Source organism: Roseovarius atlanticus (assembly GCF_001441615.1).
In the GTDB taxonomy this organism is placed as follows: Bacteria; Pseudomonadota; Alphaproteobacteria; order Rhodobacterales; family Rhodobacteraceae; genus Roseovarius; species Roseovarius atlanticus.
The window spans coordinates 56,151-112,830 of record NZ_LAXJ01000005.1; the positions used below are offsets into that span (position 1 = coordinate 56,151).

Genomic DNA, 56,680 nt, shown 5'->3' on the forward strand with positions numbered 1-56,680 from the left:
GGCAGATCATGTATTTCTCGGACCATGGGGAATTCTTTGACGGTGACATCCACGACGCCACGGATGGCCTGCACAAATGGGCCCGCGACGAAAGCCAGCCGCTGATCAAGGCGAATGTGCGCACGCACACGTCTTATGCGTTCACCTGCGTGCGCAACCCCTATACCCGCATCCTGTCATCGTTTTTCGACAAGATCTGCGGCATCCAGCGCAACGGCAAGCGGTATCGCGGCAAGCTGGTGCCCTTGTTGATTCAGAAATACGGGATCGAGGTGGGCGGCGAGGACGGCAAGCAGGAGTTCGACCAGATCAAGAGCTTTCGGCGGTTCCTGCTGTTCACCCGCGACACCATCCGGTGGAAACGCCCGATGGAGCCGGACATTCACTGGTCGTCGATGTCGGGGCACGTGTCGACCTTCATCGTCAATGGCGGCACCTATGACAAGATCTTCTGGACGGAGTCGTTCAACGACGGCATGGCGGATGTCCTGAAGGCGACGAAGACGCCGAACAAGGTGGATCTTAAGAAGATCCCGCGCTTCAACGAGAGCGAGGGGCACGGGCCGAAGCGCGCGCACCCGGTCGAGGACTATTTCGACGACCTGTCGATGCACCTGGTGAAAGAGATCTACCACCGGGATTTCGAGCTGTTCAAATACGATTTCGACGATCCGTCGAACAAGATGCCCATTGGTGAGATCGACCTGGACGAGGTGCACGCCAAGCTGGGCGAGTGAGCAGGGGCGTGCAGTAGCTCTCAGGAAAGCATCATACCGTCGGCAGATCGGGCCAGTCGGACATGATCGGCGCTTGCGCGGTCTTGCGGATCTCGATCATCTTGACGTCGTAGTGGTTCTCGAACTCCGACAGCGCCTTTGCCAGCCGGGGGTGATCGCGGTCGCGCCTGAAGAAGGCATTCGACAGCCAGTCGGGGGTGATGAGGTGGCAGAACGCCCGGGCCTCGCGGGCGTGCAGGCTGCGCGCGATGTCGTGGCTGGCGGATGTGTAGAGCTGGTCGTCCTGTCCGGTATCCATCGAAACGTAAAAGGGCGCACGGATCGAGATGCTGCCGGCGCCGCTGAACGTGTCGTCGGCCCATGGGGTGTGCAGGTCTGACAGCGTTTGCAGCAGCTCGGCAGGGTCGATCAGGCACATGGTGCAAAATTGCAGGATGTCGTCGCCCGGGCCGGTCAGGTCGCCCGGGCGTTCGGCGCGATGCGGCCAGCCGTCGAGGCCATAATGACCGCTTGTGAACCAGTCTTCGAATAGCCGCGCGGCCAGGATGCGCAGGGGTGCGATCAGGTCGGGCCGCCAGAACCAGAAGCCCGCCTGGAGCGCCGTTTCAAGAACCTCGGAATAATTGAGGTGACCAAAGCCGTCCGGCACCGTGCCGGTCAGCATGGTCTGGATCCCGAAGGGCAGGAAAAGCTTGATCGTCTCTTCCCCGCCGACGCAGCGGGGGTGTTCGAAATAAATTTGAGCGAACTGTTCCGGCCGTGGGCAGGTGCCGCGTTGGGCCAGCCGGGCGGCGGCGAAGATCGGCGCCGACAGGGTCTCGTCGGGAAAACACTGCGGGCAGAGCGCGTCGGGCGCGTCGTGGTAGCGGAAGGCCTCGATGCAGGTGGCAAGCGCGTCGCGCGCCGGCGGTGTTTGCGTCGGCAGGGGACAGAGCCAATCGGGGCGCGGGCCGGGGGCCGACATGCGCCTAGATCAGGCCGGCCTTGGAAAAGAGTGCCTTGACGTCCTGTTCGGGCCGGGCCCCGTAATGGGTAATGACCTCGGCGGCGGCGATACAGCCCATCCGGCCCGCGACCTGAAGCGACGCGCCGGTGGCCAGCCCGTACAGGAAGCCCGCCGCGAACTGGTCGCCCGCGCCGGTGGTGTCGACGGGGGTGATTTCATCGACGGGAACGGTCACGGTGTCGTCGCCCCTGACGATCACCACGTCATGGCCTGAGCGGGTGCAGACGATCAGGCCGCTTTCGGCCGCGGCCTGTTCCAGCGCGGCACCGAGGTCTTCGGTCTGGTAAAGCGCGCACCATTCGTGCTCGTTGCCGATGACGTAGTCCAGCTCGGTCACCAGCTTGCGAAAGTCGGCGCGGTGCCGGTCGACGCAGAACGGGTCCGACAGGGTAATGCCGGCCATGCCACCCGCCTCGCGGCAGGCGCGGGCGGCGGCGAGGAAGGCGGCCTTGCCCTTGTCCTTGTCGAAAAGATAGCCCTCCAGAAACAGCAGACCGGCGCCGCCCGCGACGGTATCGTCGACATCGTCGGGGCCAAGCTCGGTCGAAATGCCGAGATAGGTGTTCATCGACCGTTCGCCATCGGGCGAGACGAAGATCATCGAGCGGGAGGTGGGCAATTCGCCGCCGCTTGCGGGCGCGTTGACGAAATCGGTGCCGACATCCGACATCTCGCGGGCATAGTCATGGCCCAGCGCATCGTCCGACACCCGGCCGATGAAGGCGGTCGTGAGGCCCAGCGCCCCCAGCCCGGCGATGGTGTTGGCGACCGAGCCGCCCGCCATCTGGGTGCGGTTCTGCATGTTGTCGTAAAGATGTTCGGCCCGATCCTGTTCGATCAGCTGCATGATGCCTTTCTCGATGCCCATGCGGGACAGAAACCCGTCATCGGCCTGAGAGATCACATCGACGACGGCATTGCCGATGCCGACAGCCTGGTATTTGGTCAAAGTCTTTTTTCCTCGAATTGGCAAAGGTCACGGATGATACAGGTCTGGCACATCGGGGCGCGGGCCTTGCAATGGTAGCGGCCGTGCAGGATGAGCCAGTGGTGTGCGTGCTGCTGGAAATCCACCGGCACGTTGTCTTCGATGGCGCGTTCGACGGCGTCGACATCCTTGCCCGGCGCGATGCCGGTGCGGTTGCCGACGCGAAAGATGTGGGTGTCGACCGCCTGGGCGGGATAGCTCCACCACATGTTCAGAACCACGTTGGCGGTCTTGCGCCCTACGCCCGGCAGCGATTGTAGCGCGGCGCGGGAATTGGGCACCTGGCCGTCGAACCTGTCGATCAGGATGCGCGACAGCTTCATCACGTTCTTGGCCTTGTTGCGGTAAAGGCCGATGGTCTTGATGTGCTCGATCAGCTCTTCCTCGCCCAACTCCAGCATCTTTTCCGGGGTGTCGGCGATCTTGAAGAGTTCGCGCGTGGCGCGGTTGACGCCGGCATCGGTCGCCTGCGCCGAAAGGGCCACGGCGACGAGGAGCGTGTAGGCGTTGACGTGGTCGAGTTCGCCCTTGGGTTCGGCGGAGGCGGCCTGGAACCGGGTGAAAATCTCGCGGATCGTTTTGTAGTCGAGTTGCTTGGCCATGGCTGTCCTTGTGCCCGCTTTGACCGGGATGCGCAACATTCGGGTCGCGGTGCGGGGGGCGTGCGCGTACATTTCTCGTATTGAATGGAGACGCCACATGACCGCCGGGATCAACACCGAAATCCGCGATGGATATCATTTCAACGTCATGCGCCGGGCGATCGACCTGATCGACGCGGGCGGGCCGGGGGTGCGCCTGTCGGACCTGGCACGCGACATGAACATGAGCCCGGCGCATTTCCAGCGGCTTTTCACGCAATGGGTGGGCGTCAGCCCCAAGCGGTATCAGCAATACCTCGCCTTGGGGCAGGCCAAGGACCTGCTGGCCGAGCGGTTCACCACGCTGGATACCGCGCATGAGCTGGGCCTGTCGGGCACCGGGCGGCTGCATGACCTGTTCCTGCGCTGGGAGGCGATGAGCCCCGGCGAGTTCGCGCGGCGGGGCGACGGGCTGAAGATTTACTGGGGGTGGTTCGACAGCCCCTTCGGCCTGGCGCTGGTGATGGGCACGGAAAAGGGCATCTGCGGCATCGGGTTTGCCAGTGAAACCGGCGAGGCGGCGGCGATGGAGGACATGATCGCGCGTTGGCCCAACGCCGAGTTCGTCGAGGACCCGATGATGCTGCGCCCGTGGGTGTTGACGGCCTTTGGCGCAGGCGATCAGCAGGGCGAAAAGGTGCCGCTCTACATGATCGGCGCGCCGTTCCAAATCAAGGTGTGGGAGGCGCTGATGCGGATTCCCTCGGGGCACGTGACGACCTATTCGGAAATCGCGCAGTCCATCGGCAATCCGCGGGCCGTGCGCGCCGTGGGCACGGCGGTGGGGCGCAACCCGGTCAGTTTCCTGATCCCGTGCCACCGCGCGCTACGCAAGTCGGGCGGACTGGGCGGCTATCACTGGGGCCTGCCGGTGAAACGGGCGATCCTGGCGTGGGAAAGTGCGCGGGCGGAAGCCGGGTAAGGCCATTTTCTGCGTAGAAAATGGGGCAATAAATGCGCATTTATTGCCGGCTCCGAACGGGCTCTGCGCGGATCATTGCCGGTTTGCGCACAGAATGTGCTTGGGCCTTGGCCATAAATTGCTTAGAATCACCTTCAGACCCGGCAAACGGGCGTTTGGAACATGAGGCATCAGGATGAGCATTTCACATAAAACCGTCACTCTTATTGCGGGTCTGTCGATGTTGGGGGCCACGGCCTGTACCAGCCCGACCTACTTGGACGACACCGCAGTCGACCGGAACCAGAAGGCCAAACAGGGCGCACTGCTGGGCGGGCTGCTGGGTGCGGGCGCGGGGGCGCTCGTGGCCGACAAGAAGGTCAAGGGCGCGCTGATCGGCGGCGCGGTCGGCGCGGCGGGCGGTGCCGTGGCAGGCACCATGCTGGACCGGCAGGAAGCCGAGCTGCGCAACAATATCGGCAATGACAATGTCGATATCCAGAACACCGGCGACCGCCTGATCGTGACGCTGCCGCAGGATATCCTGTTCGACGTGGACAGCGCAGCGGTGCGTCCGGGCCTGCGCAGCGATCTGTCGGCCGTGGCGCAGAATTTGCAGAAGTACCCCGACAGCCGGGTGCAGATCGTCGGCCATACGGACAATTCCGGTGGGGCCGAGCATAACCAGGCCCTGTCCGAGCGGCGCGCGAATGCCGTGGCGGACGTGCTGATGAACAACGGCGTGGCCTTTGGCCGGATCGACGCGTTCGGCCGGGGCGAGGATGTGCCGGTGGCGTCGAACCTGACCGAGGACGGCAAGGCGCAGAACCGCCGGGTGGAAATAGTGATCCTGCCCAACGCGGTCTGAGGACGGACCCGCCCGGCGCGACAGGGTCGTTGCGCCGGGCAGTTCCTGTTCAGAAACCGATCAGCCGTTCGGCCAGCGCGATGAAAAGCGGGATGCTGAGGATCGCGACGGGCGTGCCTAGGCCGGTCGAGGCGCCGACATAGGCCGAGGGGTTCGCCTCGGGCAGCGCGCCGCGCAGCGTGGGCGGGCCCGAAATGTCCGAACTGGACGCCGCCATCACCGACAGCAGGACGACACCCCCGGCGGAAAAGCCGGTCAGATGGTGTGCGGCCAGGCCCAGTGCGAAGCCGAGGCAGCCATGCACCAGCGGCGCGGTCAGGCCATAGAGCACGTAGGCATGGGCGACCTTGCGCAGTTCCGATAGCCGCGCCCAGGCTTCCATCCCCATGATCAGCATCAGGATCGACAGCAGACCGTGGAACAGCGGCTTGTAGAAGTCGTGATACACCGTCTCGGGGCGCGCGAAGAGGCCCAGAACTATGCCAAGAAGCAGTGCGCTGATCGCCGGGCTGCGCAGCGTATCGGTCAGGATGCCGCGCATCAGGCCAGGCTCGAGCCGGGCGGGTGCATCGCCGTCACCGCTGCCAAGGCTGAGCGTCGCGGTGCCGCTGCCGTTGCCGCTTGCGGCCGGGGCGCGACGGACGGCGGCAACCCGGGCCAGCAGAATGGCAGTGACCAGTGCCGCGATATCCATGAACGGGTAGAGCGCGCCGATGAAGCCCTCGTAGGCGATGCCTTCGGCATCGAGCATCGTCATGCCGGCGGCCAGGGTCGAGGCGGAAACGGCCCCGAAGAGACCCGCCGTGGCCATGCCGTCCACCGGTCTGACACCGCGCCAGCGCGCGAGCGTCCGTGTGCCCAGCAGAACGATCAGGATGCCGGCCAGCGCGGCGCAGAAGGCCGGTACGGCGAGCGCGGCCAGATCGGCCTCGCGCATGGCGATACCGCCGCTAAGGCCGACCTTGAGCAGCAGCAGAACGATGATGAACTTGTAGACGGGATCGGGAATTTCGAACTTGCTGCCGATCGCGGCGAGCACCATGCCCCCCAGCAGGAATGACAGGGTTGGTTTTTGCAGTTGGTCGAGCAGGGTCGACATGAGTGCGGTAAGAATATCCATGAGCTTGTCCCTCTGAACGGATGCGATGGCGATCAGATAGCGGGCAACCTGACTAATAAAAAATACAACTATCTTTATTTATCGTTCTATTTTATGGAATGATCATGGATCTGAACTATCACCATCTGCGGTATTTCCAGGCCGTCGCGACCGAAGGCAACCTGACGCGGGCGGCGGAAAAGCTGAACCTGTCACAATCGGCGCTGTCGACGCAGATCCGGACATTGGAGGCACGTCTGGGTCACGCCTTGTTCGAGCGGGTGGGGCGCACGCTGGAGCTGACCGAGGTGGGCCGCATCACGCTGGACCACGCGGCCCGGATTTTTGCCACGGGCGATGAGTTGCTGGCGGTGTTGCGGCGCGAAAGCCTGCAAACGCCGCCGCTCAGGGTCGGGGCGCTGTCGACCTTGTCGCGCAACTTTCAGTTGGGGTTCCTGAGGCCGGTGATCGCGGAGGCGGGCACGGGGATCGTCCTGCGGTCAGGCCAGGTCGACGGCCTGCTGGAGGACCTGGCCGCGCTGAGGCTGGACGTGGTGCTGATGACCGAACCGCCGCGTCCGGGCGCGGGCGAAGACCTTGTGGCGCACCGGATCGCCGAGCAGCCGGTTGGCTTGCACGGGCTGCCGGAACGGATGGCGCATCCGACGCTGCGCGCGCTGCTGGAAAGAGAGCCTGTCATCGTGCCCACGGAAAGCCCGATCCGCACCGGCTTCGATGCGCTGGTGGCGCGGCTTGGGGTCAACGTGACCATCGCGGCGGATGTGGACGACATGGCGATGGTTCGTCTGCTGGCGCGCGAGGGCGCGGGCGTGGCAGTGGCGCCGTCGGTGGTGCTGAAGGACGAGATACGCGACGGTGTTCTGCAGACCGCGAAATTCGATCTGAAGATCGTGGAGACGTTTTATGCGGTCACGGTCCGGCGCAACTTTCCGCATCCGATGTTGCGGGACCTGTTGCCGACCGAGGCGGCGGCGTAGGGCGGCACGGCACGCACCGCCCCAAAGGGTCAGCCGAAGACGCGGCCCAGCGCCTCGTCTACAGAGGCGACGATCTGGTCGATGTCGTCCTTGGTCGAGATCAGCGCCGGTGAGAAGCACAGCGTGTTGTTGAAGCCCGGGATCGAGCGGTTGGTCACGCCGATGATCGTGCCCTGCGCCATGCAGTCGGCGACGACGGCCTGGGCCTGTTTCTCGGGTACCGGCTCCTTGCTGGCGCGGTCCGAGACAAGCTCGGCCCCGAGGAAGAGACCCTTGCCGCGGACCTGGCCGATGACGGCGTGCTTGTCGGCCAGCGCGTTCAGTTGGTCCATCATGTAGTCGCCCATTTGCGTGGTGTTTTCCAGCAGGCCTTCCTCTTCGATGATCGCGACGTTTTCCAGCGCCGCGGCGGGGCCAGCGGTGCAGCCGCCGAAGGTCGAGATGTCGCGGAAGTAGTTCAGCGGATCCTCGATATCGTCCTTGAACATGTCAAAGACCTTTTCGTTGGTCACGCAGCAGGCGATGGCGGCATAGCCGGAGGCGACGCCCTTGGCCATGGTCACGAAATCGGGCTCGACGCCGTAATGCTGGTAGCCGAACCAATGGGTGCCGGTACGGCCCACGCCGCAGACGACCTCGTCAATATGCAGCAGGATGTCGTACTTGCGGCAGATCTCCTGCACGCGAGGCCAGTAACCCTCGGGCGGGGTGATGACGCCGCCGCCGGCAGTGACCGGCTCAAGGCAGAGCGCGCCCACCGTGTCGGGGCCTTCGGCAAGGATGACTTCCTCGATCGCGTTGGCCGCGGCGATGCCGTATTCCTCGCCGGTCAGGTCCCATTGGGCGCGGTATTCAAGGCAGTGCGGCACGCGTACGAAACCGGGCGCGAAGGGGCCGTATTGCGCGTTGCGTTCGTCCTGGCCGCCCGCCGACATCGTGCCGATGGTCGAGCCGTGATAGTCGCGCTCGCGGTAGAGGATCTTGTATTTCTTGCCGCCATAGCGCTTGTGCGCGATCTGGCGGACCATCTTGAAGGCTTTCTCGTTCGCCTCGGAGCCGGAATTGGTGAAATAGACCCGGCTCATGCCCGGCATCTTGGAAATCAGCTTTTCCGAGAAGAGCGCGCCGGGGATCGAGCCGGCGGATCCGGCGAAATAGGGCAGCTTGATCAGCTGGTCGCGGATGGCGTTGGCGATGCGCTCGCGGCCATAGCCTACGTTCACCGTCCAGACCCCGCCGGACACGGCGTCGATATGTTCCTTGCCGTGCTGGTCCCAGACTCGCATCCCCTTGCCCTCGACGATGATGCGGGGGGCGCCGGTCTGGAACGGCTGGTGTTGAATCAGGTGGTGCCAGACATGGGCGCGGTCGGCGTCCACGACTTTGTCGATATCATTCAGCAGGTTGCCATCCATGGGAAGCTCCATCAGGTCGGGCCCGGCACAGCGGCCGGGGGCGGATGAGTGCACAGCAGTGCGATTGCATCATAATCAGCCGTGAAACTGCGACTGTCGATAGGGCCAGGCAGGGTCATTGTTTAGGTCCAGAAAGTGGTGAGCTACTTTCGCTGAAACGCGAAACGCGTGCTATTCTGCTGATTTCCGAGACGGTTTTCCCGAAACTTCGGTTCGGAAAGGTGGAAGAAGCCGCGTCAGCCAGACAAAATCATTGATCGGAATCGTAAATTCGGATCGGATGAGGCCGCATCTGCCATCGGGGGCAGCGTGATGGCATGGTTTCTGCCGTGCAGCGAATGTCCCCGGCAAGGATGGCGCAACAAAAAAGAAACGACAGTCCAGGGAGACAAGAAGCAATGACACTCAAGTCGAAACTCATGGCGGCCACCACCGGCGCGGCACTTCTGGCCGGCGCGTCCGCCTCGGCGCAGGAGCTGACGGTCGGCTATTTCCTCGAATGGCCGATGCCGTTCCAGTATGCCAAGGCCGAAGGCATGTATGATGAAGCGTTGGGCATGACCGTGAACTGGGTCAGCTTCGACACCGGTACGGCGATGAGCGCCGCGATGGCCTCGGGCGACGTGCAGCTGAGCGTGAGCCAGGGCGTGCCGCCCTTCGTGGTGGCCACCAGCGCGGGCCAGGATCTGCAGATCGTCGACGTGGCCGTGTCCTATTCCGACAACGACAACTGCGTCGTGTCGGCGGCGCTGGAGATTGACAAGGACAGCGCGGGTGAGCTGGCCGGCAAGAAGGTCGCCGTGCCGCTGGGCACCGCGGCGCATTACGGTTTTCTGAAGCAGATGGACCATTTCGGCGTGTCGCTGGACAGCCTGACGGTCGTCGACATGGCCCCCGCCGAAGGACAGGCCGCACTGGCGCAGGGTGCCGTTGACATGGCGTGTGGCTGGGGCGGTGCGCTGCGCCGCATGAAGGAAAGCGGCAACGTCCTGCTGACCGGTGCCGAGAAGGAAGAGCTGGGCATCCTGGTGTTCGACGTGACCTCTGGCCCGGCCTCGTTCATCGCCGAAAACCCCGACGTGGTGACGAACTTTCTGAAGGTGACGGCCGAGGCCAACGCCATGTGGGCGGACGAGGCCAACCACGAGAAGATGCTGCCGGTGATCGCCGAGGACGCGGGCATGTCGGAAGAAGACACGATGGCCACCATCGAGACCTTCGTCTTTCCGCCGGTCGACGAGCAGCTGACCGAGAAGTGGCTGGGCGGCGGCGCGCAGGAATTCATGCTGGGTGTCGCGAACGTCTTTGTGGAATCCGGTTCGATTGACGCGGCGAAAGCCTCTTACGAGACGAATGTGAACACCGGCCCGCTGGAAGCGGTTCAGTAAGGCGGTTCACGCAGGATAGACCGCGGGCCACGCGCATGGCCCGCGGTCATTCAAGACCTACAAAAATCTCGAAACGAAGGGGGCAGGCATGTCGACACTGAAAATCGACAATATTTCCATGCGCTTCGATTTGCCGAATGGCGGCCATGTGCAGGCGCTCAAGGACGTCTCGCTGGAATTGCAGAGCGGGGAGTTGATGAGCGTGCTGGGGCCGTCCGGTTGTGGCAAGACCACGCTTTTGAACATCGTGGCGGGCTTCCTTGCGCCGACTGAGGGAAAGATCACGCTAAACGATCACAAGGTGACCGGCCCCGATGCGGAACGCGGCATGGTGTTTCAGCAAGGCGCCCTATTCGAGTGGATGAGCGTGCGCGACAACGTGAGCTTTGGCCCCCGGATGAAAGGCGAGAGCAAGTCCAAGTACATGCCGACGGTCAACCACCTGCTGGATGTGGTCGGCCTGAAGGATTTCAAGGAAAAGGCCATTTACGAGCTGTCCGGCGGGATGCAGCAGCGCGTGGCACTTGCGCGGTGCCTGGCCAACGATCCCGACGTCATCCTGATGGATGAACCGTTGGGGGCATTGGACGCGCTGACTCGCGAGAAGATGCAGGGGCTGGTGCTGAAGCTGTGGAAGGAAACCGGCAAGACGATCATCCTGATCACCCACTCGGTGGAAGAGGCGCTGCTCTTGGGCGAGCGTCTGCTGGTCATGGCGCCGCGGCCGGGGCGCATCCACAAGGAATACCGCCTGCCCTTTGCCGACCTGGGCGTGGGCAAGGACTTGCGCGAGGTGAAGAAGCACCCCGAGTTCAGTCAGCGGCGTGAGGAAATCCTCGAGATGATCTGGAACATGGAAGAAGAGATCATGGGCCGGGTGGAGGAAAGCGCATGACCGGGTTCATCGTTCTCGCGCTTTACGTGGCCGCGTTCTTTGTCGCGTATCTCGCGGTTTCGGCGCTGTACCGAGCGTTCTTTGCGCGGGCCGATTTCACTGCGCTGAAGACGGTCACCTTTGGCGATGAAAGCGCCGTCCGCCCGAACCGGGCGGCCAGTGTGCTGTCGGTGATCACGATCTTCCTGCTGTGGGTGGCCTTTACCAATTCGAGCCTGCCGTTGCCGCAGGCCTCGTCGCCGTATTTGGGTGAGGTCACGTTCACCTATACATCCACGTTGCCGGACGGACGGGCGGACGATGCCGAGGTATCCGTTCTGGTCTACCGCGAGGATATCAGCCAGACGGTGGATTCCGAAGGCAACCCGGGGCGCATCCCGGCCGCACCCGAGGTCGAGCCGGGCGACGGGTTTGCCAAGAACGACAGCGTTGTGGTGCCGCGATACGGCTACAAGGTGATCAACGTGCTGGGCAATGACGAGTTGGGTCGGTCCGAGGATGCCGTCATTACCGCGCTCAACGGGACCGAGGTGCAGGCCGGCGAGACGATCAAGCTGCCGGAAGGCGAGCTTGGGCTGACGGACAAGGGCACGCCGACATTCTCGCCCTCGACGGGCAACCGGATGCAGCGGCTGTACCTGCCCGCGCCCGAGGTGACGGTGGAGCGGTTCGTCGAGTTGAACGAGGACGGATACCGCAATTACACGCTTTGGCAGCATACGTGGATTTCGCTGCAACGGGTCTTGCTGGGCTTTTTCTTCGGCGCGCTGGTGGGGATCCCCCTGGGCTATGCGATGGGCCTGACCAACTGGGCGCGCGGCTGGTTCGACCCGATCGTGGAGTTCATGCGGCCGGTGCCGCCGCTGGCGTTGATCCCGCTGATGATCATCTGGTTCGGCATCGGCGAGCAGTCCAAGGTGATCCTGCTGTTCCTGGCGGCGCTGTGGATCATGGCGATCGCGGCGCGGGCCGGCGTGTCGGGCGTGGCGATTTCCAAGGTGCACGCGGCCTATTCGTTGGGCGCGAGCAAGATGCAGGTGCTGACCAAGGTGATCATTCCCAACAGCCTGCCGGAGATATTCACCGGTGCCCGCGTGGCGATGGGGGTCTGCTGGGGCACGGTGGTTGCGGCCGAACTGGTGGCCGCGGAGCGGGGCCTTGGCATGATGATCATGGTCGCGTCGAAATTCCAGCTGACCGATATCGTGATCGTGGGGATCATCCTGATCGGGATCATCGGTTTCCTGATCGACGTGGGCATCCGGATGCTGGAAAAATGGCTGGTGCCCTGGAAAGGGCGCGTCTGACGCCAGCGATATGGCAGAAACGCCCGGCCGATGCGCCGGGCGTTTTGTTTCAGGCGCGCATGTCCTTGGGCGAGCCCATCACCACGAAAGAGGTGATGGCGTTGACCTGCGGCAGGGTGCCGATCACGTCGGTGTGGAAAGACTTGTAGGCGGGTAGGTCGGCGACCTCGATCCGCAGAAGGTATTCGACCGAGCCGGTGATGTTGTGACACTCCACCACCTCGGGGGCGATGGCCATGGCGCGCTCGAAGGCGACCTGGCTGTCCTTGGTGTGGGAGTTGAGGCCGACCGTTGCATAGGCGACGAAACCGACGCCCAGCTTGGAGCGGTCGAGCACGGCGCGGAAGCCGGTGATGATGCCGCGGCGTTCGAGATCCTGCACCCGGCGCAGGCAGGCCGAGGGCGAGAGGCCGACTCGTTCCGCGAGGTCCAGATTGCTGATCCGACCGTCACGTTGGAGTTCTTGCAATATCTTGTCGCTGATTTGATCCATGGTGCATTCAGATTGCACAAAACTTTCAATAACACAAACAAACGCAATTTCACTGCGCCTTATGCGGCATATGGTTGCGTCCATGACATTCGATCTGCTTCTTCTACTGTCGGGCTTTGCCCTAGCCACGGTCATCACGCCCGGGCCCAACAACCTGATGCTCATGGCTTCGGGGGCCAACTTCGGATTCCGCCGGACGGTGCCGCATATGCTGGGCATTACGCTGGGCTTTCCGTGCATGATCGTGCTCGTGGGCCTTGGCGTGATGCGGCTTTTCGATGTGTGGCCGCCCGCCTATGTGATCCTGAAGGTCCTGAGTGTGCTGTATCTTCTGTACCTGGCGTGGAAGATCGCCAATGCGGCGCCGCCAAAGGAAGCGCAGGCCGGGGGCAGACCGCTGAGTTTCCTGCAATCGGCGGCATTCCAGTGGGTGAATCCGAAGGCATGGAGCATGGCGTTGTCGGCCATCACCCTCTACGCGGCAAGCCGCGACCTTGCCGCCGTCCTGTGGGTCGCGGGCGTGTATGTTGTGGTGTCTGTGGTCAGCACGACAAGCTGGACAGTGCTGGGGCAGCAGATGCGGCGCTTTCTGAACAGCCCGACGCGTCTGCGGGTGTTCAACCGGGTGATGGCGGCGCTGCTGGTGGCCACGCTGATCCTCGTGCTGCGTCAGCCGCCGGCCTAGGGCGGGCTTGCGACGCACCCGCGATGCTGCGATGACGGTCGGCATGACGATCACGCTTCTTCATACCGCCAAGGTGCATTGCGCGCGGTTCGACCGCATCCGTGACAGGATTGCACCGGACACGACCCTGAACCACATCGTGCGCCCGCGCTGGCTGCAGCGGGCCGAGGACGGCGGCGGCGCATCGCTGGAAGACGAGATTGCAGGCGTCGTCGCGCGGGCCCGGGGGCCGGTTCTGTGTACCTGCACGACGCTTGGGCCGGTGGCCGAGAGCGCGGGCGCGATGCGCGTGGACTGGCCGATGATGCGGGCGGCGGCAGGGGCGCGGGGGCCGGTGCTGATGGCGTTCTGTTTGGAAAGTACCTATGCGCCCAGTCTTGCTCTGCTGGAGCGGGCCTTGGCCGAGCAAGGGACGCCGCAAAAGGTTTATCCCCTGCCGATGCCGCAATACTGGCTTTTGTTCGAGGCAGGCGAGACAGACGCCTTTGACGCCGTGATAGCGGGCGAGGTGCGGCAGGCCGTGGCGGCGCAGGGCGACGTGGCGGCGGTGGTTCTGGCGCAAGCCTCGATGGCGGGCGCGGCGGCGCGGCTGGAGGATCTGGGCGTGCCGGTGCTGAGCTCACCGGAGTTGGCGCTGCGGGCTGTGCTGGGCGTCGCGGGCGGCTAGAGCCGTTTGAACATGTAGGTCGTGGAATGCAGCGTGCGCCCGTCGGGATCGAGGGCGAAATCGGGGATGACGCCCGCCACCTCGAACCCCACGGATGCGTAAAGCGATTGCGAGACGTCGCCGCTGCGGGTGTCGAGGGTGACGTTGGTCTTGCCCAAGGCACGAGCGTGGTCCAGCGCGGCGGACAGAAGCACGCGCCCCAGACCGCGGCGGCGAGCGGTGGGATGGACCATCATCTTGGCGATCTCGGCCCGGTGCGGCTGGTTTCTTGGCATAGCGGTGATCAACTGGACCGTCCCTGCCAGCGTATCGCCAAGCTGGGCGGTGAACAGGCTGCGGGCGTTGGCCGTCACATGCGGAAAGACATCGTCGCGCCAAAAGGCGCTGGCCGTCTCGGGTGTGAGCGGATGCAGGAAGCTGACGGCGGCGCCGTCGGCCACGGTGTCGATCAGCAGGCGGGTGAGACCGTCAAGGTTTCGCTCCAGCTCGGGTCCGGTCAGCGCGGCGATCCGGGGCGGCGTCATGCGAGTGCCAGCAGGTAGCGGGCGCCGTCAGGCCCGGCGCGGAATTCCGACACGCCGTGCAGGCGGTAGCGCAGACAGTCGCCGGGCGACAGGCTGTGGGTCTGACCGTCGACGGTGATCTGCAACGCGCCTTCCAGCAATACGAAATGATGTTCGTGGCCCGGCACGCTGGGTTGGTCGTAGGAGATGTGCGCGTGCGGTTTCAGCGTCGCCTCGACCAGTTCGAGTTGCAGGTCGGCGCTGGGCGGCGAGACGTTGCGGCGGTGAAAGCCGTGACTGGCATCGTGATAGACCGGCTGGGCGTCGCGAGACACCAGCGCCTCAAAGCGGCCTTCCAGCGGCGCGATCAGTTGCGAGATCGGCAGGCGCAATGCGGTCGAGAGCTTGGCAAGGGTGTCGGCCGTCGGGCTGACCTCGCCATTTTCAATGCGCGAGAGGCTGGCGCGGCTGATGGTGCTGGCGGTGGCCAACTCCGCGAGCGTGAGGTTGCGCGAGTGGCGCAGGTCGCGGATGTGTCTGGCCAGCGGGGGCGGGACGGCGAGAGATGATTCCATAAATGGGAATAAATTCCATTTTCGGGATTCGCGCAAGCCGGAACTTGCGAAGTTTGTTGAACCCCCGGGCCGTTTCCATATATCCCGTTGGCCAAACAGGAGCATGGGCATGACCAACTACCTCGACTTTGAAAAGTCCCTGGCGGAAATCGAAGGCAAGGCCGAAGAGCTGCGAGCGATGGCGCGGACGACCGAGGGGATGGATGTCGAGGAGGAAGCCGGGGCGCTGGACCGCAAGGCGGCCACCATGCTGACCGACCTTTACAAGGACCTGACGCCGTGGCGGAAATGCCAGGTTGCGCGGCATCCGAACCGGCCCCATTGCAAGGACTATATCGAAGCGCTGTTCGAGGAATACACGCCGCTGGCTGGCGACCGGAACTTTGCCGACGACCAGGCGGTGATGGGCGGTCTGGCGCGGTTCGGTGACACGCCTGTGGTGGTGATCGGCCACGAGAAGGGCAACGATACCAAGTCCCGGATCGAGCGCAATTTCGGCATGGCGCGGCCCGAAGGCTATCGCAAGGCGATCCGGCTGATGGACATGGCGGACCGGTTCAACCTGCCTGTGATCACGCTGGTCGACACGCCCGGCGCCTATCCCGGCAAGGGCGCCGAGGAACGCGGGCAGAGCGAGGCGATTGCCCGCTCGACCGAGATGTGCCTGAAGGCCGGTGTGCCTCTGGTCAGCGTGATCATCGGCGAAGGCGGATCGGGCGGCGCGGTGGCGTTCGCCTCGGCCAACCGCGTGGCCATGCTGGAACATTCCGTCTATTCGGTGATCAGCCCCGAGGGCTGTGCCAGCATCCTGTGGAAGGATTCCGAGAAGATGCGCGAGGCTGCTGAGGCGCTGCGGCTGACCGCGCAGGACCTGATGAAGCTGCGGGTGATCGACCGGGTGATCGACGAGCCCAAGGGCGGCGCGCACCGCGATCCCACGGGGGCGATGGCGTCGGTGGGTGATGCGATCCGCGCCATGCTGGACGGTTTGAAGGATCTGTCACGCGAGGAGCTGGTGCGCGACCGGCGCGAGAAATTCCTTAAGATGGGCGCGACCGGGCTGGCCGCCTAAAGCGTGACGCCCAGCCGTATGATGGCCCACGCCGCGCCGGCGATATGGGCCAGCGTGATCAGTACCGAGAAGACGTGAAGCAGCTTGAAGCGCTTGGTGTGACCGGCGTCAGTTGCGGCGTTGATCCGGGGCATCAGGGACTGGCGCGCGTAAAGCGTGGTCAGCGCGATAACGACGAGTATCACTGTGGACAAAAGGTCGGAGAAGGCGGCGCAGACTGCGGCAAGAGCCGCCGTGCCCAGCACGAACAGGTAGAAATGCGGAAAGGCGCGGCGGATCAGTGGGCGCGCCGTCTCTTCCGGCAGGGCGCGCAGCACGAAGGCCGCGAAACCGAAGGCATAAAGCGTCATCCCGCCGAAGAGCAGCGCGGTCAGAAGCAGGGCGAGGATATTCATGTCGTGGCCTCTGGTTTGCGGGCGGCGCCGATATAAATCACCCGCTTGAACGGCAGCACGCCGAAGGTGAAGTCCAGCCGCCGGGTCAGGCCGGTGGGGCCGAGACCGGCCATCTTGCCGGGGGTCAGGCCGGCCTGTTGCAATCCGTCCGTCAGTTCGGCGGGTTTGATGAACATCGCCGGATCGTGGGTGCCTTTGGGCAAGAGGCCAAGGATATCCTCGGCCACGGTGATGGTGGCCAGCCGGGCGACCATATTGCGGTTGATCGTGTCGTAGAGGAACAGCCCGCCGGGTTTCAGGACGCGGGCGACCTCTTGCAGGACCTGCCCCAGATCCGAGACATGCTCCAGCACATCGACGCAGACGACAGCGTCGAATGCCGCATCGTCATAGGGCAGAGCCTCGCCCACGCCGGTGTCGTAGCGGATGTCGAGGCCGGATTGCGCAGCATGGGACCGGGCCGCGGCGATGGCCTCTTTCGCGGGGTCGATGCCGGTCACATGCGCGCCGCGCTGCGCTATGGCCTCGGCCATGAAACCGCCCGCGCACCCCAGGTCGAGCACGCTTTTGCCCGCCCAATCGATGTGCCGGTCGAAGAATTTCAGGCGGGCGGGCACGAGGTTTTTCAGCGTGCGCACCCAGCGCAGATCGTCCGACCACCATTGCGCGGCGGCGGCGTCGTAGATCTCTTGCTTGTTGCGGGTTCGGTCGTTCATGGGCCGGAGATAGGCCGGAGGGCGCAGGCATCCAGAGGCGTCGTCAGGCCAGCAGCATCTTCAGCCCCTGCGTCACGTCCGAGCGGACGGCAAGGCGCAGGCCCGGCTCGTCGCCGGCCTTGAGCGCCGAGATGATCAGGCGGTGATAGCGCGGCGGCTCTTTCTGTTGCAGCTTGCCGTAGAGCGCCCGCATCGTGGGGCCCAGTTGCAGCCAGACGGTTTCGGCCATCGCCAGCATCGCGGGCGCCTGGGCGCGCAGGTATAGCGTGCGGTGGAATTCGAGGTTCGAGCGGATGTACCCGACCGCGTCCTGGTGGGCGATGTGATCGGTGATCCGAGCGTTGATGGATTGCAGCCGGTCGATCAGGGCCATGTGGGCGCGGGGCAGGGCGCGGCTGGCCAGCTCGACCTCGATCAGGGCGCGCAGGGCGGCCAGTTCCTCGATCCTTTCATTGCCAAGCTCGGGCGCGGCCAGGCGGCCCGAGCTGCTGACCGTCAGGGCGCCTTCGGCGGAGAGACGGCGCACGGCCTCGCGGGCGGGGGTCATGGAAACGTTGTACTCGGCGCCGACGCCGCGCAGGGTCAGGGCCTGGCCGGGGCGTAGTTCGCCATGCATGATGCGGCTGCGTAGGCCGCGATAGACGCGGTCATGGGCCGACCCGGTCGGGGCGGTGCCGGGGGCGGGGACAAGCCCGGCTTCGGAACGCGGCGGAAAGTTCATGGCGCATTTGTGATCACGGATTGGCCCGCGGTCAATCCCGTTGCATCACTCGAAGCGATAGCGGTGAAGTTCCGCGCCGTTTTCCCGCAGCCAGCGGCGCGGCGTGTCGTAATCAGGGCAAAGCCGTTCGACGATGGTCCAGAAGGCGTGGGAATGGTTCATCTCGACAAGATGCGCAACCTCGTGCGCGGCGACGTAGTCGAGCACCTCGCGCGGGGCGAGGATCAGCCGCCAGGAATACATGAGGCCGGCATCATGGGTGCAAGACCCCCAGCGCGAGCGCGTGTCGCGCAAGGTCAGGCGGGCATATTCGCGGCCAACGGCCTGCGCGTAGTAGTCCGAGGCGGCGGCGAGGTGATCGCGAGCGCGGGTTTTCAACCAAGCCTGTACCCGCCGGGGCGCGGTTTCGGGCGGGCCGGGCACGGCTAGCGTGTCGTCTGCAAGCTGAATCCGCCGGCCCGAACCGGGCAAGAGACGGCGCAGGCGCCCCTCGACGGGCAGATCCGAGCCGATTCGCACCTCGGTCATGTCGGGCTGACGTGAAAGCTGCGCCCGCAGCCAGGCGGCCTTTTCGTTGGCGAAGTCCAGCGCCGTGCGTTCGGCGACGCCGGGGGGCATGGTCAGCGTCACGCGCCCGTCAACGCCCGACACCCTAAGCGAAATCCGCCGCGCCCGCGCCGAGCGGCGCAGGATTACTTCGACCGGGGGGTTGCCGGGCAGAACATGATGCCCCATATGCCGCTCACCTCTTGCAGCGCCGTACCGCGCTTTATGCCTTTGACACCTGATACGTCTTATGGCAGGGGACGTCGAACGCCTGCAAGTCCACAGACACCGAAGGGGATAAGGATGCCCAAGGAAGAATGGGGTGTGAAGCGCGTCTGCCCGACGACGGGCAAACGGTTTTACGACCTGAACAAAGACCCGATCGTCAGCCCCTACACGGGCGAGGTTGTCGAGATGCATTCCGGCAAGAGCCGGTCGATCACCGCGGATGCGGAAGATGCCGAGACCAAGAAGATGAAGGGCAACGAGGTCGACGATGAAATCATCGACGACGATGATGATGACGTCGATGTCGACCTGGGCGACGATGTTCTGGAAGACGACGACGATGACGACAACGTGTCGCTGGACGATATCGCGGACGTCGCGTCGGAAGACGACGAGAGCTGAACCAAGTTGTGAGAGGGCGGGATTTTCCACTTGATCCCGCCTGCCGCTTTACCTAGAAGGCGGCAAATGAAGGCTCGGAGACGGGCCGTCGGTTCGGGGCCTTAGCTCAGCTGGGAGAGCGCCTGCATGGCATGCAGGAGGTCAGCGGTTCGATCCCGCTAGGCTCCACCAAATTTCCGAACTCATAAGATTCATAGCCTTATCACACGGCAGCATGGGTGCCGGGTTTTTGTATGGGCAGGTCATGGCCTTGCCGTTGCCGGGGAGACTGCCGGAGAGTCGGGTTTGACCGGGCGGCTTCCAGCAGAGATTCGTCGCAGGATATCACGCGTTTTCGACGCCTGAAATTGAGGCTGGGTCGCGCCGGAAACTACCTAGGCGCGACTGCGAATCTGCTTTTGGGTGATTCCGTAACCCATTGCCATGAATTTGAATTTTCGCGCTTGACACGCTTAAATTGAAAAATGCTTTACACAAATCTGCTTTGACGCGTAGCATTGGCGCAAACGCATTTTTATTCTGTTTTGTACTGTAGATGGTCGCCTTGGGTTCCATCCAAAATTGATAGTCAGGGAGTCATTCGTATGGCAAAAAAACCAGCTTCTGACGATAAATCCGACACCTCCGGACGCGGTAAGAAAACACCCGCTGGCGAGGGTGCGGCCGGTCCGTCCCCGGAGGTTCAGCTTGTCTGGGCGCGGATCATATCTCGAGCTGCGTCGGACAGTGATTTCGCATCCGTGCTGCGTGACAATCTTGGCGAGGCGTTCGCGGCGTTCGGAGTTTCGGACATCAGCGGCATCGACCCCGAGGACGACCTGATCCCCACCTATTCGGACGCGCTTGAGATGATCGACGCGGCCACCAAGCCGCCCGCATCAGGCGAGGGCGTGATGCCGGGGCAGGACGCGGTCAACCAGGGCAGTGGCGGGATGACCGCCGGGTCCGGGGCCTGCCAGGCTTGCGCGGTGACGCAAGGCTGCGTGGCCAGCGGTTTTTGCGGGGCCTGTTTTGCGTCGGGGCAACCGCAGGCTGGCGGCGGCAGCGCCAATGCGCCGACCGGGTCCGAGGACCAGGACCAAAAGCCGGCAGAGCCCGGCGACGACACCAACCAAGAGGCGCCGGCAGCGACGACAATTGCAACAACAGCTTTTACGACGGGATATACCATGCAGACTTCAGGAACTTCTTCGACACTTTCCGGCGATTGCGTTGGCTCGATCGGAACGGCCGGCTCTCTTGGTTCGGTTGGAGGCACGGCAGGGACCTTCGCGACCGCCGGAACCTACGGCAGCGCCGGGGCGCAGGCGCCTTGCGAGGCGACCAATGCGTCGCAGGCCTCGATCAAGCCAACGGTTGCGACGATCCGGCAATGCGAGATGACCCAGGCCAGCATCAAGCCGACCGAATTGACGACGGCGACGCGGCTGACTCAACAATGCCTGACCACGCCGGTACCGACGACCGCGACGCAGGTGACCACGGGATCGCAGGTCACCAGCGGGCCGCAAGCAACATCCGGTAGCGTACTGACGAACCCCGGCCCGATATCGACCCGGCTGTCGGGTGGCTCTTACGCGGCGCCGATGTCGGGCGATTGCTGGGGCTCCGCCGGAACCTTCGGCAGTGCCGGGACATTTGGCGGCTGCGCGGGGTCCATCGGATCGGCCGGGACATATGGCAGCGGCGGATCGTCGGACTTGCACGTCAACATGAAGACGGCCGATTTCTGCCTGACGCCCTGCGTGCAGACGACGGCGTCGATGGTGACCAGCGCGACCTTGCAGAAGCCTGCGATGAACGCCACGGCCCGCGCGCCGGTGTCCGGCGATTGTGTGGGCTCGGTCGGATCGGCCGGGTCGCTGGGCACCGTGGGCGGCACCGCCGGAACCTTCGCTTGCGCAGGCACCTATGGCTGTGCCGGGGCGCATTTGCAGATGAAGACGGCGCATATGCCGCAGGCGATGCAGTGCCAGACCGCCACTCAGGCCACCCAGGCGACGCAGGCAACCAACGCCATGTCGTCGACGCGTCTTTCCGGCGCGTCACTGGGTAGCTTCGCGACCTATTGCGGCTGTGTCGGCAACGACGGCGGCGCAGGCATGACGGGTGATCCCCTGAGCGGTGATTGCTGGGGCTCGGCGGGCACGTTCGGCAGCGCCGGCACCTTTGGTGGCTGCGCGGGATCGGTGGGTTCGGCCGGAACATACGGCAGCGGATCGAGCGAGTTGCAATCGCTTCAGGTGCAGCGGCCCGGCGCGGCCATGTCCGCCACGCGCATGATGCCGGTCAACATGGCCGAGCGTATGCCCAGCATGGGCTATGGCTACGGCTGGTGACGTGCGGATGCGGTTGCGGCCACGGCCGGCCGCGACCGCGACGACACGCCTTGATGTTCCTGACCGGACAGCGGCCCTGAAGGAGGTGCGCCATGATTGCCCGACCCGTGTTGCGAGAGGATTTCGCCGTTTACCTTTTGCATGGCGAAGGCAATATCCTGTTGTCGGACTCCGAGAGTTTCGCGCTTGAGGGCGGTGTCATATCACCCGTCCTGTCCTTGATCGACGGTCGGCGCACGCGGACCGAGATCGTGGCCAGCCTCGCCGGTCAGATCGCGCCCGAGGAGGTTTCGCAGACGCTGGATTACCTGGCGCAGATGGGCCATGTGCGAGAGGCCGACGCCGACGCCGCGCCGGACGAGGCGCTGTTCTGGTCCAGCGTCGGGATCGACACCCGCATCGCGCGTGACAGGGCCGCGGCCTTTCCGATCCAGGTTGTCACGCTGGGTGAAACCGATCCCGCGGCGGTGACGACATGGCTTGGCTCGATGGGGTTGCAGGTGGCGTCCGAGGGCACGGACGGTGCGGTGGGACTAGTGCTTGCGGATGATTATCTCGATCCGCGGCTGGCAGAGTGGAATGGATATTTCCACGCGCAGGGCAAACCGTGGCTTCTGGTGCGGCCCGCCGGGCTGAAGCCGTTGGTGGGGCCGCTTTTCGTGCCGGGCGCGACCGGCTGTTGGGAGTGCCTGCGCACGCGGCTTGCCGAGAACCGGGAGGTCGAGCTGATGCTGTCGCGGCGGCTGGGGATCGCGGGCCCGCCGGACAGGCCGGTGTCGCGGCCGCAGGCCTTTGTCGCGCAGGCGCTGAGCGCGGCGGCGGTGCAACTGGCGCGGTTAGTGCAGTCGGGCCGCAACACCGACCTGGAAGGGCGGATTCAGGAGCTTGACCCGATGGCCCTGTCGCGGCGGCAGCACCCGCTGCTGGCCCGGCCGCAATGCCGCTGTTGCGGCGACCCCGAAATTGGCCGGATCGGCGGCGCGCCGACCGAATTTCGCGCGTTCCGGTCGGTCAAGGGGGTCGAGAACGGCGAGCGCAGCGCCAGTGCCGCGCAGACGCTGGCCCGCTACAGCCCGCTGATCAGCCCGCTGACCGGGATCGTCAAGGAACTGATCCCCAGCCAGTGGAACGGGCAGACGCCGCTGCGGTCCTACAGCGCCGGCAACAACCTTGCGGTGGCGCCGATGGCCCTGATGGGGCTGAAGCAGAACCTGCGCAGCTATTCTTCGGGCAAGGGGCGCACGGACCAGCAGGCGCGGACATCGGCCCTTTGCGAGGCGCTGGAGCGTTACAGCGGCAAGTATCGCGGCGAGGAGGTCATTCTGCGCGGCACGTTGCGGCAGTTTGGCGATGCCGGCATCCACCCCAATGACCTGATGCTGTACTCGGAACGGCAGTACCGCGAGCGCGACGCGTGGAACGCCCGTGGCAGCCAGTTCCAGGTGGTGCCCTACTGGCTGGAAGACACCGAGGTCACCGACTGGACGCCGGTCTGGTCGCATACCGAGAAGCGCATCAAGTATCTGCCCGCCAGCCTGATGTTCTACAGCTACCCGGTGGAAGGCGCGCGGTTCACCAGCTGGGCCGACAGCAATGGCTGCGCGGCGGGCGCGTCCTATGAGGATGCGGTGCTGCAGGGTCTGTTCGAACTGGTCGAGCGCGACAGCGTCGCGGTCTGGTGGTACAACCGGGTGCCGCGGCCGCAGGTCGACCTGGCGGCGATGGATGATCCGTTCATCGCCGAGATGCAGGACTGGTTCGCCCGGATCGGGCGCGAGTTCTGGGTGCTGGATCTGACAACCGACCTGGGCATTCCGTCCTATGTCTGCCTGAACCGGCGCACTTATGGGCCGACCGAGGATATTGTCATGGGGTTCGGCGCGCATCTGGATGCGCGGACGGGAATTCTGCGGGCGATCACCGAGATGAACCAGTTCATGCCCGCGGTTCTCGACGTGGCCGAGGATGGCACCACGCGCTATGCGTTCGACGATCCCGAATGCCTGCACTGGTGGCATACCGCCACCTACGAGAACCAGCCCTACATTCAGCCCAAGGGGCAGGCCGTGTTCGATCCTGGCGCGCAGGCAGACCGCACGGGCGGGACGATATCGGACCTGCTGGCCGAGGCGATCGGCGCGATCGAAAGGGCCGGACACGAGCTTTTGATTCTGGACCAGACCCGTGCCGATGTGGGCCTGCCGGTGGTCAAGGTCATGGCGCCGGGCCTACGGCATTTCTGGGCGCGGTATGCGCCGGGTCGGCTTTACGACGTGCCGGTCAGGATGGGGGATCTGAAGGCGCCGCTGGACGAGGCCGCGCTGAACCCCATCGCGATGTTCCTGTGAGGATGCCGCGATGTTCATGAGCCTTTGCCGACCGCCCGGACGCAATGCCGACCCGCAGTCCCCGGCCGACCCCACGGCGGTGCTGGACGAGGTTCTGGCCAGCATCGGAACGTCCGCGCCGAACACGGCGGTCGCGCTGGCGGACATGCTGCGCGCGCCGGTCGCCCGAAGCGCGGTCGATGCGTTGGTGCTGGAGGCCATGCAGGGCGACGAGCCGCTGGCCGCCGTGGTCGCCAGCCGCACGCTGGACACGTTGGCGGCGCACCGGATGCTGGCCTACGCCACCACCGAGGATGCGGGCGAGGCGCTGTTTCGGCTGATGCCGGTCGCGGCGGGGCCGGCGATTTCAGGCGCGGAGGCCGATCCCGATACGGTGTACCGCCTGTCGCGCTTCGCGCAGGTGCGGATGGACGATGACGGCATCTCGCCTGGGCGGTTGCCGGCGGAGGGCGGCCTGATCCTGGAAAGCCCGTTGTCGCGGTTTCGCTGCCATATCGCGACCGACGCGCGCAGCACCACCGCGATGCGCAGCCTTGCCCTGCTGGGTTCGGGCGCGGGGCTGGACGCGTTTCACCGGGCGCGGATCACCGAAGAGGAATGCAAGCCGATCCTGGCGATGCTTCTGGCGGCCGGATTGATCTGTCCGCTGGACGCCGAGGGGCTGAGCGCCGAGGACCGCGACCCGGTGCTGCGGCAATGGAGCGTGCATGATCTGGTCATGCATGTCCGGGCGCGTCTGGGGCGGCACGATCAGCCGATCGGCGGGGATTTCCGATTCAAGAACATCGTCGACCCGGTGCCCGCCATCCGCCCGGAGCCGGAGCACACGGCCCGCGTGCCCCTGCCCGTGCCGGACGAGGCGGCGATGGCGGCCACCGATCCCAGCCTGTCGCAAGTCATCGCGGCGCGCGCCTCGGTCCGACCGCAGTTGCGGCGGCATCTGACCTTGCAGGAGCTTGGCACCTTCCTGTGGCGCACGGCGCGGATCACCCGCAGCTTTGAAAGCGAGGCGGGAGACTTCACCGCGCGCCCCTACCCGTCGGGCGGGGGCAGCTATGAGCAGGACGTCTGGGTCACGGCGCGCGAAGTCGCGGGATTGCCGCCTGGTTTTTATTTTTACGCCGCCACCACTCACGAACTGTTGCAGGTCCGCCCGTGGAACGCCGAGTGCGAGGCGATGATCGGGCAGGCAAGCACTGCCATGGCCGGAACGACAGTGCCCGACGCGGTGCTGACGCTTGGGTCAAGGTTCCAGCGGGTCAGCTGGAAATACTCGGGCATGGCCTATGCCACGCAGCTGAAGAACGCCGGGGCGATCTACATGGCCTTCTACCTGGCCGCCACCGCGATGGGGCTGTCGCCTTGCGGTCTGGGCCTGGGCTCGATCGAGGTCTTCGCCCGGCTGACCGGCTGCCGGATGGAACGAGAGGGATCGGTCGGTGAGTTCGCGCTGAGCGGACCCCCGGCCTGAGAGCGAGGAGAGCGCCATGCCGCAGACCGGGTACCAGGAGTTCGACCTTTGGACGATGCGGGATTTCGACGTCCAGATGACGGCGGACGACCGGCGCAACACGGCCAGCGGCCTGCGCGACCTTCTGCGGGACTATTACGTGCACCTGCCGCAGAAGGTGGGCGCGATGGCGATCAACCCCGACCGCGAGCTGGAGCTTCTGGCCGATGACGCGCCGCTATACCTCAACAATCTTGAATTCCTGGACCGGCTGAATTCGGTCTTCACCAAGCTGCGCGACCGCCACACCGCGCTCCGCCTGCCCGACCCGCTGAACCGGATGATCGCCTTTCTGCCGGTGGTGCTGGAAAGCTGCTACGAGGGCGGGCGGCGCGTTCTGCTGGTCACCCGGATCGCGGGCGAGGTGCCGGACGACCAGCTGGAGGTGGGCGTCGAGGTCACGCACTGGAACGGCACGCCCGTGGCCCATCTGATCAACCAGTTTTCATGGAGCACGCCGGGGTCGAACCCCTATGCCCGCATCGCGCTGGCCCAGCGCAGCCTGACGCTGCGGGCGCTGGGATACATGCAGATGCCGCAGGAGGACTGGGTGACGCTGAGCTACATCTCGCTCAAGGGCGAGCGGCGGCATATCAGCCTGAACTGGCGCATCGCGCTGGCGCCCGACGGCGGCGGCGGGGCGGGCGGGCTTTTGTCGGGGGCGGCGATGACCACGCCCTTGGCGGCGATGGTGGGGCTTGATGAGGGCACCGAGATCATCAACACCGGCTTGAAGGACATCTTCGCAAAGCCCCGTCGCGCCAGTGTGATCCGCAAGCGTGAGGGGCGGCACGGCGGGTTGTTGTCGGAACCGCTGGACGGCTCGGCCGGTCTGGAGAACCTGATAAGCGCCTCGACGCTGACGCTGGATGACGGGCGGGCCTATGGGTATCTGCGGCTGTTCTCGTTCTCGGTGCCGGATGTGCGCGGCTTTGCCGAGGAAATGGCACAAGTGCTGCGCCAGATGCCGCCCGCGGGGCTGATCATCGACGTGCGCGGCAATCCCGGCGGGACCATTCCGGCGGGCGAGGCGCTGCTGCACATGATCACCGACCGGGCGATCGAGCCCACGCGCAACGTGTTTCGCGCCAGCCGCCCCTTGCGAACTATGTCGGGGGCGATCCCGTTTTTCGAACGCTGGCACCGCTCGCTGGAGATGGTCTACGAGACGGGCCAGGGGTTCTCGCAAGGGTTCGAGCTGTCGGACCCCGAGCATTACGCCGGGCTGGAACACAGCTATGGCGGGCCGGTCGTGGTGGTGATCGACGCTCTGAGCTATTCCACGACGGATTACTTCGTGGCCGGGTTCGAGGACAATCGCCTGGGTCATATCCTGGGGCTTGATCCGACGACCGGAGCGGGCGGCGCGAATGTCTGGAGCCTGTCGCAGATTTCGGGCTTTGCCGCCGAGGCCGGTCTGCCGCCCATTCCGCATCTGCCTGTGGGCATGGACTGTCGCGTGGCCGTGCGCCGCGCGTTGCGCGCCGGGCCGAACCGGGGGCTGCCGCTGGAGGGGTTGGGCGCGACGGCGACGCAGCGCTATTTCCCGACGCGCCGCGACGTGCTGGGCGTCAACGAGGATATGCTGATCGCGGCTGTGAACCTGTTGCAGCAGCCGCCGCCCTGACGCGGACGCAGCGCACGCGCGGATTTGCGGCACGGAACCTCGGGCCGAGCCTGCACGTTGATCGTGCAGGTCTGCATAGCTGGCAGGCCCAAGCCCGTGAAAGGATATTTCAATGTTTCTGCTGCAATCCGTCGCGATGGTCCTGGCCCGCCTTGGGGTGCGGCAACCCGTGCGGATCGCGCCCCGGCGGTTGAATGAAGGGTCAGAGCGCGGCGCTCCGCGATGACGGACGACGACCGAACCGCGCGATTCGCCCGGTTGGATCGTCTGGCCAACACTCTGGACAGCAAGTTCCGGATACCGGTGCTGGGCATCCCCGTCGGGTGGGACTCGATCCTGGGGCTGATCCCGGGGGTCGGCGACCTGATCACGCTTGGGCCCGGTGCGTGGATCGTCGTCGAGGGGCACCGGATGGGCGCGCGCAAACGTGTTCTGGGCCGCATGGCGCTGAATACCGGGATCGACACGGTCCTGGGCGGCATTCCCGTGATCGGGGACGCATTCGACCTTTTCTTCAAGTCCCACCGGCGTAACGTGGCGCTGCTGCGCCGCGAGTTGGCAGGCCCATCGGCACCCGAAGGGGATGCGCTTGAAATGATGCGGGGGTGAAACGTCCTCCGGCGCATCATGAAACAGACTTCGCGGATCAAGAACACGTTGTTTAAGCGAACCGATTTCCGATAGGCTTCACCTGTCAGGAGGGCGCATGGCAGAGCACGAGGACTTTCCAATCGTCGGAATCGGTGCATCCGCCGGGGGGCTGGAGGCCTACAAGCGATTCCTGAGCGCTTTGCCAGGCGATACCGGTGCCGCCTATATCCTGATCCAGCATTTGGACCCGAACCATCCCAGCATGATGGCGGATCTGCTGGCGCGACAAACCTCGATGACCGTGGTGCAGGCCCAGGATGACATGCTGCTGGCACCCAATACTGTTTACGTGATCCCGCCGGGCAAGTTCATCCGCCTGATCGACCGCAAGCTTTGCCTGGATGAGCCGGTCGAGCAGCGGGGTATGCGCATGGCGATCGACTATTTTTTCCGGTCGCTGGCCGAGGAGCGCGGGAAAAAGGCGATCGGTATCGTTTTGTCCGGCACGGGCAGCGACGGCACGCTGGGACTACGCGACATCAAAGCGGTCGGCGGCATGGTCATGGCACAGGACGCTGCCGGGGCCGAACATGATGGAATGCCACGCAGCGCCGCCGACACGGGACTTGTGGATTTCATCCTGCCGGTCGCCGAGATGCCGAAGCGTTTGAAACAGTTCTTCGATCACCCTTACCTGCGCGAAGAGACCGATACCGGCACGCCGCTGTCGGAACAGACGCCGGATGACTTTAGCGAGGTTCTGCGGCTTTTGCAGTCTCAGACAGACTACGACTTTCGAGACTACAAGCGTGGCACGATCGAGCGGCGGATCCAGCGGCGCATGGGGCTGGGGCAGTTCCGGGAATTGTCAGACTATGTTGTGTACCTGAACCAAACACCCGAGGAAGTGCATCGCCTGTTCCGCGACCTGCTGATCGGCGTGACCCGCTTTTTCCGCGAGCCCGAGGCGTGGGAGGCTTTGGCCGACAAGGTCATAGAGCCGATGCTGGACGGCAAAAAGAAGAAGGATACGATCCGGGCCTGGGTGCCCGGGTGTGCCAGCGGGGAAGAAGCCTATACGCTGGCGATGGTGATATGCGAACGGCTGGACCAGCGTCGTGCAGATTTTCCGGTGCAGGTGTTCGCCACGGACCTCAACTCGCGAGCCATCGAACTTGCGCGAAGCGGCCGCTACCCGACCGCCGCACTGTCCGATATTCCCCAGCGGATGCGCAAGGCCTTCGTGGCGGAAGAGGATGACACATTCCTGGTCAGCAAGCGGTTGCGCGAAACGGTTGTGTTTGCCCAGCAGAACGTGATCTCGGACCCGCCCTTTTCGCGCCTGGACGTCATCAGTTGCCGCAACGTGATGATCTATCTGGAGCCCGACGTGCAGCAGCGCATGATCGAGATGTTCCATTTCGCCCTGGCCGAGAACGGGCATCTTTTCCTGGGCAATTCCGAAAGCGCGGAGCGTCCGGGGCGCCTGTTCACGGCGGTCGACAAAAGCAACCGGATCTATCGCAAGGCGCTCACCGGCCGGGTGCGGCCCAGTAAGCTTCCGGTTGCGCCGAGCGGGTCGAATGACGGGCCGAAACTGCCGTCGCACACGCGCTCGTTCGCGCCGGTTGCCGAGACCGCGCGACGCCAGTTGATGGAGCGTTTCGTACCGCCTTGCGTCGTCGCGAATAAAAGCCTTGAGGTGCTGTATTTTCACGGAGCGGTGCGCGACTACCTGCAATTCCCTACCGGCGAGCCGACCAGCCGGCTGCCTGATATCGTGTTGCCCGAATTGCGAAGCAAGCTGCGCACGGTGCTGAACGCGATCCGGTCCGGCGGGGAAGGCGCGGAGTCGCTTGCGCTGAATGTGCCGCGCGGCGACGGCCAGATCAGCGTTCGGATTTCAGCCGAAGAGGTCGGCGGCAGCGATGGCGAGCCCAATTATCTTGTCCGCTTCGAGGATGCGTCGGAAAAGCGCGACAAGGAGGCCGAGGAAGAGGCCCGTGCCAAGGCGCGGGACGCGGCCGAGCCGGATGAGCGCGATGCTGTCGAGACGCTGGAATACGAGCTGCAATCGACGCGCGAAGACCTGCAATCGATCATCGAGGAGATGGAGACCTCGAACGAAGAGCTGAAGGCCTCGAACGAAGAGGTCATGAGCATGAACGAGGAACTTCAGTCCACCAACGAGGAACTGGAGACCTCGCGCGAGGAGCTGCAATCGCTCAACGAGGAGCTGTCGACGGTCAACAGCCAGCTCGAGGACAAGATCGAGGAGTTGGAACAGACCAACAATGACCTCAACAACCTACTGACCTCGATCGATATCGGGGTGATTTTCCTGGATACCGATCTGATGATCCGGCGCTTTACGCCGGCGATGAAGGACGTGATGCGTATCATTGATGGCGATATCGGGCGACCGGTCGAAGATATCGTGATGCGGATTCAGGACCCGAACCTGATAGACGACGCGCGCACCTGCCTTGAAAGACTGGTCGACCTGGAGGCCGAGATCAGTACCGACGACGGCAGGCACCGCATTCGCCGCCTGCGTCCCTACCGGACATCCGAGAACCTGATCAAGGGCGTTGTGGTGTCGTACACGGATGTCACCAACCTGCAAGAGGCCCGTGCCTCCGCCCGCCGTCGCGAGGCGCAGCAGGAGGCCGTGGCCGACCTGGGCCGGTTGGCGCTGTCGGGTGCCGAGCTTCAGGATGTTCTGGACCTGGCGGTGCGCGAGCTGTCGGAGCACATGAACGTGCGATTCACCAAGGTGCTTCAACTTGAGCCCGATGGCGGACGGCTGACGCTGCGCGCGGGCGTCGGCTGGACCGAGGCCACGGTGGGGGAATCGACTGTCGGCACGGGCATCGAAAGCCAAGCAGGCTATACGCTGCAACAGCGCAGCGCGGTGGTGGTCAAGGACTTCCGCGAGGAAAGGCGGTTCACAGCGCCGAGATTGCTGAAGGATCACCACATCCTGTGCGGTGCAAGCGTCATCATCGGACCGAACGACGCGCCGTGGGGCGTTCTGGGGGTGCATGAGAGCGACCCCGACCGCTGTGGTTTCGACGCCGACGACATCAACTTTCTTCAGGCGACATCGAATGTTCTGTGGCTGATGATCGCGCGCAGCCGGGCCATGGAAAATATCGAGGAAGAGCGCCGTCAGCTGCGCGACATGGCCGACAGCCTGCCGATCCTGTTCGCGGTGATCGATGCCGACCAACGGTATGAGTTCGTCAACAAAGCCTACGAGTTCTGGGGCCGGACGGCAGACGAGATCGAGGGAATGCGGGTTTCGGACCTGGTGAACCCGGAGGCGTACAAGCTAGTTGCGCCACATGTCGCCGGCGCGCTTCGCGGTGAAGAGCAGAACTTTGAAGTGACGATCGGCGCGGCGCCCACCGGCGAGAGACGCGACGTGCTGGTCAGTTATGCGCCGCGGCGTGATGGGTCGGGAGAGGTGACCGGGTTCTTTTCCGCCGCTCTGGATGTGACCGAGCGCAAACGGCTGGAGCGCGACCTGGCCGAACGGTTCGACCAGTATCGCACTCTGGGTGAATCCATCCCGTTCGGTGTATGGATCAACGATGCCGAGGGGACGCTGACCTATGTCAGCCCCGCTTTCCTGGATCTGGTCGGCAAGACCCTGGCGGAAGCCCAAACAGACGGCCTGATCGCATGTGTCGCCCCGGGTATGCGCGAGGAGGTCCGGGAGCTGTGGCAGGACACGCTGCGGACGGGAACTCCGTGGGAACGCGAGCTGGATATCATCGGCAAGGATGGCAAGACATATCATACCTTGGCCCTGGGGCGGCCCATACGCGACGCGTGGGGCAGGATAACATCCTGGGTCGGGCTGAACCTGGATATCACCGAGCGAAAGGCGGAAGCGCAAAGGCTGGCTGTCATCTCGGCCGAGCTGGATCACCGGGTGAAAAACATCCTGGCCACGGTTTCGACCATCACGCGGATGACCGGGCGTTCCTCGAAAACATTGGAGGAGTATCGCGATTCGCTTCAGTCCCGCATACGTGCGATGGCGGCGGCACACCGGCAGCTGGCGGATGCCAAATGGCAGGGCATGTCACTGCAACAGCTGGTCGAGACCGAGATCGACCCGTACCGCGCCAGTCGCGTCGAAGCGATCCATGTGGACGGTCCTTATGTCGAACTGCCGCCGAGCCTTGTGCAGACGCTGGCGCTGGGATTCCACGAACTGACAACCAATTCCAGCAAGTACGGGGCGCTTGCGAACGAGGACGGGCAGCTTGATATCAGATGGACGACCGAGGGTGGATTACAGATAGACTGGATCGAATCGGGCCTGTCGGGCGTTAAGACCCCAACCACGGGCGGGTTTGGCACCACACTGCTGACCCGCATCCTTGCGGCGCAAGGTGCAGACGTGACTATCGACTATCACGATACGGGTATTCATGTCAGGATATCCCTAGCGCATGTGGCGTAGAACTACGCCGGGAAGGAACCACCATGAAGGTTCTTGTTGTGGAGGACGATCCGCTTTTGCAGGTCGATCTTGCCGAAATGCTGGAGCTGATGGGGCACGAAGTCGTCGGCCCGTTCAGCGCGGAGGCACCGGCAATTCAAAGCTGTGATGCATCGCTTCCCGATGCGGCGTTCGTCGATTTCAACCTGGGAAAGAACATGAACAGTTCGAACCTGGCGCGGCGGCTTTTCCATGAGGGCGTGCAGTTTGCGTTCCTGACGGCGCATGGCCGACAATATCTGCCGCGCGATCTGGACGAGGTCCTTGTGATTGAAAAACCCTATACCGAAGCGCAGCTTGAGCAGTTTCTAGGGAGCGTCCGGCACTGACCTGTGCGTGTTATTCGCGGCAAGAGCCTTTGGCATCCGCGAGAGGGTTTCGATCACGAGTTCGGCGGGTTCCGTTTTGTCTATGGCGATCGCGGACGGGTCGATGTCGTGCATACGGGATTGCTCGCCCAGGATGCCGCTGTAAATCACCGTGGACACGCCGCGGGATTTCAGCACGGCCAACAGACGCTTGCCTTCGGGTTCGTTCAGATAAGCGCCGGAAAAGGTGTTACCCAGGTCGAGGTCGAGGATACAGTAGTCGAACTTATCCGCATTTATCGCGGCAAGCGCGTCCTGATAGCAGCTGACGCTGCGCAACGACTTAACCCCGGCATCGCTTAGCGCGATTTCCAAACCGACACGGATTACCGGATCGTCTTCTACGACAAGAACCGATGACAGGGAAATGGGACTACCCTCTAAGATTTTTCTGCTCGGGCGACATCGTACCATGTAGAGCGACTGTCGCGCAAAGGGTGGCTGATACGTAGGCGGGTCACCGCTGGCGAGGTATGCGGGCCGGATTGCGGCATCGGGCGTGAATCGGATTGCGCGCGGCTTACCCGCGAACCAATTCAGATGAACTGTTGCAGACGAATTTGGGTGGCCCGGTCGACCGGCAGAAACTGGGTGTGGACCTTTAGGCCGGGTTCGGCGCTTGGGGCGGTCCGTGCGGGCGCGGGCGTGCGGCGGTGGGTCATGATCGGTCTCCTTTTGTGATCGTGTGATCATGGGTCGGACACAGATGTGTTTCGGTTCAATCACGCCTGCGCGTTCGGGTCTTGCAATGCGCCGGGGACAGGCCATTTTTCGTAGAGAAAGCAAAACGTCGGGGGCACCCATGACCTATCAAAAGACGCAGGACGCGGTGGCACGGCTGACGCCGGAGCAATACCGCGTCACGCAGGAGAATGGCACCGAGCGGCCGTTCACCGGGGAATACAACGACACCAAGGAACCGGGCATCTATGTGGACATCGTTTCGGGCGAGCCGTTGTTCGCCTCGTCCGACAAGTTCGAAAGCGGTTGCGGCTGGCCCAGCTTTACCAAGCCGATCGAGCCGGCGCACGTGACCGAGCTGCGCGACGACTCGCTGGGCATGGTTCGCACCGAGGTGCGCAGCGCGCATGGCGACAGCCACCTTGGCCATGTCTTTCCCGACGGGCCGCAGGACCGGGGCGGGCTGCGCTATTGCATCAACTCGGCCTCTTTGCGGTTTATTCCGCGCGACGAAATGGAGGCCGAGGGTTATGGTGATTATCTGGATCAAGTGGAGGACGTGTGATGTCTGAAGAACGCGCAGTGCTAGCAGGCGGATGTTTCTGGGGAATGCAGGAGCTGATCCGCAAGATGCCCGGCGTGGGCAAGACCCGTGTGGGATACACCGGGGGCGATGTGCCCAACGCCACCTACCGCAATCACGGCACCCATGCCGAGGGGATCGAGATCTGGTTCGATCCCGACAAGATCAGCTATCGCGAGATCCTGGAATTCTTTTTCCAGATCCACGATCCGACCACGCTGAACCGGCAGGGCAACGATGTGGGCATGAGCTATCGTTCGGCGATCTACTATGTGAACGACGAGCAAAAAGCCGTGGCCGAGGACACGATTGCCGATGTGAACGCCTCCGGCATCTGGCCGGGCAAGGTGGTGACCGAGGTCGAGCCGGTGGGCGATTTCTGGGAGGCCGAGGCGGAACACCAGGATTACCTTGTACGGTTCCCGGCCGGTTACACCTGCCATTTCCCGCGCCCGGACTGGGTGCTGCCGCGGCGCGACGCAGCGGAATAAGACGCAGCGAACGACGCACCGACGTTACAGGCAGAGCCGTCCCAATTGGGGCGGCTCTTTCGGTTTGTTGAGGACCTACCCAAAAATACCCTGTTGCGTCATGGATCGAGACACTTAGTATTCCCGGCACAAACAGGGAGAGAAAACCAATGAACAAGATGATCGGAGCCGGCGTCACCGCCGCGCTGTCCTTTGCCTTTGCCGGAGAGGCCCTGGCGGTGGAATGGAACGTGTCCGTCTGGGGCAAGCGCCGCGCCTTTACCGAGCACGTCGAAAAGCTGGCTGAGCTGGTCGCCGAGAAGACCAACGGCGAATTCACCATGAACGTCAGCTATGGCGGGCTGTCGAACAACAAGGAAAACCTTGACGGGATCTCCATCGGCGCCTTCGAGATGGCCCAGTTCTGCGCGGGTTATCACCCCGACAAGAACCGCGTGATCACCGTTCTGGAGCTGCCGTTCCTGGGGGTCAGCGACCTGGAGGAAGAGCTGGCGGTTTCGACGGCGGTCTACAATCACCCCGCCGCCGCCGAGGAAATGGCGCAGTGGAACGCAAAGCTGCTGATGACCTCGCCGATGCCGCAATACAACCTTGTGGGCACGGGCGAGCCGCGCGACGAGCTGGCCGACTTCGAAGGGATGCGCGTGCGCGCCACCGGCGGGCTTGGCGAGGCGTTCAAGGCGGTAGGCGCGGTGCCGACATCCGTGACGGCGACCGAGGCCTATCAGGCGATGGAATCGGGTGTGGTCGACACGGTGTCCTTCGCGCAGCACGCGCACCTATCGTTCGGCACGATCAACCAGGCGGACTGGTGGACGGCCAACCTGAACCCCGGCACGGTGAACTGCCCGGTCGTGGTGAACATCGACGCCTATGAAGGGCTGAGCGATGAACACCGCGAGGCGCTGGACAGCTCTGTGCCCGAGGCGCTGGACCATTACCTGGCCAATTACGGCGAGCTTCTGAAGCGCTGGGACAGCGTTCTGGAAGAGAAAGGCGTCGAGAAGGTGATGATTTCGGACAGCGTGAAGGAAGAGTTCAAGGCCCAGGCCGCGGACCCCGCGCGTGAAGCGTGGATCGAGGAGATGGAAGCGCAGGGCCTGCCGGGCCAGGAGCTTTACGACCTCGTGCAGAGCACACTCGAAGAGCATCGCGCCACCAACTGATCGCGCATGACCTGCACCGCCCGGCGCGCAGCCGGGCGGTGTCGGCTTTTTTACGGGGGAGGATAGGATGGCCGGTGCATCGACCGTTCTGAGCGACAGCAGCCTGCTGAGCCGGCTGGACCGTGCACTGCTCCCCTTGGAGCGTTTCATGGCGCTATTGAGCGGGGTCGCGGCGTTTTCCCTTATGTTTTTAGCGGCTTACTCGGTGTCGGGCCGCAAGTTTTTCGACGCGCCGCTGGCGGGATATGTCGATTACATTGAGGTGCTGATGCCGCTGATTGCGATCATGGGTGTGTCCTATGTTCAGCGCGAGGGCGGACATATCCGCATGGACATCCTGATCGGCAACCTGAGCGGGCGCCTGCTGTGGTTCCTGGAGCTTTTGACGGTGCTGCTGGTGCTGGTGCTGATCGTCGCGCTGGTCTGGGGGTCTTGGGCGCATTTCGACCGATCGTTCGATTGCGCGCGGCCCTTGTGTTCGCGCGACAGTACGATCGACATCGGCCTGCCGGTCTGGCCGGCGAAGCTGGTGGTGCCGGTGGCGCTGGGCGTGTTGGTGGTGCGGCTGGTGTTGCAGGCCGTGGGGTATGGCCGGGCGATGGTGCGGGGGCTGGAGCGGCCCGTCGCGGTGCCGCTGGCGCTGTCGGTGGCCGAGCAGGCGGCGCTTGAGGCCGAGCAGTTGGAAGGGCGCGATTGATGGATCCGATCACGATCGGCCTTTGGACCACGGGCTTCATGCTGGTGATGGTGGTCATCGGAATGCGCGTGGCCTTCGCCGCCGGGCTGGCGGGGTTTCTGGGCCTTGTCTGGCTGCGCTGGAACGGGTTTGATTATGACCCGGCCCGGCTGTGGCAGGCGATCGAGATCAGCGTGAAGATCGCCGGTCAGGTGCCGCATTCCAAGGTGTCGGCGAACGCACTTTCCCTGATCCCGACCTTCATCCTGATCGGGTACCTGGCCTATTACGCCGGCCTGACACGCGCCCTTTTCGAGGCCGCCAAGCGGTGGATCGCCTGGGTGCCGGGGGGACTGGCCGTGTCGACGGTGTTCGCCACTGCCGGTTTCGCGGCGGTGTCGGGCGCGTCGGTGGCCACGGCGGCGGTGTTTGCCCGTATAGCTATCCCCGAAATGCTTAAGATCGGGTATAACAAACAGTTCGCTGCCGGCGTCGTGGCCGCCGGGGGGACGCTGGCGAGCCTTATTCCGCCCTCTGCCATTCTGGTGATCTACGCGATTATCGTGGAGCAGGACGTGGGCAAACTCTTGCTGGCGGGCTTCATTCCGGGGGCGTTTTCGGCCATCGTCTATGCCACGCTGATCATCGGGATCGCGGTCATTTTCAAGTCCGTGGGGCCGCCGGTGGGCGGGTTCACCTTGCGCGAGAAATTCGCGGCGTTGCCCGCCGCGCTGCCCATCTTGGCGGTGGTCGTGATCATCATCTTCTTCGTCTACAACCCGTTCGGCGATGCCTGGGGCACGCCCACCGAAGGCGGCGCGGTGGGGGCGTTCATCGTGTTCCTGATGGCGCTGTGGCGCGGGATGCGGTTGGGGGAGCTGAAATCGGCCCTGATCGAGACGGCGAAGCTGACGGTGATGATCTTTACCATCATCTGGGGTGTGCTGATTTACGTGCGATTCCTTGGGTTTGCGGACCTGCCGGGGGCGTTTGCCGACTGGATCACCTCGCTGACCGTGTCGCCCATGCTGATCCTGATCTGCATCCTGCTGGCCTATGCGGTGCTGGGCATGTTCATGGACGCGATCGGGATGCTGCTGCTGACCCTGCCGGTGGTCTACCCGGCGGTCATGGCGCTGAACGGCGGCGAGTTCGTCAGCGTCGAGGACAGCGCGTTCGGCATGTCGGGCGAGATGTGCGCGATCTGGTTCGGGATCCTGGTGGTCAAGATGGCGGAGTTCTGTCTGATCACACCGCCCATCGGCCTGAACTGTTTCGTGGTGGCGGGGGTGCGGCCGGACCTGAGCGTGCAGGACGTGTTCAAGGGCGTGATGCCGTTCTTCATCGCCGATGCGGTGACGATCGGGTTGCTGGTGGCGTTTCCGATTATCGTGCTGTGGCTGCCGGGGTTGGCCTGACCGCGCGACTCGAAGGTTAACGGGGCGGAACAGCCGAAAACCGCGTCGGTATCACGTCGGTATTTACGACTGTATCGCGGCGGTGCCATCGTCCGAAGGCCCGGATGAACAGGGCGGGCCTTGCGCCCTGTGGCCCGCGTGGCGATTTCGAGTATTTTTGGAACGATGAAATCCGGGGGGCGCCTAGTCGTCGCAGAGGGTGCGCGCGGTGGAGAGGATGGAGTCGGCCGAGGGCATCGTGGCGGCGTAGGCCGGGCCGGTTGCGATGAAGCTGTCGGTGGCGGTGAGGCGGCTGTGAGGAATGTCGGTGTGCTCGGTGAAGAGCGCCATCAGCGCCTCGGCCACGCCGCCGGAGTGGCGGGTCTCGTCGACGATGAGGATGCGCTTGCAGCCCGCCACCGCGTCCAGCAGGGCCGAGCCGGGGAGCGGTGAGAGCCAGCGCAGGTCGATCACGCGGGTCTTGATCCCGTCGGTGTCGAGTTTGGTCTGCGCCTGGCGCGAAAGATGGTGGCCGTTGCCGAAGGTGACGATGGCGAGATCGGTGCCGTCGCCATGCTGGCCGACCTGTCCCAAGGGGATGGTTTCGGATGGGTCGGGATAGGTGGTGAGCCAGGCGTTGTCGCCGGGCTCTGTGAGGTCGCGCATGGGGTAGAGGGCAATGGGTTCGAGGAAGACCACGACGCGCTGTTCCTCGCGCGCCAGACGGACGCATTCGCGGAGCATCTTTGCCGCGTCGGCGCCGGTGGAGGGGCAGGCGAGGATCAGGCCGGGAATGTCGCGCAGGACGGCGATGGAATTGTCGTTGTGGAAATGCCCGCCGAAGCCTTTCTGATATCCCAGCCCCGCGATGCGGATGACCATGGGGTTGGTATATTGGCCGTTGGAGAAGAAAGGCAGGGTGGCGGCCTCGCCGCGCAATTGATCCTCGGCGTTGTGGAGGTAGGCGAGGAACTGGATCTCGGGGATCGGCAGGAAGCCGTTATGGGCCATGCCGATGCCGAGGCCCAGAATGGAGGTCTCATCGAGCAGGCTGTCGATCACGCGGGCGGGGCCGAAGCGGTTTTGCAGCTTTTGCGTGACGCCGTAGACGCCGCCCTTGCGGCCCACATCCTCGCCCATGAGGACGATCTCGGGGTGGGTGAGCATGAGGTCGGTGAGCGCCCAGTTGATGTGGCGCGAGAGGATCTGCGGCTCGTTCATCGCCTTGAGGTCGGGGCCGAAGGCTGCCGCGCGGGCCTCCTCGCTGGGGCCGTTGGTGGGGGCGCATGAGCGTTTCGGCGGAATGAGGGAGGCCATGACATCCTGCGCCGTTTGCAGGCGGGGGCGGGTGGCGGCGTGGTCGCAGGTTTTTGCGACCTCGGCGCAGGTGTCGGTGTAGAGGGTGCGGGCGTCCTGCGGGGTGAGTATGCCGGAGTTGTCCAGCAGGCGGACGGAATGCAGGAGAGGGTCGTTGGCCTCGTCGGCCTCGACCTCGGACTTGGGCAGGTAGGTGGTGGGCACATCGGCGCCGGCATGACCGTAAAGGCGCACGGTGCGGACATGCAGGAAGACCGGCTGGCGGTGGGTGCGGGCATGATGCGCGGCGCGTTGGGCTGTGGCGTATGTGTCGTAGATGTCGAGGCCGTCGCAGGCCATGTAGGTCAGGCCCGGGCGGTGGGCGAAATTGGCGGCGATCCAGCCCTTGGGGGTCTTGACGGAAATGCCGATGCCGTTGTCCTCGCACACGAAAAGCATCGGAAGGGGCACGTTCTGGTAGGCGGTCCAGGCGGCGGTGTTGAAGGCGGCCTGGGCGCTGGCGTGGTTGGCCGAGGCGTCGCCGAAGCTGGCCATGACGATGCTGTCGCGGGGCAGCTGTTCGTGTTCCGGCGCGTGGCGGCGGGCGAGGCCGAGGGAATAGGCGGTGCCGACGGATTTGGGCAGGTGGCTGGCGATGGTGGAGGTCTGGGGCGGGATGTTGAGCGCCTTTGACCCAAGCACCTTGTGGCGGCCGCCGCTGATCGGGTCTTCGGAGGAGCAGGCGAAGGAAAGGGCCATGTCCGTGGCGATGTCCTCGTGCCCGGTTTGCAGGGCGCGGGCGATCTGGAAGGCGGCGTCGCGGTAGTGCAGGAACGCCATGTCGGTGGGGCGCAGGGCGGCGGCGACGGCGGCCATGCCTTCGTGCCCCGAGGAGCCGATGGTGTAGTATCCCTGACCGGCCTTTTGCATGACGCGCGCTTGGGCGTCGAGCGCGCGGGAGAGGCATTGCGCGCGGAAGATCAGGCGCGCGGTCTCGGCGTCGAGCGGGCCGGAGGGGTCGCGGCCCAGGGGCAGGTCGCCGGTGCCTGTGCGGTTCAGAAAGTTTTCGTGCACGATCTGGGCGCGGTCCATGGGCAGTCTCCTTCTTGGTCGAAGGGGTAGAGAAGCCGCGCGGGAAAGGGAAGGGTCAGGTGCCGGGATCGTGGCGGGTGACGCCGCCGATGGCGGTGGTGAGGTCGGTTGCGGCCTGCATCACGGCGGCGCTGAGCCGGTCGATATCGCCGGTGCCGACGCGGCTGGTGGGGCCGGAGACGGAGATGCCGGCGACAGGCTCGTTGTTGAAATCAAAGACCGGGGCCGCGATGCAGCGCATCCCGATGTTCTTTTCCTCGCCGTCGATGGCATAGCCGCGCGACCGGGTGAGCGCGAGTTCGGCGCGCAGGGCGTCCGCGTCGGTGATGGAATGTTCGGTGAAGGCGGTGAGGGGCTGGTTGTTCAGCAGTCGGGTCAGGCGGGCGTCGTCCATTTCCGCCAGCAGCGCCTTGCCGATGCCCGAGGCGTGCATCTGCGACAGGGTTCCAGGGGGGAAGAAGGCGCGGATGCTGGCATGGGTTTCGACCTGGCTGACGAAGAGGACCTGGCCGGAGGTTTCGACGCCAAGGTTGGCGGTTTCGCCGGTCACCTCCATCAGGCGTCGCATGATGGGGCGGGCGCGTTCGACAAGGGTGGTGCGGCGCAGGAAACGGGCGCCGATGATGAAGGCCTGCGGGCCGATATGCCAGGCCTGTTCCTCGGGGTCGAATTCCACCAGGCCGCGCGTTTCCAGCGTGACGAGCACGCGGTAGAGCGTGGCGGGGGACTGGTCCATCTCGGTGGCGAGTTCCGAAAGCGCCTTGCCCTGGTGCTGGCTGACGTAATCGAGCACCTCCATGGCGCGGTCGAGGGACTTGATGGTGTTCTGGTCGGTCTTGTCGTCCCAGCCGCGGGGGCGGCCACGGGCGCGTCGGGGGGAGGGATTCGGGGTGGCCATGGTGTGCCTCAAGCGATTTTGAAATATTACTTCACAATATGAAAAATATAAGAGACTGACAAGCATGAATAAATTTTGCTCGTGTAAAAATGAAAAACGATTTCAAAAAAATTTCCAAGCGGGGGGAGTGTCTGTACACATGGGGTTAGATTTGGAGGAGAGATCCATGAGTTTTCAGAATCCGGTGTTCATTCCCGGCCCGACCAACATTCCCGAAAGCCTGCGCAAGGCGTGCGACATGCCGACGATCGACCACCGGTCGGCGCTGTTCGGTGACATCCTGCATCCCGCGCGGGCGGGTGTGCAACAGGTGCTGAAATCGAAGGACGCGGAAGTGTTCATCTTTCCGTCGACCGGTACGGGCGGCTGGGAAACCGCGATCACCAACACGCTGTCGCCGGGCGACAAGGTGCTGGTGGCGCGCAACGGGATGTTCAGCCACCGCTGGATCGACATGTGCCTGCGGCATGGGCTGGACCTGACCATCGTCGAGACGCCGTGGGGCGAGGGGATTTCCGCCAAGCGATACGGCGAGATCTTGGAGCGGGACTCGGGCCACGAAATCAAGGCAGTGCTGGCCACGCATAACGAGACGGCGACCGGCGTGACGTCCGATATCGGCGCGATCCGCACGGCGATGGATGCCGCCGGGCATCCGGCGATGCTGTTCGTCGACGGGGTCAGCTCGATCGGGTCGATGGACTTCCGGATGGACGAATGGGGCGTGGACGTGGCCGTGACCGGCTCGCAGAAAGGCTTCATGCTGCCGGCGGGGTTGGCCATCGTGGGTTTCAGCGAAAAGGCGATGGAGGCCACGAAGAGCGCGCGGCTGCACCGGACGTTTTTCGACGTGCACGACATGCTGAAGGGCTATGCCAACAGTGCTTATCCCTATACGCCGTCGGTCGGGCTGATGAACGGGCTGAAAGTGTCGTGCGACATGCTGCTGGACGAGGGGCTGGAGGCGGTGTTCGCCCGTCATACGCGTATTGCCAAAGGTGTGCGGGCGGCGGTGCAGGCATGGGGCCTGACGCTGTGTGCGAAGACGCCCGAGGTTTACTCGGACACCGTCAGTGCTATTTCTACGCCCGATGGGTTCAACGCGACCGACATCGTGACCCATGCCGCCGATGCCTATGGCATGGCGTTCGGCGTGGGGCTGGGCGAGGTGGCGGGCAAGGTGTTCCGGATCGGTCACCTTGGCAGCCTGACCGACGCGATGGCGATTTCCGGCCTTGGCGTGGCCGAGATGTGCATGGTCGACCTGGGCCTCGACATTGAACTCGGCTCGGGCGTGGCGGCGGCACAGGACGTCTGGCGCAAGCGCCCGGCCCTGGCAGAGAAGGATGCCGCGTGATGAAAGACGGAGCGGAGATGTATATCCCCACATACCAAGACATGCTGGACGCGCACGAGCGGATCAAGCCGCATATCAACCGGACGCCGGTGTTGCAGTCGGCCTATCTGAACGAGTTGACCGGGGCCGAGCTGTTCTTCAAGTGCGAGAACTTCCAGGAGCCGGGAGCGTTCAAGGTCCGTGGCGGGTCGAACGCCGTGTTCGGCCTGAGCGACAAGCAGGCGGAAAAGGGTGTGGCGACGCATTCGTCCGGCAACCACGCGCTGTGCTTGAGCTATGCGGCGGGGCGGCGGGGCATCCCGTGCAACGTGGTGATGCCGCGCACGGCGCCGGAGGCCAAGAAGGATGCCGTGCGGCGCTATGGCGGGACGATCACGGAATGCGAGCCGTCCACCAGCAGCCGCGAGGCGGTGTTCGCCGAGGTGCAGGAGAACACCGGCGGCGAGTTCGTGCATCCCTACAATGACCCGCGCGTGATCGCCGGGCAGGGGACGTGTTCCAAGGAGTTCATGGAGCAGGTCGATGGCCTCGAGATGATGGTCGCTCCGATTGGTGGTGGCGGCATGGTTTCGGGCACCTGCCTGACGCTGTCGACCCTGGCGCCCGAGGTGAAGATCATCGCGGCCGAGCCCGAGCAGGCGGACGACGCCTATCGCAGCTTCAAGGCGGGGCATATCATTGCCGACGACGCGCCGGATACCATCGCGGACGGGCTGAAAGTGCCGCTGAAGGACCTGACCTGGCATTTCGTGTCGAACCACGTGAGCGAGATGTATACCGCGAGCGAGGACGAGATCGTCGAGGCGATGAAGATCACCTGGAAATACCTGCGGATCGTGATGGAGCCCAGCTGCGCCGTGCCGCTGGCGGTGATCCTGAAGAACAAGGACTCTTTCAAGGGCAAACGCGTGGGCGTGATCGTGACCGGCGGGAACGTGGACCTCGACAAGCTGCCGTGGATGACGTGATCCCTTTGCACACGGTTGAGGTTTCCGATAGGAAACTTACGTAGACGATATGAGCCGGCAGGGCGGCGTGGCCCTGCATGACAAAGACATTCATGGATAGGGAGAGATCCGATGAAAGACATGAGCAATCTCGACGATTTCGAAGTGGGCTTCGACATTCCGGCCAAGCCGGGCATGGACGAATCCGAGATCCAGACGCCCTGCCTGGTGCTGGACCTGGACGCGCTGGAGCGCAACATCAAGAAGATGGGCGACTATGCCAAGGAGCATGGGATGCGGCACCGCACCCACGGCAAGATGCACAAGTCCGTGGACGTTCAGAAGCTGCAGGAAAAGCTGGGCGGCGCGTGTGGCGTCTGCTGCCAGAAAGTGTCGGAGGCCGAGGTGTTCGCCCGGGGCGGCATCAAGGACGTGCTGGTGTCGAACCAGGTGCGCGACCCGGCCAAGATCGACCGGCTGGCCAAGCTGCCCAAACTGGGCGCGCGGACGATCTGCTGCGTCGATGACCTGGCCAACGTGGACGACCTGTCGGCTGCCGCGCAAAAGCACGGCACTGAGATCGAGTGCCTGGTCGAGATCGACTGTGGTGCGGGGCGCTGCGGCGTGACCACGACGCCCGAAGTGGTGGAGATCGCCAAGGCGATCGACGCGGCGCCGGGGCTGAAGTTCACCGGCATCCAGGCCTATCAGGGCGCGATGCAGCACCTGGACAGCTATGACGAGCGCAAGGAAAAGATCGACATCGCCGTGGCGATGGTGAAGGACGCGGTCGACACGTTGAAGGCCGAGGGGCTGGAATGCGACATCGTCGGCGGTGGCGGCACCGGGTCGTATTATTTCGAGTCGAACTCGGGCGTGTATAACGAGTTGCAGTGCGGCTCGTACGCGTTCATGGACGCCGATTACGGCCGCATCCTGGACAAGGACGGCAAGCGGATCGACCAGGGCGAGTGGGAGAACGCGTTCTTCATCCTGACCTCGGTCATGTCCCACGCCAAGGCGGACAAGGCGATCGTCGACGCGGGCCTGAAGGCGCAGTCGGTGGACAGTGGTCTGCCCGTGGTGTTCGGCCGCGATGACGTGGAGTACATCAAGTGCTCGGACGAGCATGGCGTGGTCAAGGACCCCGGCGGCGCGCTGAAGGTCAACGACAAGCTGAAGCTGGTACCGGGCCACTGCGACCCGACCGCCAACGTGCATGATTGGTACGTTGGGGTTCGCAATGGCAAGGTGGAAACCGTCTGGCCGGTGTCGGCCCGCGGCCACGCCTACTAAACCCAAATCTTCCTGAGACTGTCGGGGTTGGCTGCGCGCTGACCCCGCTTTTTTGAAAGGCCCCCAAAGATGATCATTGTTCCCGAGCGCGAGATTGCAGACCTGATGACGCGGGAGGCGGCGTTCGAGGCCGTCGAAAAGGTGTTCGCCGCGATGGCGGCGGGTGACGCGTATAACTTCCCTGTCGTGCGCGAGGCGATCGGGCATGAGGACGCGCTTTACGGCTTCAAGGGCGGGTTCGACCAGGCGGGACTGACTCTGGGGCTGAAGGCCGGGGGCTACTGGCCCAACAACCTGGAGAAGCGGGACATCATTAACCACCAGTCGACGGTGTTCCTGTTCGATCCCGATACCGGCAAGGCAAAGGCGATGGTGGGCGGCAACCTGTTGACGGCGCTGCGCACCGCCGCGGCCTCGTCTGTGTCGATCAAGCACTTGGCGCGCAAGGATGCGAAGGTGCTGGGCATGGTCGGTGCGGGGCACCAGGCGACGTTCCAGCTGCGCGCGGCGCTGGAGCAGCGGAAGTTCGAGAAGGTAATCGGGTGGAACTATCACCCCGAGATGCTGCCCAATATCGAGAAGGTCGCGAAAGAGGCCGGCGTGCCGTTCGAGGCGGTGGAGTTGGACAGCATGGCAGAGGCGGACGTGATCATCTCGATTACCTCGTCCTTTGACGCGACCCTGATGGCCGATCATGTGGGCGCGGGCTGTCACGTGGCCTGCATGGGCACCGACACCAAGGGCAAGCAGGAGGTCGAGGCGGCGCTGTTGCAAAAGGCGACGGTGTTCACCGACGAGGTAGCGCAGTCGATCAGCATAGGCGAGGCGCAGCACGCGATCAGCGAGGGCCTGATCACCGAAGGCGACGTGCACCAGATCGGTGCGGTGATCAACGGCACCCATCCCGGGCGGACGAGCGATGACGAGATCACGCTGTTCGACGGCACCGGCGTGGGCTTGCAGGATCTGGCCGTGGCGGCGAGCGTCGTGGATCTGGCGGTGGAACAGGGCCGCGCCATCGAAGTGGATTTCTGAGGCGGGCGTTTTGCCGCGGCTGAGGCAGGGATAGCATCGGACGAGGGGCGCGAAGGAGACTTCGCGCCTTTTGCTTTGGTCCGGGTGTGCGGGGGAGGGTTGCGAAAGGGCACGCCGGTGCGCAGCCTTCGCGGGAACGTGCGCCCCAAGAGGGCGTATCGCATTAATTTTCCGAAGATTCAGTGGTGAGCCGTGCAGGATTCGAACCTGCGACCCACTGATTAAAAGTCTTACGGTTTTGTTTTCTATCCTTTTCGAAACGGCGCAGATCATCTCTAAATAATGCTTGTGTATAAGGCGTAAATCGAACTATGGGTATATCTTACTTCTATGTGCCCCTTTTAAACTCATCGCAAAATGCTTACCTTATGCTTACCGATTTTAATTCACTGAGTGTGCCCAATGCCAAAGCTCAAGCTGTCAAAATCCGTCACCGACAAATTGCAGCCCGGCGAGAAGGACGTGCTCTATTGGGATGCGGGTTTGCCGGGATTTGGCCTTCGGGTGAAATCCAACGGTACCAAGAGCTACGTCGTTCAATACCGGAACCGACAAACCGGTCGATCAAGAAGGAAGACAATAGGAAGGCATGGGCCTCTGATGTCATTCGCTCAGGCCCGAGACATTGCTTCGGGTTATCTGGCGGATGTGATCCGGGGAGGTGACCCTGTCGCGCAATCCAAGGCATTGCGTGATGCGCCGACGATGGAAGAGTTAAGCGAGCAGTATCTGGTAACGCATGCCATTCCCAAGAAACGTCCCAAGAGTGTGGTCAACGATAAGTCGATGCTCAGCAGATTGATCGTGCCGAAGCTTGGAAAACTCAAGGTCGCGGAAGTTACGCACAAAGATGTACAATCCTTGCATAATGCCCTTTGCGACACGCCCTATCAGGCAAACCGAGTCCTTGCGCTTTTGTCAAAGATGTTCGAACTGTCGATCAGATGGGGCTGGCGCCCAAACAACCCTGCGCGCGGCGTTGATAAATACACGGAAGAAAAGCGTCATCGTTGGCTGTCCGGCGATGAACTCGACAGATTGTTGTCTGCCCTGGACGCCCATCCCAACCAGTTGGCAGCAAACGCAATCAGGCTTCAACTGTTGACAGGTTCGCGGATTGGCGAAGTTCTTTCTGCGCAATGGTCCGACTTCGATCTGGATCGTGGCACTTGGATCAAGCCTTCGCATCACACCAAGCAGAAACGGACCGAACATCTTCCCCTGTCCGGATCCGCGGTTCGCCTCTTGGTACGGATGGCGACCGCCAGCGGTGAAAAGTCAAAATATCTATTTCCGGGCAAATCAACAGCAAAGCCTCTCGTTGACCTGAAAAGATTTTGGAGGACGGTTATCAGGAATGCTGCAATTGACGACTATCGCATCCACGATAACCGGCACACACACGCATCGCATCTTGTATCCGGCGGAACGAGCTTGGCCATCGTTGGCAAACTTCTCGGTCACACCAACCCGCTTACAACGCAGCGCTATGCTCACTTGGCTGATGATCCTCTCAGGAAAGCAGCAGAAGCATTTGGCGAAAAGATCGAAAGCTAGAGGACGCGTTCGCATTGCCGCAACCCAACAATTCTCCTTTAGCGGACCTTTATGAAGCTTGCGGCGAATGACGGTTGTGAGCCCATACCTACTGCGCTGCGGCAGCGCGGCGAAGGTCAGCTTTGTCTCGCTCAATTGCTGATCACTGCATCCACTTCGAATTCGACCAACCACTCTGGGTTCACGAAGCGGTCGATTGCCATGATCGTGTCAACCGGTCGAATGTCGCGAAAATATTCCTTCCGCACATCTATCGCAGCCTTCCAAATGTCGATGTCGGTCAGGATGACACGGGTGCGGACAACGTGATGGAGGCCCGAGCCTGCTTGTTCTAAAGCCGACTTGATAACTTCGATGCACTGCCGGGTCTGCGCGGCCACATCGCCCACGCCCACCGTCCGTCCGTCAGCGTCAACCGGTGCTGTGCCGCCAACGAAAATGAAGGGCCCAACGCGGACTGCACGCGAGAATCCGACAATGCCCTCCATAGGGTTGCCGTTTGAAATCAGTTCTCGGTCAAAATCCATGATAGGCTCCTACTTGGGTGAGCGCAGCTTAGCACAGTCTGTGCCCCGATAACTGGGGGGCGAAACAATCACACAATCGGAATTCGACACATGGAGCGCAGGGCAGAGCTACGAACACTACATGGGCCGTTGGAGCCGTAAGATCGCCGCGAAATTCGTCGACTGGGTCGCTGCCCCATCGCAGGCCGACTGGCTGGAAATCGGATGCGGAACAGGCGCGCTCACGCAGGCTGTGCTCTCCGCAACAGCCCCCCGGTCCATTCTAGCGACGGATCAATCCGCTGATTTCGTAGCCCATGCCGAGGCGCAGATCACGGACGAGCGGGCCTCGTTTAAGGTCGCCGATGCCGCGAATTTGCCATGTGCAGATGCATCGTTGGATGTCGTGACCTCTGCGCTTGTCTTTAACTTCATTCCGGACAAGCAAGCGGCACTCGCCGAAATGCGCCGTGTCTTGCGGCCCGGCGGCTTGGTTGCGTTCTACGTTTGGGACTATCCAGGCAGGGGCATGGGGTTCATTGACGCATTTTGGAAGGCGGCTGCGGAAATCGATCCAGACGCCTTGGAATTGGACGAAAGTGCACGGTTTCCATTCTGCACTGAGAGTGGATTGGCCAAACTGTGTCGCGATGGCGGGGCGTCTTTCACTGAGATCGCAGCAATCGAAGTGGAAACCCGGTTTCCGGACTTCGATGCCTTCTGGCACCCATTCACCTTGGGTGCGGGGCCTGCACCGGGTTACGTTAAAAGCCTTTCAGCGGATCGTGTGCATCAGTTGAAGGATAATCTTGCTGGCAAGCTCGGGAAAAGTGGGCCTGTTGTCCTTCCAGCTCGTGCGTGGGCCGCGAAGGCGCGCTGGCTCGTAGAATAGGCCAGTTATGTCAAAGCCGACATTTCAGATAATTCCAGAAATGGCGGCTTCGTCCGCACAGCGGACCTATGTCATAACAACTCCACGTGTCCGCTTACGGCCCATACCCGATCTTTACACGGTCTTCGAATGCCGCGACTGCAGCCCGCATTGCCGCCATTCGCTGTGAATGCATAATCTGGATCAGGTTGAACTCATACAACGCGGGACAAACCGGCTATTCGCTGCACATGCGAAATCAATGCGTTGATGAAGGCTAGACGATCGTGCGTTCCGGGCAATAGGTAGAAAAAGCGCGGTACCGGCGTATCGTGCGGGTGCGAGCGTCCACAGATGTAGACAGACCTCGACGTTCCCTCGCGAAAACAGGAGGCGGACGTGGTGCACAATCTTGACCTAGTTGCGTTTCTTAATTGGCCGAGGATGTGAAACCGTCGTCCTCGCCTATGGGGTTCTTTCGGACATGACCTTAACATCTGTTGATAAGATTTCGTCTTCAGCTAATTTACAACCTAGGCAGCATTTGGAAAGCCGAATGGGACTGATTGAAGGAGATCACTCGCGCAGGAGCCAGCGGATCGATTGGAGCCCGCCAAATATTTTCAGCTCGGTCGAGCGGTTTGATTTCACTAATCCGATCGAGCATCTCAAGGTTTGCACGATTTCACCTGGACCGCGCGGGCTCAGACTGTTCGAATTTGTCTCATCCGGCCATGTGTCCGTCACGACAGAGGAAAATCGAACGGCGCTGATTCTGCCGACCTCCGGCAGACTCGAAGTTCAGATGAAAGGGCAACGAGAGACGACAGCACATGGCGGATTGTTAGCCTTTGGCCCGATACGTCGCAAAACGACCACCGTAGCACCAAGTAACAGCGCGCCGTACCGGTCGCTGTCGATCGTTATCCCGCGCCGAAATATCACGAACACCAGAGATGTGCAGGCCCAAGGTCTTGGCTCTGATACTTGCTTTCACTCGAATGCATCAACCGAACTCGGATCGCTCATTGTATTTCTTGAGTACGTCTTTTGCGATTTCAAGTCCGCACGTCCTGTCCTGACCACACCACGCGCATTTGCGGCAGCAGAAGCTCTTGTAGCGGAGTACATGGCGCATGTCTTGCCTACCGGATCGACGAAGTCGGAGAGTTTCCCAAAAGCTTCGAAAAAAATCTTCGATCTTGCGCGCGAATACATAGCTGCGCACTACCACGAGCCCATCACGGTCGCAGAAGTTGCGAAAGCCTCCGGCACAAGCGTCAGATCACTTCAGTCGACCTTCAAGGCGTTGACCGGAATGTCACCCCGGCAGTTCCTGACCGATATTCGGCTCGACCACGCACGAGCTCTTCTGGAACGCGGGCTGCCAGGAACGACAGTCACGAACGCGGCCTTCGAGGTCGGCCTTTGCCACCTTGGCCGCTTCTCGAGAGCATACCAGCACGCGTTTGGAGAACTGCCGTCTACCACGCTCAAGCAAGCGCAGTTGATGCCGTGACCGGTGCGTTGGGACGGGCGCGTCGAAATCGGCCTACTGGGTCATACGCTTGCCATTTACATCGGCCGCAGCCCGCTTTTGGGCGCTACGGAACTCTTGTAGTGCCCCGGAGGCGCATAAGTCGCTACGGTCGGCAGGTTTCTTGAGGCTCTGCGCAATTCGGCCAATTGCTCGCGCATTTCGGATAGCTGAGTTGAAACCCGGTCGGTAGTCTGGATCTGGGGCGCTTGAGGAACCATTGCTCAATCGTGAAATCCTCGTGCCGATTGGGGAGTAGTGCCAATGAAACCTTTGATCAGTTTTCCGGCTCTGCAAGCGCTCCATCGACCGTGCATCCGGGTCTCCGCGCTGTTGGCAACACTGGCGTTGCTCCTTTCGGCGGCTGTGGCAGAGGCGCAGAATATCCGCACAGAACGGGTTTCCTTCTCCACGGGAACGTCCGGCACTGTCATCCGCGGAAAAATCGTCGGCGACGAAACCATCGACTATGTCCTGGGCGCCAGAGGTGGGCAGCGCATGGTTGTCGATCTCGAGGTCGACAATCCCAGCGCCTACTTCAACGTGCTGCCCGCAGGCAATCCGGCAGCCATCCACATCGGGAGTGTCGCTGGCAACCACTTCGACGACATCTTGCCGTCGAGCGGAGATTGGGTGATCCGGGTATACCTCATGCGATCCGCGGCGCGGCGCGACGAGCGAACCGACTTTTCGCTCTCTGTGCATATTGGAGGTACGGGCCATTCGGTCCAGGCGCCGGATTTCGCCGACGGGGATGCCGGAGGACCAGACTACTGGCAGGTTACCGGTATCGCGGGTGGCGATCATCTCAATGTCCGCAGCGGACCCTCGACACGACAATCGGTCATCGCACGCGTCGTGAACGGACAGATATTCCGGAATCTCGGCTGTAGTGGCATGGGAAACGACCGCTGGTGCCATGTGGAATCGGGCGACGGCCTGATGTCCGGATGGGTCGCCGGACGGTATCTGCGCGAGTCCGGAGCACCGTCCCGCCCGTCGCCTACTGTGCCAGCCTCCGATTTCGCCGACGGCGATGCAGGAGGCCCGGATTTCTGGGAGGTGCACGGGGTGCCGGCTGGAGACTACCTGAACATGCGCACCGGGCCATCGTCGAAGTATAGCATCGTCGCGCGTGTCGCGAACGGGCAGTCGCTGCGCAACCTGGGCTGCCGGCGCGAGGTTCAGTCCCGCTGGTGCCATGTGCAGACGCCGGATGGCGCATACGACGCGTGGGTCTCGGGCCGCTACCTCCGCGAAGGCGCCGGACAGTCTGCGTCCGGCCAAGGGGTTTTCGTGCCGTCCGGCAGCAGTGTGTCGCCCGATCTCTACATGCGTCCGACCGGCGAGGTCGAGGTCAGTTGGTCCGGCGGATGCACAGTGCTCTACAATCCGGCGGGGAACAGAATTCAGGCAGGCAGCACCTGCTCGGGTAACCAGATCGCCGTATCTGATGCAAGCGTCGCGCGATTTCATCGCTAGGAACGTTCAAGATGTAGAAAGCATCTTGAAGCCAAAGGAGAACTAGAAAATGAGACATATCGTGGCCTTAGCTGCCATCGCGGTGACCTGCACCGCCTGTATGGAAACCGACGGCGGCAGCAGCCTGCAGACCGGTTCCGGCAATGATACCGCTTCGGGATCGGTTCGAGGAAGCGTGAGCGCGCGTTCTGGAGGCGGCTATACCTTCTTGCTGAACCGAGATACGGCGGTCTGCTCCGCCGTGTTCGACGATGCCGCATCCGCCGGAGCGACAGAGCTTTCGGATCTGAATTGCAGCGGCGGAAACGAGGGCACTGCAACCATCATCTACGGCTCCGATGCGACACCCGACCGGGTTATCTATGCTGTCAACGGCGTCGGAGGCGGCACGATTAATTTGTGAGGTTCCGTCTCGGAGCGGCGCTCTTGCTTAGTCATTGATCCTAAGAGGAACACCTTCATGACGAGTCTTTTCCTATATCGACGCTGCGGTCTGCACGCCGCGGCCATCGCCTGCCTGCTTGCTGCCGCGCCCGCGGCGTCGCAGGAACAGACTGAAGAGGACAAGCAGAAACTCGAGGCGTTTCTGAAGTTTCAGGCCAACCTGCCGAGTTTCCTACCCACCGTGAACCTGATCAACGCCGAAGCGCTGCCAATCACCTTCCCGTTTCGCATGGTAGGAGAACAGATCGTGGTCGATGTCGATTTCGGTGACGGCGTCGCGCGGCCCTTCATGCTCGATACCGGCGCGCCGACCTTCGTGACGGAAGAGATTGGTGATGAGCATGGCGGCGAAACGGTCATCGAGATGGTGACGATTGCCGGGGGCGGCGTCATCGAATGGTCACCCATGGTGAAGTTTCCCTCCGTAACCATAGCGGGCGCACTCGAAATCACCGACGTCACGGGTGGTGTCAACTGGGCGACCGAGGGGCCGTTCTACTGCATCACGCGCAATGGACTTATCGGCTCGCAGGCCATGCGAAACGCAGTCTGGCAGATCCACTACGGCAACGAAGAAATCACCGTAGCTGCGACCGTCGACCAACTCGACCACATCTCAGATGCCATCGCCCTTCCATTCACCGTCAAGGAGGACGGGCTCTCGCCAACGCCATGGGTTGAACTAGGTTTGGGCGACGGCAAATTGGTGTTCATCGTCGACACTGGAGGAGGCGTTCCCTTAACGATCAACAGCGAAGCCCTTGCAAAGGTCGGCCTCGAGCTACCCGAGGATGCGCCCGTGGCCGCCGGCATCTCTAGCGGCGCGGGCGGAGATTTTGACACGGCGCTGGCCGGGTTCACAGCGCCGATGATGTTCGGCGACGCCGAACTTCTGACGACTGCTGTGGTGGGCGACGGCCTCGCTCCGACGACTGATGGCAACATGGGCGCGTCGTTTCTAAAGAATTTCATCGTGACCTTGGACTGGTCGAGCCAGACGATGTATCTTGAACCGCTGTTCGAAGGCGACCGCGTGCCGCTTCCGGGCGCGGCTTCGGTCGGGGTCGGGTTCCATGGCGACGATCTTGCCGTGACCTCTATCGCGAAAAGCGGGCCCGCCGACGAGGCGGGTCTGACGCTGGGCGAGGTCGTTATCGCAATCAACGGGACCGACGTGACCGACATCTCCGCCGACGCGTTCTGCGAATTGAAGAAGACGCCGTTCGAGACGGTCACGACCGCGTCCGACCAAAGCTATGATGCGGGCATGATCGAAGGGTTCTTCGACACGCAGGAGTAGACGACACGCGCGTCCGGAACCTGCGTTCCGGGCAACGCGACACGCTTCGCAAGGGACACGGATAATGACGCCTGACCAGATCATCGCCGCTATCGGCCTTCTGATGGCCGAACCCGATCCGGCCTTCGAGACCTTGCGCGCAGGTGGCTTCGATGCGCGATATCCGGTCACCGTCGAGGCTTGCCCGGAGACGACTTCTCCGCTGGACGTCGAGGGTCAGACGATCATCTGCGGAACGGTCAGCGTGCCGGAGAATTACAACGAGCCTGACGGTCGGCGCATCCCGCTGGAGTTTGCGCTCGGGCGGGCACATTCGAGCAACCCGTTCGACGATGCCATCGTCTATCTGCATGGCGGACCGGCTGGCGGCGCCCTGTCCGCAATCGGTGCCTCGACAGAAATCATTCTCGGCGATCATCGGCCGCATCGCGACGTGGTGACCTTTGATCAGCGCGCCTCGATGCTGTCGTCGACGACGGTCCGCTGCAACGCGACGATGGCGGAGAACATCGTGGACCTGGTCCGCACCGTAGAGAGTGCGCCTACACCCGAAGGTGTGGAGCCGTTCGATCTCGGTGCGTTCTTCAAGCCCTGTATCGACGAGCTCTATGCCAGTGGCGCCGACCTGCCCGCCTACAACACTGAAAACAACGCCCGCGACGTCCGCGCGCTGATGTCCGCGCTGGGTTATCCGGAATACAACATCTTTGGGATATCCTATGGCACCCGCCTCGCGCTGGAGGTGCTGCGCACTGCGCCCGAGGGCGTGCGGTCCGTCATCATCGACGGCGTCGCCCCACCGAACGTGCATCTCTACGACGATCTTTTCGGCCCGCATGCCGATTCCATCGAGACGCTCTTCGATCAATGCGCCGCACAGCCGGCCTGCGCCGAGGCCTATCCCGATCTTCGTCAGACGTTCATCGATCTGGGCACGGTCTTGACCGAAACGCCGGTCCCCGCGGCGCGCGGCATGCCGGCCATCAATGCCGATGTGTTTTACAACACTATCAACCAGCGCACCAAGCTCAGCGAGCACTGGGTCAGGGACCTGACCAGGTATCTGCCCCGCATAATCCATGAACTGGCCGAGGGCGATCCGACCACCTTCGATTGGTACATGTCGACCTACGCCGAGAACGCCGACGCCCCGCAAAGCGCCGCGGACCTGCTGGGCCCGGCTGGCGCCACTCTCAGCGGGGACGAACGCGCACTGGCCCTGTCGGTTCTCGAATCCGCGCAGAGCATGTCGGACCAAGGCGAAGGCGTCGCGGCGGTGATGACCCAGCTCAAGCACGATCTCGTCGCGGGCACGGTGGCGGTTTCGGTGGCCGAAACCTTTGACCAGCGCGCGTCGGAGGCGCTGCGGGAGCTCTCGCACGACGAGATTCCGGCTGCCGTTCAGGGCTATGCCCGGATGCAAGCGGGCGAACCGACCCGTGCCGCAATCGGCTATTGGGTTCTCGCGCATTTCCATGGACCCGACCAGACGGAACTCATGAGCTTGGTCAATGCGATGAGCCCCGATGACATCGCACGGACCTTCGACATAGCGAATGTGGAGCTGGACAAATACCAGGGTACCATCGAGAACCTGATGGGGCTTCGCATCTATGCCTGCCAGGAGGACTTCCCCTTCAATTCCCGGGATAATGGCGCGAGGCTTTTGTCTGAGTTCCCCTACGATGTTATCGCCGGAGAGGAAGGCCGGGCGGCGCTGGAAAACATCTACACCATATGCGACCTATTCGAGCCGGCCCCTCGGGACGGGTTCCAGGAGCCAGTCGTCTCGGATGTCCCGGTTCTCGTCGCCGGTGGGACAAACGACACCCAGACCTCGTGGAAATGGTCCCATCTCGCTGCGGAAACGCTCAGCAACTCGCAGGTCGTGATCTATCCCAATTCGGGACATGGCGCGTCGCTCTACTCGGAGTGCGGACGCGACATCAACGCAAAGTTCATTCTCGATCCGGGCGCGGAGCTGGACCTGTCCTGTGTCGAGAGCCTGACGCCGCAGTTCGTGCTTCCCGACGCAACACTGCCCTAGGCGAGGTGGTCGGAAGCAAGCAGTGCTCATTTACAAGTGTTCAAACCAAGGAACGGAGAAATACGGAACATGAAAATCACCATGAGAAATTGCACCGGCCTTGTCGGCATCGCAATCCTTGCAGGATGTGTCGAAACCAGCGAGCCGGCGCCGTCACAAACGCAGCCCTCGATCGGCAGTTCGACGGATATCTCGTCATTCCAGGGCGCACGTGCAGGCCAGGCCGAGAATGGCCTTCAGAATCTGGGCTACGAGCTTGCTCGTACCGAAGGATTGACGGCGTACTGGTTCAATCGGGACACGGACGCCTGCGCCCGCATCGTCACCGCCGATGGTCGCTACAAGTCCGTCACGATGGTCCCTTCGGGAAATTGCTGACAATGGTGCGAGCGGGACGCCTTTGCAAAGCCGCATCGCTCGCATCCGCGTCTGATGTGAAACGGCATGACGGCACTTATTTGCGGACCGCGTTGGGGGGGTTGAGTCAATGCTGACCCGCCGCCGCCTCCTCGCCGGCAGTGCCGCGACGCTCGCCGCAACCCGCCTTGGAACGGCGGAAGAAGCCCGGATCGACATCGAGAACATGCTTCCGGGCGACTTCACCTGGCGTCCGGAGCGATCGCCGCACGGAGCAGTGGCCGTGATCGCGTCGATCCCGGAGCAGCGGGTGCACGTCTATCGCAATGGTGTCCGGATCGCCGTATCGACCTGTTCGACCGGAAAGAGCGGGCACGAGACGCCGACCGGCGTGTTTACCATTCTGCAAAAGGATGCCGACCATCGGTCCTCGACCTATGGCGGTGCGCCGATGCCCAACATGAACAGATTGACATGGGACGGTATCGCGCTCCATGCCGGGAACCTTCCGGGATACCCGGCATCGCACGGGTGCGTACGACTGCCGCTGGAATTCTCCCGGTTGCTCTTCACGGTCACGCATATCGGATCGCCCGTGATTATCTCCGGTGCCAACAACGACCCGTGGGACCTCGTGCACCCTGGACTGGTTCTGCAGGCCTTCGCCGAACAGGAACTCGAGACGGCCGTTCAGAGCCTCGAGGCGCGTTCCCATCCGTCGGATTGGACCAATGAGCAGCCCTACCCGATCACCACCGTGCTGGCGACCGCAGCAGACCGGCGTTTGATCGTGATGGAAAACGGGCGCGAGGTCATGGAAGACGAGATCATGATCCCCGATGAGCGCCCATTGGGTGAACATGTGCTCGTATTGAAGGAACGGCGGGACGGCGGTCTGGGCTGGATGGGGGTCACGCATCATCCCGATCCTATGCATCCGCTTTGGCCTGAGGAACAGGTTCTCAACCGGCTGCGTCTGTCTTCACGGGCGAATGCCCATATTGCCGAACGCTTGCACCCAGGGATGACTTTTGTCGTATCCGATCTCGCCGCGACACCAGACCGACAGTCCGGCGAAGATTTCGTGATTCTGACGGGCGAGCAACTCACGTCGCCTCG

53 protein-coding genes and 1 tRNA gene (2 of these 54 only partly in view) are annotated in these 56,680 nt (G+C 63.2%); 37 read left to right on the forward strand and 17 right to left on the reverse strand.

Annotated elements, in window-relative coordinates:
* Positions 1-737: the 3' portion of a sulfotransferase family protein gene (locus XM53_RS06405; RefSeq protein WP_057791479.1), read on the forward strand. The gene continues 82 nt to the left of window position 1, outside the view; only the last 737 of its 819 coding nucleotides appear in the window; the start codon falls outside the window, past its left edge; its stop codon occupies positions 735-737.
* Between the two features lie 31 nt (positions 738-768).
* Here the strand turns inward: XM53_RS06405 and XM53_RS06410 are convergent, their stop codons facing one another.
* Genes XM53_RS06410 through nth form a run of 3 tightly spaced genes read right to left on the reverse strand, consistent with a single transcriptional unit; the run spans position 769 to position 3,333 of the window.
* Entirely contained in the window at positions 769-1,701 is a 933-nt protein-coding gene (locus XM53_RS06410; protein WP_057791481.1) for a hypothetical protein, read from the reverse strand.
* A 4-nt stretch (positions 1,702-1,705) separates the two neighbouring features.
* Positions 1,706-2,692, reverse strand: a complete 987-nt coding sequence (locus tag XM53_RS06415; protein ID WP_057791482.1) for an adenosine kinase — start codon at positions 2,690-2,692, stop codon at positions 1,706-1,708.
* A complete protein-coding gene (gene nth / locus XM53_RS06420; protein ID WP_057791484.1) occupies positions 2,689-3,333 on the reverse strand; it encodes an endonuclease III in 645 nt (214 codons plus the stop codon). Before nth ends, XM53_RS06415 begins: the two co-directional genes overlap by 4 nt.
* A gap of 97 nt (positions 3,334-3,430) precedes the next feature.
* On the opposite strand from nth, the gene XM53_RS06425 reads away from it, so the two are divergent.
* Positions 3,431-4,294: a methylated-DNA--[protein]-cysteine S-methyltransferase gene (locus XM53_RS06425; protein WP_057791486.1), complete on the forward strand. Its 864-nt coding sequence runs from the start codon at positions 3,431-3,433 to the stop codon at positions 4,292-4,294.
* Positions 4,295-4,469: 175 nt separating this feature from the next.
* Positions 4,470-5,141, forward strand: coding sequence for an OmpA family protein (locus XM53_RS06430; protein ID WP_057791488.1), 672 nt, complete (start codon positions 4,470-4,472; stop codon positions 5,139-5,141).
* 49 nt (positions 5,142-5,190) lie between these two features.
* Here XM53_RS06430 and XM53_RS06435 read toward each other — a convergent pair whose 3' ends face one another.
* A complete protein-coding gene (locus tag XM53_RS06435) occupies positions 5,191-6,261 on the reverse strand; it encodes a sodium-dependent bicarbonate transport family permease (RefSeq protein WP_057791490.1) in 1,071 nt (356 codons plus the stop codon).
* 104 nt (positions 6,262-6,365) lie between these two features.
* On the opposite strand from XM53_RS06435, the gene XM53_RS06440 reads away from it, so the two are divergent.
* Complete coding sequence (locus XM53_RS06440) at positions 6,366-7,238, forward strand: LysR family transcriptional regulator (protein WP_057791492.1); 873 nt, start codon at positions 6,366-6,368, stop codon at positions 7,236-7,238.
* A 29-nt stretch (positions 7,239-7,267) separates the two neighbouring features.
* Here XM53_RS06440 and XM53_RS06445 read toward each other — a convergent pair whose 3' ends face one another.
* Positions 7,268-8,653, reverse strand: coding sequence for an aminotransferase family protein (locus XM53_RS06445; protein WP_057791494.1), 1,386 nt, complete (start codon positions 8,651-8,653; stop codon positions 7,268-7,270).
* Positions 8,654-9,051: 398 nt separating this feature from the next.
* Between XM53_RS06445 and XM53_RS06450 the strand changes: the two genes are divergently transcribed.
* The 3 genes from XM53_RS06450 (at position 9,052) to XM53_RS06460 (ending at position 12,243) form a co-directional block, all read left to right on the forward strand.
* Positions 9,052-10,041, forward strand: a complete 990-nt coding sequence (locus XM53_RS06450) for a taurine ABC transporter substrate-binding protein (RefSeq protein ID WP_057791496.1) — start codon at positions 9,052-9,054, stop codon at positions 10,039-10,041.
* Positions 10,042-10,129: 88 nt separating this feature from the next.
* Positions 10,130-10,936 carry a taurine ABC transporter ATP-binding protein gene (locus tag XM53_RS06455; protein ID WP_057791498.1) on the forward strand — a complete coding sequence of 269 codons (807 nt, stop codon included), beginning with the start codon at positions 10,130-10,132 and terminating at the stop codon, positions 10,934-10,936.
* Complete coding sequence (locus XM53_RS06460; protein WP_057791500.1) at positions 10,933-12,243, forward strand: ABC transporter permease; 1,311 nt, start codon at positions 10,933-10,935, stop codon at positions 12,241-12,243. Before XM53_RS06455 ends, XM53_RS06460 begins: the two co-directional genes overlap by 4 nt.
* Positions 12,244-12,292: 49 nt before the next feature.
* Here XM53_RS06460 and XM53_RS06465 read toward each other — a convergent pair whose 3' ends face one another.
* Complete coding sequence (locus XM53_RS06465) at positions 12,293-12,736, reverse strand: Lrp/AsnC family transcriptional regulator (RefSeq protein WP_057791502.1); 444 nt, start codon at positions 12,734-12,736, stop codon at positions 12,293-12,295.
* A gap of 82 nt (positions 12,737-12,818) precedes the next feature.
* Between XM53_RS06465 and XM53_RS06470 the strand changes: the two genes are divergently transcribed.
* Together XM53_RS06470 and XM53_RS06475 are read left to right on the forward strand one after the other, a co-directional pair.
* A complete protein-coding gene (locus XM53_RS06470; protein WP_144435479.1) occupies positions 12,819-13,421 on the forward strand; it encodes a LysE family translocator in 603 nt (200 codons plus the stop codon).
* Between the two features lie 43 nt (positions 13,422-13,464).
* On the forward strand, positions 13,465-14,088 hold the full coding sequence (locus tag XM53_RS06475; protein ID WP_057791505.1) for a hypothetical protein: 624 nt from the start codon (positions 13,465-13,467) through the stop codon (positions 14,086-14,088).
* Here XM53_RS06475 and XM53_RS06480 read toward each other — a convergent pair.
* Both XM53_RS06480 and XM53_RS06485 read right to left on the reverse strand, forming a co-directional pair.
* Positions 14,085-14,612, reverse strand: coding sequence for a GNAT family N-acetyltransferase (locus XM53_RS06480; RefSeq protein ID WP_057791507.1), 528 nt, complete (start codon positions 14,610-14,612; stop codon positions 14,085-14,087). The genes XM53_RS06475 and XM53_RS06480 overlap by 4 nt on opposite strands.
* Positions 14,609-15,166 carry a helix-turn-helix domain-containing protein gene (locus tag XM53_RS06485; RefSeq protein WP_057791508.1) on the reverse strand — a complete coding sequence of 186 codons (558 nt, stop codon included), beginning with the start codon at positions 15,164-15,166 and terminating at the stop codon, positions 14,609-14,611. Before XM53_RS06485 ends, XM53_RS06480 begins: the two co-directional genes overlap by 4 nt.
* A gap of 109 nt (positions 15,167-15,275) precedes the next feature.
* Between XM53_RS06485 and XM53_RS06490 the strand changes: the two genes are divergently transcribed.
* Positions 15,276-16,238, forward strand: coding sequence for an acetyl-CoA carboxylase carboxyltransferase subunit alpha (locus XM53_RS06490; protein ID WP_057791510.1), 963 nt, complete (start codon positions 15,276-15,278; stop codon positions 16,236-16,238).
* On the opposite strand, the gene XM53_RS06495 is transcribed toward XM53_RS06490, so the two are convergent.
* Genes XM53_RS06495 through XM53_RS06510 form a run of 4 tightly spaced genes read right to left on the reverse strand, consistent with a single transcriptional unit; the run spans position 16,235 to position 18,805 of the window.
* Positions 16,235-16,633, reverse strand: coding sequence for a DUF4149 domain-containing protein (locus tag XM53_RS06495; protein WP_057791512.1), 399 nt, complete (start codon positions 16,631-16,633; stop codon positions 16,235-16,237). The genes XM53_RS06490 and XM53_RS06495 overlap by 4 nt on opposite strands.
* A complete protein-coding gene (gene ubiG / locus XM53_RS06500) occupies positions 16,630-17,349 on the reverse strand; it encodes a bifunctional 2-polyprenyl-6-hydroxyphenol methylase/3-demethylubiquinol 3-O-methyltransferase UbiG (protein WP_057791514.1) in 720 nt (239 codons plus the stop codon). Before ubiG ends, XM53_RS06495 begins: the two co-directional genes overlap by 4 nt.
* Positions 17,350-17,392: 43 nt before the next feature.
* A complete protein-coding gene (locus XM53_RS06505) occupies positions 17,393-18,070 on the reverse strand; it encodes a GntR family transcriptional regulator (RefSeq protein ID WP_057791516.1) in 678 nt (225 codons plus the stop codon).
* Between the two features lie 45 nt (positions 18,071-18,115).
* The gene (locus tag XM53_RS06510) at positions 18,116-18,805 is read right to left on the reverse strand and encodes a M48 family metallopeptidase (protein WP_057791518.1); all 690 of its coding nucleotides are present in this window, start codon (positions 18,803-18,805) and stop codon (positions 18,116-18,118) included.
* 114 nt (positions 18,806-18,919) lie between these two features.
* On the opposite strand from XM53_RS06510, the gene XM53_RS06515 reads away from it, so the two are divergent.
* The 9 genes from XM53_RS06515 (at position 18,920) to XM53_RS06555 (ending at position 32,506) form a co-directional block, all read left to right on the forward strand.
* Positions 18,920-19,246 carry a TIGR02300 family protein gene (locus XM53_RS06515; RefSeq protein ID WP_057791520.1) on the forward strand — a complete coding sequence of 109 codons (327 nt, stop codon included), beginning with the start codon at positions 18,920-18,922 and terminating at the stop codon, positions 19,244-19,246.
* 95 nt (positions 19,247-19,341) lie between these two features.
* Positions 19,342-19,417: transfer RNA gene (locus tag XM53_RS06520), tRNA-Ala, on the forward strand.
* Positions 19,418-19,830: 413 nt separating this feature from the next.
* Positions 19,831-21,585, forward strand: coding sequence for a hypothetical protein (locus XM53_RS06525; RefSeq protein WP_144435481.1), 1,755 nt, complete (start codon positions 19,831-19,833; stop codon positions 21,583-21,585).
* 92 nt (positions 21,586-21,677) lie between these two features.
* On the forward strand, positions 21,678-23,933 hold the full coding sequence (locus XM53_RS06530) for a TOMM precursor leader peptide-binding protein (RefSeq protein WP_057791524.1): 2,256 nt from the start codon (positions 21,678-21,680) through the stop codon (positions 23,931-23,933).
* 10 nt (positions 23,934-23,943) lie between these two features.
* Complete coding sequence (locus XM53_RS06535; protein WP_057791526.1) at positions 23,944-25,404, forward strand: SagB family peptide dehydrogenase; 1,461 nt, start codon at positions 23,944-23,946, stop codon at positions 25,402-25,404.
* A gap of 16 nt (positions 25,405-25,420) precedes the next feature.
* A complete protein-coding gene (locus XM53_RS06540; protein ID WP_057791527.1) occupies positions 25,421-27,070 on the forward strand; it encodes a S41 family peptidase in 1,650 nt (549 codons plus the stop codon).
* Between the two features lie 222 nt (positions 27,071-27,292).
* On the forward strand, positions 27,293-27,679 hold the full coding sequence (locus tag XM53_RS06545; protein ID WP_057791529.1) for a DUF4112 domain-containing protein: 387 nt from the start codon (positions 27,293-27,295) through the stop codon (positions 27,677-27,679).
* A gap of 97 nt (positions 27,680-27,776) precedes the next feature.
* On the forward strand, positions 27,777-32,138 hold the full coding sequence (locus XM53_RS06550; RefSeq protein ID WP_057791531.1) for a chemotaxis protein CheB: 4,362 nt from the start codon (positions 27,777-27,779) through the stop codon (positions 32,136-32,138).
* A 23-nt stretch (positions 32,139-32,161) separates the two neighbouring features.
* On the forward strand, positions 32,162-32,506 hold the full coding sequence (locus tag XM53_RS06555; protein WP_057791533.1) for a response regulator: 345 nt from the start codon (positions 32,162-32,164) through the stop codon (positions 32,504-32,506).
* Here XM53_RS06555 and XM53_RS23400 read toward each other — a convergent pair.
* Together XM53_RS23400 and XM53_RS23895 are read right to left on the reverse strand one after the other, a co-directional pair.
* Positions 32,486-32,959 carry a response regulator gene (locus XM53_RS23400; RefSeq protein ID WP_268873915.1) on the reverse strand — a complete coding sequence of 158 codons (474 nt, stop codon included), beginning with the start codon at positions 32,957-32,959 and terminating at the stop codon, positions 32,486-32,488. The two genes, XM53_RS06555 and XM53_RS23400, sit on opposite strands and share 21 nt — an antisense overlap.
* 122 nt (positions 32,960-33,081) lie before the next feature.
* The gene (locus tag XM53_RS23895) at positions 33,082-33,207 is read right to left on the reverse strand and encodes a hypothetical protein (RefSeq protein ID WP_268873916.1); all 126 of its coding nucleotides are present in this window, start codon (positions 33,205-33,207) and stop codon (positions 33,082-33,084) included.
* A 140-nt stretch (positions 33,208-33,347) separates the two neighbouring features.
* On the opposite strand from XM53_RS23895, the gene msrB reads away from it, so the two are divergent.
* The 5 genes from msrB (at position 33,348) to XM53_RS06585 (ending at position 37,560) form a co-directional block, all read left to right on the forward strand.
* Positions 33,348-33,791: a peptide-methionine (R)-S-oxide reductase MsrB gene (gene msrB, locus XM53_RS06565; RefSeq protein WP_057791537.1), complete on the forward strand. Its 444-nt coding sequence runs from the start codon at positions 33,348-33,350 to the stop codon at positions 33,789-33,791.
* Positions 33,791-34,300, forward strand: coding sequence for a peptide-methionine (S)-S-oxide reductase MsrA (msrA, locus tag XM53_RS06570; RefSeq protein WP_057791539.1), 510 nt, complete (start codon positions 33,791-33,793; stop codon positions 34,298-34,300). The genes msrB and msrA overlap by 1 nt, the downstream gene beginning before the upstream one ends.
* A gap of 149 nt (positions 34,301-34,449) precedes the next feature.
* Positions 34,450-35,466 carry a C4-dicarboxylate TRAP transporter substrate-binding protein gene (locus tag XM53_RS06575; RefSeq protein ID WP_057791541.1) on the forward strand — a complete coding sequence of 339 codons (1,017 nt, stop codon included), beginning with the start codon at positions 34,450-34,452 and terminating at the stop codon, positions 35,464-35,466.
* Positions 35,467-35,533: 67 nt separating this feature from the next.
* Complete coding sequence (locus tag XM53_RS06580) at positions 35,534-36,163, forward strand: TRAP transporter small permease subunit (RefSeq protein WP_057791543.1); 630 nt, start codon at positions 35,534-35,536, stop codon at positions 36,161-36,163.
* Entirely contained in the window at positions 36,163-37,560 is a 1,398-nt protein-coding gene (locus XM53_RS06585) for a TRAP transporter large permease (protein ID WP_057791545.1), read from the forward strand. The genes XM53_RS06580 and XM53_RS06585 overlap by 1 nt, the downstream gene beginning before the upstream one ends.
* Before the next feature lie 183 nt (positions 37,561-37,743).
* Here the strand turns inward: XM53_RS06585 and XM53_RS06590 are convergent, their stop codons facing one another.
* On the reverse strand, positions 37,744-39,927 hold the full coding sequence (locus tag XM53_RS06590; protein WP_057791546.1) for a dehydrogenase E1 component subunit alpha/beta: 2,184 nt from the start codon (positions 39,925-39,927) through the stop codon (positions 37,744-37,746).
* A gap of 55 nt (positions 39,928-39,982) precedes the next feature.
* A complete protein-coding gene (gene bhcR, locus XM53_RS06595; RefSeq protein WP_057791548.1) occupies positions 39,983-40,825 on the reverse strand; it encodes an HTH-type transcriptional regulator BhcR in 843 nt (280 codons plus the stop codon).
* Between the two features lie 166 nt (positions 40,826-40,991).
* On the opposite strand from bhcR, the gene bhcA reads away from it, so the two are divergent.
* The 5 genes from bhcA to XM53_RS06620 all read left to right on the forward strand — a co-directional run bounded on the left by bhcA (position 40,992) and on the right by XM53_RS06620 (position 47,017).
* Positions 40,992-42,182, forward strand: a complete 1,191-nt coding sequence (gene bhcA / locus XM53_RS06600; RefSeq protein WP_057791550.1) for an L-aspartate--glyoxylate aminotransferase BhcA — start codon at positions 40,992-40,994, stop codon at positions 42,180-42,182.
* Positions 42,182-43,150: a beta-hydroxyaspartate dehydratase BhcB gene (gene bhcB / locus XM53_RS06605; protein WP_057791551.1), complete on the forward strand. Its 969-nt coding sequence runs from the start codon at positions 42,182-42,184 to the stop codon at positions 43,148-43,150. The genes bhcA and bhcB overlap by 1 nt, the downstream gene beginning before the upstream one ends.
* A gap of 111 nt (positions 43,151-43,261) precedes the next feature.
* Entirely contained in the window at positions 43,262-44,425 is a 1,164-nt protein-coding gene (bhcC, locus tag XM53_RS06610; RefSeq protein WP_057791553.1) for a 3-hydroxy-D-aspartate aldolase BhcC, read from the forward strand.
* A gap of 69 nt (positions 44,426-44,494) precedes the next feature.
* Positions 44,495-45,460 (forward strand): iminosuccinate reductase BhcD, encoded by a 966-nt coding sequence (gene bhcD, locus XM53_RS06615; protein WP_057791555.1) that lies wholly within the window; start codon positions 44,495-44,497, stop codon positions 45,458-45,460.
* A 402-nt stretch (positions 45,461-45,862) separates the two neighbouring features.
* On the forward strand, positions 45,863-47,017 hold the full coding sequence (locus tag XM53_RS06620; protein WP_057791557.1) for a tyrosine-type recombinase/integrase: 1,155 nt from the start codon (positions 45,863-45,865) through the stop codon (positions 47,015-47,017).
* Between the two features lie 131 nt (positions 47,018-47,148).
* On the opposite strand, the gene XM53_RS06625 is transcribed toward XM53_RS06620, so the two are convergent.
* Positions 47,149-47,544, reverse strand: a complete 396-nt coding sequence (locus tag XM53_RS06625) for a RidA family protein (RefSeq protein ID WP_057791559.1) — start codon at positions 47,542-47,544, stop codon at positions 47,149-47,151.
* 121 nt (positions 47,545-47,665) lie between these two features.
* On the opposite strand from XM53_RS06625, the gene XM53_RS06630 reads away from it, so the two are divergent.
* From XM53_RS06630 to XM53_RS06665, 8 genes are all read left to right on the forward strand, one after another.
* On the forward strand, positions 47,666-48,415 hold the full coding sequence (locus XM53_RS06630; RefSeq protein WP_057791561.1) for a class I SAM-dependent methyltransferase: 750 nt from the start codon (positions 47,666-47,668) through the stop codon (positions 48,413-48,415).
* Between the two features lie 535 nt (positions 48,416-48,950).
* Positions 48,951-49,913 carry a helix-turn-helix transcriptional regulator gene (locus tag XM53_RS22405; protein WP_160321369.1) on the forward strand — a complete coding sequence of 321 codons (963 nt, stop codon included), beginning with the start codon at positions 48,951-48,953 and terminating at the stop codon, positions 49,911-49,913.
* A 282-nt stretch (positions 49,914-50,195) separates the two neighbouring features.
* The gene (locus XM53_RS23405; RefSeq protein WP_160321370.1) at positions 50,196-51,413 is read left to right on the forward strand and encodes an SH3 domain-containing protein; all 1,218 of its coding nucleotides are present in this window, start codon (positions 50,196-50,198) and stop codon (positions 51,411-51,413) included.
* Between the two features lie 49 nt (positions 51,414-51,462).
* The gene (locus tag XM53_RS06645; RefSeq protein WP_057791567.1) at positions 51,463-51,816 is read left to right on the forward strand and encodes a hypothetical protein; all 354 of its coding nucleotides are present in this window, start codon (positions 51,463-51,465) and stop codon (positions 51,814-51,816) included.
* Positions 51,817-51,873: 57 nt separating this feature from the next.
* Positions 51,874-53,157 carry a PDZ domain-containing protein gene (locus tag XM53_RS06650; RefSeq protein WP_057791569.1) on the forward strand — a complete coding sequence of 428 codons (1,284 nt, stop codon included), beginning with the start codon at positions 51,874-51,876 and terminating at the stop codon, positions 53,155-53,157.
* A gap of 64 nt (positions 53,158-53,221) precedes the next feature.
* Positions 53,222-55,204 carry an alpha/beta hydrolase gene (locus XM53_RS06655; RefSeq protein WP_057791572.1) on the forward strand — a complete coding sequence of 661 codons (1,983 nt, stop codon included), beginning with the start codon at positions 53,222-53,224 and terminating at the stop codon, positions 55,202-55,204.
* Positions 55,205-55,273: 69 nt separating this feature from the next.
* Positions 55,274-55,582: a hypothetical protein gene (locus XM53_RS06660; protein WP_236544432.1), complete on the forward strand. Its 309-nt coding sequence runs from the start codon at positions 55,274-55,276 to the stop codon at positions 55,580-55,582.
* 109 nt (positions 55,583-55,691) lie between these two features.
* Positions 55,692-56,680 carry the 5' portion of a L,D-transpeptidase gene (locus XM53_RS06665; protein WP_057791573.1) on the forward strand. 28 nt of this gene lie beyond the right edge of the window, so only the first 989 of its 1,017 coding nucleotides appear in the window; the start codon lies at positions 55,692-55,694; the stop codon falls past the right edge of the window.

Coding starts and splice junctions, on each gene's coding strand:
- XM53_RS06515 (WP_057791520.1), top strand. CDS start 18,920: ATGCCCAAGGAAGAATGGGGTGTGAAGCGCGTCTGCCCGACGACGGGC.
- XM53_RS23405 (WP_160321370.1), top strand. CDS start 50,196: ATGAAACCTTTGATCAGTTTTCCGGCTCTGCAAGCGCTCCATCGACCG.
- XM53_RS22405 (WP_160321369.1), top strand. CDS start 48,951: ATGGGACTGATTGAAGGAGATCACTCGCGCAGGAGCCAGCGGATCGAT.
- XM53_RS06630 (WP_057791561.1), top strand. CDS start 47,666: ATGGGCCGTTGGAGCCGTAAGATCGCCGCGAAATTCGTCGACTGGGTC.
- XM53_RS06490 (WP_057791510.1), top strand. CDS start 15,276: ATGACCAACTACCTCGACTTTGAAAAGTCCCTGGCGGAAATCGAAGGC.
- XM53_RS06650 (WP_057791569.1), top strand. CDS start 51,874: ATGACGAGTCTTTTCCTATATCGACGCTGCGGTCTGCACGCCGCGGCC.
- XM53_RS06660 (WP_236544432.1), top strand. CDS start 55,274: ATGAAAATCACCATGAGAAATTGCACCGGCCTTGTCGGCATCGCAATC.
- XM53_RS06580 (WP_057791543.1), top strand. CDS start 35,534: ATGGCCGGTGCATCGACCGTTCTGAGCGACAGCAGCCTGCTGAGCCGG.
- XM53_RS06510 (WP_057791518.1), bottom strand. CDS start 18,805: ATGGGGCATCATGTTCTGCCCGGCAACCCCCCGGTCGAAGTAATCCTG.
- XM53_RS06455 (WP_057791498.1), top strand. CDS start 10,130: ATGTCGACACTGAAAATCGACAATATTTCCATGCGCTTCGATTTGCCG.
- bhcR (WP_057791548.1), bottom strand. CDS start 40,825: ATGGCCACCCCGAATCCCTCCCCCCGACGCGCCCGTGGCCGCCCCCGC.
- XM53_RS06555 (WP_057791533.1), top strand. CDS start 32,162: ATGAAGGTTCTTGTTGTGGAGGACGATCCGCTTTTGCAGGTCGATCTT.
- msrB (WP_057791537.1), top strand. CDS start 33,348: ATGACCTATCAAAAGACGCAGGACGCGGTGGCACGGCTGACGCCGGAG.
- XM53_RS06445 (WP_057791494.1), bottom strand. CDS start 8,653: ATGGATGGCAACCTGCTGAATGATATCGACAAAGTCGTGGACGCCGAC.
- XM53_RS06435 (WP_057791490.1), bottom strand. CDS start 6,261: ATGGATATTCTTACCGCACTCATGTCGACCCTGCTCGACCAACTGCAA.
- XM53_RS06575 (WP_057791541.1), top strand. CDS start 34,450: ATGAACAAGATGATCGGAGCCGGCGTCACCGCCGCGCTGTCCTTTGCC.
- XM53_RS06480 (WP_057791507.1), bottom strand. CDS start 14,612: ATGACGCCGCCCCGGATCGCCGCGCTGACCGGACCCGAGCTGGAGCGA.
- nth (WP_057791484.1), bottom strand. CDS start 3,333: ATGGCCAAGCAACTCGACTACAAAACGATCCGCGAGATTTTCACCCGG.
- XM53_RS06505 (WP_057791516.1), bottom strand. CDS start 18,070: ATGAACTTTCCGCCGCGTTCCGAAGCCGGGCTTGTCCCCGCCCCCGGC.
- XM53_RS06625 (WP_057791559.1), bottom strand. CDS start 47,544: ATGGATTTTGACCGAGAACTGATTTCAAACGGCAACCCTATGGAGGGC.
- XM53_RS06590 (WP_057791546.1), bottom strand. CDS start 39,927: ATGGACCGCGCCCAGATCGTGCACGAAAACTTTCTGAACCGCACAGGC.
- XM53_RS06450 (WP_057791496.1), top strand. CDS start 9,052: ATGACACTCAAGTCGAAACTCATGGCGGCCACCACCGGCGCGGCACTT.
- XM53_RS06545 (WP_057791529.1), top strand. CDS start 27,293: ATGACGGACGACGACCGAACCGCGCGATTCGCCCGGTTGGATCGTCTG.
- XM53_RS06495 (WP_057791512.1), bottom strand. CDS start 16,633: ATGAATATCCTCGCCCTGCTTCTGACCGCGCTGCTCTTCGGCGGGATG.
- XM53_RS06645 (WP_057791567.1), top strand. CDS start 51,463: ATGAGACATATCGTGGCCTTAGCTGCCATCGCGGTGACCTGCACCGCC.
- XM53_RS06465 (WP_057791502.1), bottom strand. CDS start 12,736: ATGGATCAAATCAGCGACAAGATATTGCAAGAACTCCAACGTGACGGT.
- XM53_RS06440 (WP_057791492.1), top strand. CDS start 6,366: ATGGATCTGAACTATCACCATCTGCGGTATTTCCAGGCCGTCGCGACC.
- XM53_RS06620 (WP_057791557.1), top strand. CDS start 45,863: ATGCCAAAGCTCAAGCTGTCAAAATCCGTCACCGACAAATTGCAGCCC.
- bhcB (WP_057791551.1), top strand. CDS start 42,182: ATGAAAGACGGAGCGGAGATGTATATCCCCACATACCAAGACATGCTG.
- XM53_RS06470 (WP_144435479.1), top strand. CDS start 12,819: ATGACATTCGATCTGCTTCTTCTACTGTCGGGCTTTGCCCTAGCCACG.
- msrA (WP_057791539.1), top strand. CDS start 33,791: ATGTCTGAAGAACGCGCAGTGCTAGCAGGCGGATGTTTCTGGGGAATG.
- XM53_RS06540 (WP_057791527.1), top strand. CDS start 25,421: ATGCCGCAGACCGGGTACCAGGAGTTCGACCTTTGGACGATGCGGGAT.
- XM53_RS23400 (WP_268873915.1), bottom strand. CDS start 32,959: ATGGTACGATGTCGCCCGAGCAGAAAAATCTTAGAGGGTAGTCCCATT.
- XM53_RS06475 (WP_057791505.1), top strand. CDS start 13,465: ATGACGATCACGCTTCTTCATACCGCCAAGGTGCATTGCGCGCGGTTC.
- XM53_RS06410 (WP_057791481.1), bottom strand. CDS start 1,701: ATGTCGGCCCCCGGCCCGCGCCCCGATTGGCTCTGTCCCCTGCCGACG.
- ubiG (WP_057791514.1), bottom strand. CDS start 17,349: ATGAACGACCGAACCCGCAACAAGCAAGAGATCTACGACGCCGCCGCC.
- bhcD (WP_057791555.1), top strand. CDS start 44,495: ATGATCATTGTTCCCGAGCGCGAGATTGCAGACCTGATGACGCGGGAG.
- XM53_RS06655 (WP_057791572.1), top strand. CDS start 53,222: ATGACGCCTGACCAGATCATCGCCGCTATCGGCCTTCTGATGGCCGAA.
- XM53_RS06425 (WP_057791486.1), top strand. CDS start 3,431: ATGACCGCCGGGATCAACACCGAAATCCGCGATGGATATCATTTCAAC.
- XM53_RS23895 (WP_268873916.1), bottom strand. CDS start 33,207: ATGACCCACCGCCGCACGCCCGCGCCCGCACGGACCGCCCCAAGCGCC.
- XM53_RS06430 (WP_057791488.1), top strand. CDS start 4,470: ATGAGCATTTCACATAAAACCGTCACTCTTATTGCGGGTCTGTCGATG.
- XM53_RS06530 (WP_057791524.1), top strand. CDS start 21,678: ATGATTGCCCGACCCGTGTTGCGAGAGGATTTCGCCGTTTACCTTTTG.
- bhcA (WP_057791550.1), top strand. CDS start 40,992: ATGAGTTTTCAGAATCCGGTGTTCATTCCCGGCCCGACCAACATTCCC.
- bhcC (WP_057791553.1), top strand. CDS start 43,262: ATGAAAGACATGAGCAATCTCGACGATTTCGAAGTGGGCTTCGACATT.
- XM53_RS06550 (WP_057791531.1), top strand. CDS start 27,777: ATGGCAGAGCACGAGGACTTTCCAATCGTCGGAATCGGTGCATCCGCC.
- XM53_RS06485 (WP_057791508.1), bottom strand. CDS start 15,166: ATGGAATCATCTCTCGCCGTCCCGCCCCCGCTGGCCAGACACATCCGC.
- XM53_RS06525 (WP_144435481.1), top strand. CDS start 19,831: ATGGCAAAAAAACCAGCTTCTGACGATAAATCCGACACCTCCGGACGC.
- XM53_RS06460 (WP_057791500.1), top strand. CDS start 10,933: ATGACCGGGTTCATCGTTCTCGCGCTTTACGTGGCCGCGTTCTTTGTC.
- XM53_RS06535 (WP_057791526.1), top strand. CDS start 23,944: ATGTTCATGAGCCTTTGCCGACCGCCCGGACGCAATGCCGACCCGCAG.
- XM53_RS06585 (WP_057791545.1), top strand. CDS start 36,163: ATGGATCCGATCACGATCGGCCTTTGGACCACGGGCTTCATGCTGGTG.